Source organism: Xylophilus sp. PBN-3R (assembly GCF_057747805.1).
The window spans coordinates 111952-168430 of the sequence record NZ_JBYLEE010000002.1; the positions used below are offsets into that span (position 1 = coordinate 111952).

The 56479-nt window shown below is 64.5% G+C and carries 51 protein-coding genes and 6 pseudogenes (2 of these 57 running past the window's edge); 35 read left to right on the forward strand and 22 right to left on the reverse strand.

Annotated features, from left to right (window positions below; all coding sequences use genetic code 11):
- The 4 genes from AC3ANW_RS23670 to AC3ANW_RS23685 form a co-directional block, all read left to right on the forward strand.
- Positions 1-481, forward strand: the end of a protein-coding gene (locus AC3ANW_RS23670; protein WP_488345721.1) for a flavin reductase. Its footprint begins 620 nt before the window's first position; only the last 481 of its 1101 coding nucleotides appear in the window; the start codon falls outside the window, past its left edge; its stop codon occupies positions 479-481.
- A 97-nt stretch (positions 482-578) separates the two neighbouring features.
- On the forward strand, positions 579-2057 hold the full coding sequence (locus AC3ANW_RS23675) for an aldehyde dehydrogenase (protein ID WP_488345722.1): 1479 nt from the start codon (positions 579-581) through the stop codon (positions 2055-2057).
- Between the two features lie 24 nt (positions 2058-2081).
- On the forward strand, positions 2082-3086 hold the full coding sequence (locus AC3ANW_RS23680; protein WP_488345723.1) for a Bug family tripartite tricarboxylate transporter substrate binding protein: 1005 nt from the start codon (positions 2082-2084) through the stop codon (positions 3084-3086).
- A 43-nt stretch (positions 3087-3129) separates the two neighbouring features.
- Positions 3130-4023 (forward strand): NAD(P)-dependent oxidoreductase, encoded by an 894-nt coding sequence (locus tag AC3ANW_RS23685; protein WP_488345724.1) that lies wholly within the window; start codon positions 3130-3132, stop codon positions 4021-4023.
- Between the two features lie 18 nt (positions 4024-4041).
- Here the strand turns inward: AC3ANW_RS23685 and AC3ANW_RS23690 are convergent, their stop codons facing one another.
- Positions 4042-4935 carry a LysR family transcriptional regulator gene (locus AC3ANW_RS23690; protein ID WP_488345725.1) on the reverse strand — a complete coding sequence of 298 codons (894 nt, stop codon included), beginning with the start codon at positions 4933-4935 and terminating at the stop codon, positions 4042-4044.
- 96 nt (positions 4936-5031) lie between these two features.
- On the opposite strand from AC3ANW_RS23690, the gene AC3ANW_RS23695 reads away from it, so the two are divergent.
- The gene (locus AC3ANW_RS23695; RefSeq protein WP_488345726.1) at positions 5032-6456 is read left to right on the forward strand and encodes an MmgE/PrpD family protein; all 1425 of its coding nucleotides are present in this window, start codon (positions 5032-5034) and stop codon (positions 6454-6456) included.
- A gap of 92 nt (positions 6457-6548) precedes the next feature.
- Here AC3ANW_RS23695 and AC3ANW_RS23700 read toward each other — a convergent pair whose 3' ends face one another.
- From AC3ANW_RS23700 to AC3ANW_RS23715, 4 genes are all read right to left on the reverse strand, one after another.
- Positions 6549-6785 carry a hypothetical protein gene (locus AC3ANW_RS23700; RefSeq protein ID WP_488345739.1) on the reverse strand — a complete coding sequence of 79 codons (237 nt, stop codon included), beginning with the start codon at positions 6783-6785 and terminating at the stop codon, positions 6549-6551.
- A 298-nt stretch (positions 6786-7083) separates the two neighbouring features.
- On the reverse strand, positions 7084-8256 hold the full coding sequence (locus AC3ANW_RS23705; protein WP_488345727.1) for an ATP-binding protein: 1173 nt from the start codon (positions 8254-8256) through the stop codon (positions 7084-7086).
- 119 nt (positions 8257-8375) lie between these two features.
- Positions 8376-8609 carry a PAS domain-containing protein gene (locus AC3ANW_RS23710; protein ID WP_488345728.1) on the reverse strand — a complete coding sequence of 78 codons (234 nt, stop codon included), beginning with the start codon at positions 8607-8609 and terminating at the stop codon, positions 8376-8378.
- Positions 8610-8672: 63 nt separating this feature from the next.
- A complete protein-coding gene (locus AC3ANW_RS23715; protein WP_488345729.1) occupies positions 8673-9059 on the reverse strand; it encodes a PAS domain-containing protein in 387 nt (128 codons plus the stop codon).
- Between the two features lie 1044 nt (positions 9060-10103).
- Here AC3ANW_RS23715 and AC3ANW_RS23720 point away from each other — a divergent pair.
- Genes AC3ANW_RS23720 through AC3ANW_RS23740 form a run of 5 tightly spaced genes read left to right on the forward strand, consistent with a single transcriptional unit; the run spans position 10104 to position 14739 of the window.
- Positions 10104-11321: a CaiB/BaiF CoA transferase family protein gene (locus tag AC3ANW_RS23720; RefSeq protein ID WP_488345730.1), complete on the forward strand. Its 1218-nt coding sequence runs from the start codon at positions 10104-10106 to the stop codon at positions 11319-11321.
- Positions 11322-11358: 37 nt separating this feature from the next.
- Positions 11359-12342 carry a Bug family tripartite tricarboxylate transporter substrate binding protein gene (locus AC3ANW_RS23725; protein WP_488345731.1) on the forward strand — a complete coding sequence of 328 codons (984 nt, stop codon included), beginning with the start codon at positions 11359-11361 and terminating at the stop codon, positions 12340-12342.
- 20 nt (positions 12343-12362) lie between these two features.
- Positions 12363-12797, forward strand: coding sequence for a Zn-ribbon domain-containing OB-fold protein (locus AC3ANW_RS23730; protein WP_488345732.1), 435 nt, complete (start codon positions 12363-12365; stop codon positions 12795-12797).
- A complete protein-coding gene (locus tag AC3ANW_RS23735; RefSeq protein ID WP_488345733.1) occupies positions 12794-13936 on the forward strand; it encodes a thiolase family protein in 1143 nt (380 codons plus the stop codon). Before AC3ANW_RS23730 ends, AC3ANW_RS23735 begins: the two co-directional genes overlap by 4 nt.
- Entirely contained in the window at positions 13933-14739 is an 807-nt protein-coding gene (locus tag AC3ANW_RS23740) for an IclR family transcriptional regulator (protein ID WP_488345734.1), read from the forward strand. The genes AC3ANW_RS23735 and AC3ANW_RS23740 overlap by 4 nt, the downstream gene beginning before the upstream one ends.
- Positions 14740-15918: 1179 nt before the next feature.
- Here AC3ANW_RS23740 and AC3ANW_RS23745 read toward each other — a convergent pair.
- Both AC3ANW_RS23745 and AC3ANW_RS23750 read right to left on the reverse strand, forming a co-directional pair.
- Positions 15919-16905 (reverse strand): Bug family tripartite tricarboxylate transporter substrate binding protein, encoded by a 987-nt coding sequence (locus AC3ANW_RS23745; protein WP_488345735.1) that lies wholly within the window; start codon positions 16903-16905, stop codon positions 15919-15921.
- Positions 16906-16987: 82 nt separating this feature from the next.
- On the reverse strand, positions 16988-17950 hold the full coding sequence (locus AC3ANW_RS23750; protein ID WP_488345740.1) for an amidohydrolase family protein: 963 nt from the start codon (positions 17948-17950) through the stop codon (positions 16988-16990).
- Here AC3ANW_RS23750 and AC3ANW_RS23755 point away from each other — a divergent pair.
- Positions 17929-18495, forward strand: coding sequence for an FMN-dependent NADH-azoreductase (locus AC3ANW_RS23755; protein ID WP_488345741.1), 567 nt, complete (start codon positions 17929-17931; stop codon positions 18493-18495). The genes AC3ANW_RS23750 and AC3ANW_RS23755 overlap by 22 nt on opposite strands.
- On the opposite strand, the pseudogene AC3ANW_RS23760 reads toward AC3ANW_RS23755, so the two are convergent.
- The 3 genes and pseudogenes from AC3ANW_RS23760 to AC3ANW_RS23770 all read right to left on the reverse strand — a co-directional run.
- Positions 18488-18937: pseudogene (locus AC3ANW_RS23760) on the reverse strand (integrase core domain-containing protein); the annotation flags it as partial. The gene AC3ANW_RS23755 and the pseudogene AC3ANW_RS23760 overlap by 8 nt on opposite strands.
- A gap of 97 nt (positions 18938-19034) precedes the next feature.
- A pseudogene (locus AC3ANW_RS23765) lies at positions 19035-19441 on the reverse strand (transposase); the annotation flags it as partial.
- A gap of 93 nt (positions 19442-19534) precedes the next feature.
- Positions 19535-20476 carry a LysR family transcriptional regulator gene (locus AC3ANW_RS23770; RefSeq protein ID WP_488345736.1) on the reverse strand — a complete coding sequence of 314 codons (942 nt, stop codon included), beginning with the start codon at positions 20474-20476 and terminating at the stop codon, positions 19535-19537.
- Positions 20477-20651: 175 nt separating this feature from the next.
- On the opposite strand from AC3ANW_RS23770, the gene AC3ANW_RS23775 reads away from it, so the two are divergent.
- The 5 genes and pseudogenes from AC3ANW_RS23775 to AC3ANW_RS23795 all read left to right on the forward strand — a co-directional run.
- On the forward strand, positions 20652-21665 hold the full coding sequence (locus tag AC3ANW_RS23775; RefSeq protein ID WP_488345498.1) for a zinc-binding alcohol dehydrogenase family protein: 1014 nt from the start codon (positions 20652-20654) through the stop codon (positions 21663-21665).
- A 15-nt stretch (positions 21666-21680) separates the two neighbouring features.
- Positions 21681-22172: a GlcG/HbpS family heme-binding protein gene (locus tag AC3ANW_RS23780; RefSeq protein WP_488345499.1), complete on the forward strand. Its 492-nt coding sequence runs from the start codon at positions 21681-21683 to the stop codon at positions 22170-22172.
- A gap of 127 nt (positions 22173-22299) precedes the next feature.
- Positions 22300-22608, forward strand: a complete 309-nt coding sequence (locus AC3ANW_RS23785) for a hypothetical protein (RefSeq protein WP_488345500.1) — start codon at positions 22300-22302, stop codon at positions 22606-22608.
- A 537-nt stretch (positions 22609-23145) separates the two neighbouring features.
- The gene (tnpB, locus tag AC3ANW_RS23790; RefSeq protein ID WP_488345501.1) at positions 23146-23334 is read left to right on the forward strand and encodes an IS66 family insertion sequence element accessory protein TnpB; all 189 of its coding nucleotides are present in this window, start codon (positions 23146-23148) and stop codon (positions 23332-23334) included.
- A 227-nt stretch (positions 23335-23561) separates the two neighbouring features.
- Positions 23562-23909, forward strand: a pseudogene (locus tag AC3ANW_RS23795) (transposase domain-containing protein); the annotation flags it as partial.
- Positions 23910-24296: 387 nt separating this feature from the next.
- On the opposite strand, the pseudogene AC3ANW_RS23800 reads toward AC3ANW_RS23795, so the two are convergent.
- Positions 24297-24542 (reverse strand): annotated as a pseudogene (locus AC3ANW_RS23800) (EamA family transporter); the annotation flags it as partial.
- Between the two features lie 139 nt (positions 24543-24681).
- Positions 24682-26616, reverse strand: coding sequence for a site-specific integrase (locus AC3ANW_RS23805; RefSeq protein ID WP_488345502.1), 1935 nt, complete (start codon positions 26614-26616; stop codon positions 24682-24684).
- A 743-nt stretch (positions 26617-27359) separates the two neighbouring features.
- On the opposite strand from AC3ANW_RS23805, the gene AC3ANW_RS23810 reads away from it, so the two are divergent.
- From AC3ANW_RS23810 to AC3ANW_RS23820, 3 genes are all read left to right on the forward strand, one after another.
- The gene (locus AC3ANW_RS23810; protein WP_488345503.1) at positions 27360-27746 is read left to right on the forward strand and encodes a hypothetical protein; all 387 of its coding nucleotides are present in this window, start codon (positions 27360-27362) and stop codon (positions 27744-27746) included.
- A gap of 549 nt (positions 27747-28295) precedes the next feature.
- Positions 28296-28808, forward strand: a complete 513-nt coding sequence (locus tag AC3ANW_RS23815; protein ID WP_488345504.1) for a hypothetical protein — start codon at positions 28296-28298, stop codon at positions 28806-28808.
- 48 nt (positions 28809-28856) lie between these two features.
- Positions 28857-29138, forward strand: a complete 282-nt coding sequence (locus AC3ANW_RS23820; RefSeq protein WP_488345505.1) for a hypothetical protein — start codon at positions 28857-28859, stop codon at positions 29136-29138.
- 74 nt (positions 29139-29212) lie between these two features.
- Here AC3ANW_RS23820 and AC3ANW_RS23825 read toward each other — a convergent pair whose 3' ends face one another.
- Positions 29213-29638: a hypothetical protein gene (locus AC3ANW_RS23825; protein ID WP_488345506.1), complete on the reverse strand. Its 426-nt coding sequence runs from the start codon at positions 29636-29638 to the stop codon at positions 29213-29215.
- 225 nt (positions 29639-29863) lie between these two features.
- On the opposite strand from AC3ANW_RS23825, the gene AC3ANW_RS23830 reads away from it, so the two are divergent.
- From AC3ANW_RS23830 to allE, 7 genes are all read left to right on the forward strand, one after another.
- Positions 29864-30649, forward strand: coding sequence for a transporter substrate-binding domain-containing protein (locus AC3ANW_RS23830; RefSeq protein WP_488345742.1), 786 nt, complete (start codon positions 29864-29866; stop codon positions 30647-30649).
- A gap of 114 nt (positions 30650-30763) precedes the next feature.
- Complete coding sequence (locus tag AC3ANW_RS23835) at positions 30764-32332, forward strand: ABC transporter substrate-binding protein (RefSeq protein WP_488345507.1); 1569 nt, start codon at positions 30764-30766, stop codon at positions 32330-32332.
- Between the two features lie 4 nt (positions 32333-32336).
- Positions 32337-33254: an ABC transporter permease gene (locus AC3ANW_RS23840; protein ID WP_488345508.1), complete on the forward strand. Its 918-nt coding sequence runs from the start codon at positions 32337-32339 to the stop codon at positions 33252-33254.
- Complete coding sequence (locus AC3ANW_RS23845; RefSeq protein WP_488345509.1) at positions 33251-34126, forward strand: ABC transporter permease; 876 nt, start codon at positions 33251-33253, stop codon at positions 34124-34126. The genes AC3ANW_RS23840 and AC3ANW_RS23845 overlap by 4 nt, the downstream gene beginning before the upstream one ends.
- Before the next feature lie 4 nt (positions 34127-34130).
- Positions 34131-35960: a dipeptide ABC transporter ATP-binding protein gene (locus AC3ANW_RS23850; RefSeq protein WP_488345510.1), complete on the forward strand. Its 1830-nt coding sequence runs from the start codon at positions 34131-34133 to the stop codon at positions 35958-35960.
- A 36-nt stretch (positions 35961-35996) separates the two neighbouring features.
- A complete protein-coding gene (gene alc, locus AC3ANW_RS23855) occupies positions 35997-37046 on the forward strand; it encodes an allantoicase (RefSeq protein ID WP_488345511.1) in 1050 nt (349 codons plus the stop codon).
- 56 nt (positions 37047-37102) lie between these two features.
- Positions 37103-37879, forward strand: coding sequence for a (S)-ureidoglycine aminohydrolase (allE, locus tag AC3ANW_RS23860; RefSeq protein WP_488345512.1), 777 nt, complete (start codon positions 37103-37105; stop codon positions 37877-37879).
- 11 nt (positions 37880-37890) lie between these two features.
- Here the strand turns inward: allE and AC3ANW_RS23865 are convergent, their stop codons facing one another.
- The gene (locus AC3ANW_RS23865) at positions 37891-38712 is read right to left on the reverse strand and encodes a FadR/GntR family transcriptional regulator (RefSeq protein ID WP_488345513.1); all 822 of its coding nucleotides are present in this window, start codon (positions 38710-38712) and stop codon (positions 37891-37893) included.
- Between the two features lie 141 nt (positions 38713-38853).
- Here AC3ANW_RS23865 and AC3ANW_RS23870 point away from each other — a divergent pair, with 141 nt between their 5' ends.
- Positions 38854-39381 (forward strand): ureidoglycolate lyase, encoded by a 528-nt coding sequence (locus tag AC3ANW_RS23870; RefSeq protein WP_488345514.1) that lies wholly within the window; start codon positions 38854-38856, stop codon positions 39379-39381.
- Positions 39382-39420: 39 nt separating this feature from the next.
- On the opposite strand, the pseudogene AC3ANW_RS23875 reads toward AC3ANW_RS23870, so the two are convergent.
- Positions 39421-39621 (reverse strand): annotated as a pseudogene (locus AC3ANW_RS23875) (helix-turn-helix domain-containing protein); the annotation flags it as partial.
- 527 nt (positions 39622-40148) lie between these two features.
- Positions 40149-41738, reverse strand: a complete 1590-nt coding sequence (locus tag AC3ANW_RS23880) for an aldehyde dehydrogenase (NADP(+)) (protein ID WP_488345515.1) — start codon at positions 41736-41738, stop codon at positions 40149-40151.
- Between the two features lie 301 nt (positions 41739-42039).
- Here AC3ANW_RS23880 and AC3ANW_RS23885 point away from each other — a divergent pair, with 301 nt between their 5' ends.
- The gene (locus AC3ANW_RS23885; protein WP_488345516.1) at positions 42040-43020 is read left to right on the forward strand and encodes a Bug family tripartite tricarboxylate transporter substrate binding protein; all 981 of its coding nucleotides are present in this window, start codon (positions 42040-42042) and stop codon (positions 43018-43020) included.
- Positions 43021-43095: 75 nt separating this feature from the next.
- On the opposite strand, the gene AC3ANW_RS23890 is transcribed toward AC3ANW_RS23885, so the two are convergent.
- The 4 genes from AC3ANW_RS23890 to AC3ANW_RS23905 are packed head-to-tail and all read right to left on the reverse strand — an operon-like array spanning position 43096 to position 45570.
- The gene (locus AC3ANW_RS23890) at positions 43096-43389 is read right to left on the reverse strand and encodes a Dabb family protein (RefSeq protein WP_488345517.1); all 294 of its coding nucleotides are present in this window, start codon (positions 43387-43389) and stop codon (positions 43096-43098) included.
- Complete coding sequence (locus tag AC3ANW_RS23895; protein ID WP_488345518.1) at positions 43386-43850, reverse strand: nuclear transport factor 2 family protein; 465 nt, start codon at positions 43848-43850, stop codon at positions 43386-43388. Before AC3ANW_RS23895 ends, AC3ANW_RS23890 begins: the two co-directional genes overlap by 4 nt.
- Before the next feature lie 41 nt (positions 43851-43891).
- The gene (locus AC3ANW_RS23900; RefSeq protein ID WP_488345519.1) at positions 43892-44758 is read right to left on the reverse strand and encodes a cupin domain-containing protein; all 867 of its coding nucleotides are present in this window, start codon (positions 44756-44758) and stop codon (positions 43892-43894) included.
- Entirely contained in the window at positions 44755-45570 is an 816-nt protein-coding gene (locus tag AC3ANW_RS23905; RefSeq protein WP_488345520.1) for an RraA family protein, read from the reverse strand. The genes AC3ANW_RS23900 and AC3ANW_RS23905 overlap by 4 nt, the downstream gene beginning before the upstream one ends.
- Before the next feature lie 186 nt (positions 45571-45756).
- On the opposite strand from AC3ANW_RS23905, the gene AC3ANW_RS23910 reads away from it, so the two are divergent.
- From AC3ANW_RS23910 to AC3ANW_RS23920, 3 genes are all read left to right on the forward strand, one after another.
- Positions 45757-47331, forward strand: a complete 1575-nt coding sequence (locus AC3ANW_RS23910) for an IclR family transcriptional regulator domain-containing protein (RefSeq protein ID WP_488345521.1) — start codon at positions 45757-45759, stop codon at positions 47329-47331.
- Between the two features lie 152 nt (positions 47332-47483).
- Positions 47484-48806 (forward strand): MFS transporter, encoded by a 1323-nt coding sequence (locus AC3ANW_RS23915; RefSeq protein ID WP_488345522.1) that lies wholly within the window; start codon positions 47484-47486, stop codon positions 48804-48806.
- 19 nt (positions 48807-48825) lie between these two features.
- Positions 48826-49785, forward strand: coding sequence for an SMP-30/gluconolactonase/LRE family protein (locus AC3ANW_RS23920; protein WP_488345523.1), 960 nt, complete (start codon positions 48826-48828; stop codon positions 49783-49785).
- A gap of 39 nt (positions 49786-49824) precedes the next feature.
- On the opposite strand, the gene AC3ANW_RS23925 is transcribed toward AC3ANW_RS23920, so the two are convergent.
- Both AC3ANW_RS23925 and AC3ANW_RS23930 read right to left on the reverse strand, forming a co-directional pair.
- Positions 49825-51414 carry a UxaA family hydrolase gene (locus tag AC3ANW_RS23925; RefSeq protein WP_488345524.1) on the reverse strand — a complete coding sequence of 530 codons (1590 nt, stop codon included), beginning with the start codon at positions 51412-51414 and terminating at the stop codon, positions 49825-49827.
- A 38-nt stretch (positions 51415-51452) separates the two neighbouring features.
- Entirely contained in the window at positions 51453-52679 is a 1227-nt protein-coding gene (locus AC3ANW_RS23930) for a UxaA family hydrolase (protein WP_488345525.1), read from the reverse strand.
- 289 nt (positions 52680-52968) lie between these two features.
- Between AC3ANW_RS23930 and AC3ANW_RS23935 the strand changes: the two genes are divergently transcribed.
- From AC3ANW_RS23935 to AC3ANW_RS23950, 4 genes and pseudogenes are all read left to right on the forward strand, one after another.
- On the forward strand, positions 52969-54075 hold the full coding sequence (locus tag AC3ANW_RS23935; protein ID WP_488345526.1) for an Ldh family oxidoreductase: 1107 nt from the start codon (positions 52969-52971) through the stop codon (positions 54073-54075).
- A gap of 266 nt (positions 54076-54341) precedes the next feature.
- Positions 54342-54644, forward strand: a pseudogene (locus AC3ANW_RS23940) (SMP-30/gluconolactonase/LRE family protein); the annotation flags it as partial.
- A gap of 171 nt (positions 54645-54815) precedes the next feature.
- Complete coding sequence (locus AC3ANW_RS23945) at positions 54816-56141, forward strand: nickel pincer cofactor-dependent isomerase, group 22 (RefSeq protein ID WP_488345527.1); 1326 nt, start codon at positions 54816-54818, stop codon at positions 56139-56141.
- A 36-nt stretch (positions 56142-56177) separates the two neighbouring features.
- Positions 56178-56479, forward strand: partial view of a Bug family tripartite tricarboxylate transporter substrate binding protein gene (locus tag AC3ANW_RS23950; protein ID WP_488345528.1) — the 5' portion only. The gene runs 655 nt beyond the window's last position; only the first 302 of its 957 coding nucleotides appear in the window; its start codon is at positions 56178-56180; its stop codon lies off the right edge, out of view.

Consider the following 56479-nt stretch of genomic DNA (forward strand, 5'->3'; position numbering starts at 1 on the left):
CAGCCACGGGCCGACCATCGTGCGCTGGGAGCCGTCCAGCCATCCGGTCAGCCCCTACCTGCAGACCGGCGTGCTGGTCAGTCTCACTCAGTCGGCCACCGGCCTTTCATTTGCAGCCTTCATGGGGGGTAACACGGTGGATGCGGCGGTCGAACAGGAACTGGCGACGCGGGCTGCCGCCGCCCGACCGGACGACGGACGCTTTGCAGTGCGCCTGCAGGAGGCACGCCAGCACGGCATCGCCAGGGCCGTCGGGGCGGCACCGTCCGAGCGGCACCAGGTGACGGTCAACGCCTTCAGCGCACCTGTGTATGGCGCGGACGGCCGGATGGTGCTGGCCCTTTCGACCACCTGCGAAGCCGAACGGCTGGACCCGCGATGGGACGGCGCGGTGCCGAAGGCGCTGGCCGCCGCGGCCGGTGCGATGTCTGCCCGACTGGGATACCGCGCGGCCGAAACCTTCTGTGTTTCGAATGGCTGAGAGACGATTTTCGTATTGGACCGTGCGCGTATCGCACTACTAGAGTTCGGCCCTGCACCGCCTGGGGCGGACCGAAGAAAAAAGAGACGGAGACAGGATGATCAAGAAACACCAGCTGTACATCGACGGCGGATATGTCGCGCCCCTCTCGGGCCGCATGCTGCCCAGCGTCAACCCCTACACCGGCGAGGTGTGGGCGGAGATTCCGGATGCCGGCACCGCCGATGTGGAAGCAGCGGTCGCTGCCGCCCAGCGGGCCTTCCACACGACATGGCGCCACACGTCAGGCATTGCCCGCGCCGGAATGATGCTGAAGCTGGCCGAACTGATCGAGGCGAACGCCGAACGCATGTCGATCATCGAGAGCAGCGACAACGGCAAGATCGTCCGCGAGACCTTTCCGCAGATGAAATGGGTCGGCCGGCAACTGCGTTTCTTCGCCGGTTATGCCGACAAGCTTTTCGGCCAGCAAGTGCCGGTCGACCAGAAGGACGTGCTGGACTACCTGGTGCGCGAGCCCTATGGCGTGGTCGCCTTGATCACCGCCTGGAACTCACCGCTGGCCCTGCTGGCCAACAAGCTGGCACCGGCGCTGGCCGCGGGAAATTGCGTGGTGGTGAAGCCTTCGGAACACGCCTCGTGCTCCACGCTTGAATTTGCCGCGCTGGTCGAACAGGCGGGTTTCCCGCCGGGGGTCTTCAACGTGATTACCGGCGGTGCCGAGGCCGGCAGCGCGCTGGTCGATGCGCCAGGTGTGATGCGGGTGAGTTTCACCGGCAGCCCCGGCGTCGGCCGACACATCGCAGCGGCCGCCGGCCGCCGCCTGGTGCCGGTGACACTCGAGCTGGGCGGCAAGTCGCCCAACATCGTGTTCGACGACGCCGACCTCGACAAGGCCGTGGTGGGCGCGCTGGCCGGCATCTTCGGTGCCACCGGACAGACCTGTGTGGCGGGCTCCCGGCTGCTGGTGCAGCGCGGCGTGTACGACGAGATGGTGCGCCGGGTATCGGAACGCGCGGCATTGATCCGCATGGGCAATCCGCTCGATGCCGGCACCGAGATGGGCACCGTGGCCAACGAGCCCCAGTTCCTCCGCATCCTGGCGGCCATCGAGGGTGCCAGGGCTTCGGGTGCACGCTTGATGACCGGCGGCAAGCGGGCGCAAGGGCCCGGCCTAGAAACCGGCTACTTCGTCGAACCGACCGTCTTCGCCGAAGTGGATAACAGGAGCCACCTGGCGCAGGAAGAAATTTTCGGCCCGGTGCTGGCGATCATTCCCTTCGACACCGAGGCCGAGGCTGTCGCCATGGCCAACGACAGCCGTTTCGGCCTGGCCGCCGGCATCTGGTCCAGGGACATCTCGCGGGTGATGCGGGTCAGCAGCGCGATGCAGGCCGGCAGCGTCTGGGTCAACACCTACCGGGCACTGGCCGCGCAGGCGCCGTTCGGCGGCTTCAAGGAATCGGGCATCGGGCGGGAGCGCGGCGAAGCCGGGCTGCTGGAGTACCTGACGACCCGCAACGTGATGATCGATTACTCGGACGTCGAGCGCGATCCCTTCGCCATCAAGAGCTGAACACAGCCAAAACAGGAGACAGCCATGCGAATGAATTTCCCTGGAACCTCGGCCAGCCGGCGCTCACTGCTGCTGGCCGGTGCCGGGCTGGCGGCCGGCGCCGCCGCCATGCCCGCCTGGGCACAAACCTATCCGTCCCGGCCGATCAAGCTGGTGGTGCCGTTTCCGCCGGGCGGTTCGGTGGACACGGTGGCGCGCACCATCGCACCCCAGCTGCAGGCGCAGCTCGGCCAGCCGGTGGTCATCGAGAACCGACCCGGCGCCAACAGCGTGCTGGGCGCGCAGCATGTCAAGCGCTCGGCCGCCGACGGCTACACGCTGCTGCTGAACGCATCACTTCAGGTGGTCAACCCGATGATCATGGTGGGCACCACGACCTACGACACCGAAAAGGATTTCACCCCGGTCACCTACCTCGGAGCCCTGCCGCAACTGGTGATCGTGTCCGCCCAGAGCCCCTATGCGACCCTGCAGCAACTGCTCGCCGACGCCCGCAAAAGGCCGGGCCAGGTGCAGTGGGCGACCGCCGCCTACGGTGCGGCCGGCCACCTGGCCGCCGAACTGCTCAAGGTGAAGGCCAAGGTCGACATGCCCATCGTTCCCTACAAGGGCGGAGCACCCGCCATCAACGACCTGATCGGCATGCATGTCGCCGCCATGGTCGAGCCGATGGCGTCGGCTTATCCGCAGGTGAAGGGCGGCACCCTTCGTGCGCTGGCCGTCACCACACCCAGGCGCCTGCCGGCCCTGCCCGACCTGCCGACCGTGGCCGAAAGCGGGTTTCCCGGCTTCGACATGCCGAGCTGGTACGGCATCTGGACGCCGGCCGGGACGCCCCAGGACATCGTCGAGCGGCTCAACACCGAACTCAAGACCGTCATGCAGGCACCGGCCGTGGTGCAGAAGCTGTCGTCGATGTTCTTCCAGACGGTGGCTTCGTCACCCGCCGAATTCACTGCTTTCGTGGCGCGCGAGACCGCGCTGGACAAGGAACTGGTCGCCGCTGCCCAGATCCGGCTGAACGAATAAACGCAAACGCACCCATCCAAGAATTTTCCAGGACCCTGAAATCATGAATTCCATCAAGACCATCGGATTTGTCGGACTCGGCGTGATGGGCGAACACATGTGCGCCAACCTTGCGCAGAAATCGGGCCTGCCGGTCCATGTGTTCGACCAGTCGCCGGAAGCGGTGAGCCGCGTCGCGGCCAAGGGCGGCATCGCCGAAACGTCGCTGCAGTCGCTCGCGCGGGCGGCCGATATCGTGTTTCTCTCGCTGCCGTCCATCGCCCAGGTGGAGACGGTGTGTGCGTCGCTGATGGCCGCATCGCCCGCCCCGAAGACCATCGTCGACATGAGTACCAGCGAAGTGGCTCGCAGCCGGGCGCTGGCACAAAAACTGGCCGCCGCCGGCATCGAGTTCATCGATGCCCCGGTCGCCCGCACCGCCGAGGCGGCGATCAAGGGCACGTTGTTCATCACCGTCGGCAGCACCGCCGAGCAGTTCGAGTCGCTGTTGCCTTTCCTCCAATGCATGGGCAGCGACGTGCTGCACTGCGGCCCCACCGGCTGCGGCCAGATCGTCAAGATATTGAACAACATCATGGTGTTCATGACGGTCAATGCCTTGTCGGAGGTGCTGACCATCGGGCGGCGTGCCGGCATGGACGGCAAGGAGCTTTTCACCGCCCTGTCGCAAGGCTCGGCCGACAGCTTCGTACTGCGCAACCACGGCATGAAGTCACTCGTGCCCGACAGCTTTCCGGAAAAGGTCTTCCCGGTCGACTACGCCATCAAGGACGCTTCCCTGGCACTGGCGCTGGCAGCCGAGGGCGACTTCGAGCCGCATATCGCGCAATACACCTGCGACCTGCTGCGCAAGACGCAGGCCGCGGGTTTCTCGAAGAATTACCACCCCGCCATGATCAACCTGGTCGATGGCCGGGTGAGCCTGCAGCCCCACTGAACCAACTGAACCACGCCGTCACACGAGGGCCGCGGCCAGCCGCGGCAGCAGCTCATGAACGATTTTCTGCGTCAGCTCCGAAGCATTGCGTTCGCTCCAGATGACCTCCAGCCGTACCTGGCCTGCGCTGCGATCGAGATCACGGAATACCACGCCGGGATAGCCGCCCTGGCGGTAGGAGTTCGGCACCAGCGCGATGCCGAAACCGCTGCGCACCATCTGGAAAATGGTGAACGGGTTGCGGGCGGTGTGACGGATGTTGGGGCTGAAACCCGCTTCGGAGCAGCAGGCGATCATGGCGTCGAACACGGTAGGCGCGTGTTCCCGTGAAAGGGCGACCATGGACTCTTCCGCAAATTCGTTCAGCCCGGGCATCGCGCCGGCCGCATGCCGATGGTCGTGCGGCAACACCAGCGCCAGCGGTTCGCGGAACAGTTCATGCCGGCCGACATTCATGCGTTCCGGCTTGACGTGCACGATGCCCAGGTCCAGGGCGCCCTGGGCCACCGCCTGCACCTGGTCGTCCGACTGCATGTCGCGGACCAGCACCTCGACATGCGGAAAGTCCGCCCGCAGCAGGTCCATCAGGGTGGGCAACACGCTGAACAGGCCGGAGGTCGCAACACCCAGCCGGATGGTTCCGGCGTTGTTCTGGCTCGCGCGTACCGTCGAGTGCACCGCGGAACGGAACTGGTCGAGCAGCAACCGGCATTCGCGCAGGAAGACCGTGCCGGCGTCGGTGAGTCGCACGCCGCGTGGATTGCGGTGCAGCAGAGACACACCCATTTCTTCTTCCAGGGCCTTGATCTGCTGCGACAGCGGTGGTTGCGACATGTGCAGCCGGGTGGCGGCCCGGCTGAAGTTGAGCTCCTCGGCCACCATGACGAAATAACGCAGTTGCTTGAGATCCATGTCGACCGTAGCTGTGATTGCCGTTGTGAGGGGCACCGATCCTGTCACGTCCGGCTGCACATGAGAGTCCGCACCGACCCTTGAATCCATGATTCGATGACCGATACCCCACCCCCTGCAACGAACGCCGGAGCCACTGCGGCGCTGGCGCGTTTCGCCGCCGAGATGCGTCATGAAGACCTACCGTCGGTCGTCGTCGAACGCATGAAAACCAGCCTTCTCGACAGCATGGGCTGCTGCCTGCACGGCATGACGTTGCCGTGGACGGCCCGGGTACGCGCCATGGTCGAGCTTGAAGGAGCACGTCCGGTGGCGTCGATTTTCGGTACCGGCGCCCGGACATCCATCGCTGGCGCGGCGATGGTCAACGGCACGGCGGGCCATGCCTTCGAACTGGACGACATCCACAAGGAGTCCATCCTTCACGCCGGCTCCATCGCATTGCCGGTGGCCGCGGCTTTTGCAGAAGCCCGCGCCGACGGACGGCCCTGCAGCGGCCGCGACCTCCTGACGGCGCTGGCATGCGGATACGAGATCGGCTGCCGGGTGGGAAATGCAGCCACCACATCACTTTTCTTTAGGGGATTCCATCCGCAGGGGACATCGGGCGTGTTCGTGGCAACGGCAACTGCCGGCTGGATGCTCGGCCTGAACCCGATTCAGATGCAGCATGCGTTCGGCATCGCCGGATCCCAGGCCGGCGGGCTGATGGCCGCGCAGGAAGGCGCGATGGTCAAGCGTTTTCACGCTGGCCGCGCCGCGCAGAGCGGCGTCTATGCAGCGCAACTGGCCAGCAAGGGGTTCACCGGCATTCTCGATGTACTGGAGGCACCCTACGGCGGCTACCTCGGCAGCTACAGCGACAAACCCGATCTGGCGAGGCTGACGGAAGGACTGGGCCACGAATGGGAAGCCGCAAAGGTCGGCTACAAACCCCACGCCAGCGTGACCAGCATCCACGCGGCGATGGACGCCCTGCGTCAATTGATGGATGAAAACGGCCTGATTGCGGACGACATCGTTTCTGTCGATGTGGCCGTGAGCCATATGACCTATGTGCATTGCGCCTGGCCCTACCTTGTGCAGGGGGTCACCGCGGCGCAGATGAATCTCTATTACGGTTTGGCGGTGATGGCGATCGATGGTGTGGCATTTGTTGCGCAATACCAGGAAAGCCGGCTGGCGGACCCCGCCATCCTCGACTTCATCAAACGCATATCGGCGCGGGAAGATGCTGCGATCGATGCCATGGGACCGGCTTTTCGGCATGCGGCGTACGTGCAGGTCCACAGCAAGGACGGGCGACGCTTCAACCTGGAGATACTAAATCGACGCGGCAGCCCCGAAAACCCGCTATCGGTTGGCGTAGTGGAGCAAAAGTTTGGAAATGTGGTCGCGGATTGCCTGTCGTACAAAGATATCAAACAGGCGAAGGAGTACGCTGGCGCCATAGATACCTATGACGATGTGAGACCGCTGCTGGCACTGCTCGCCGCCCCACGGATGTCACAAGTCGCCTAGCCGAAGACGGTGAGTTGTTAAATATCCTAGTCGGGCAGAGTAAAAATCGGACGGCAAAATGGGACGAAAGCGGCTGTTCGTTGCTTGATTGGCTATTCGGCCGGGCTGTGCCAGCACCTTTTCATCGGCTGCACGCGCTCCGCTGTCGTCGAAATCGACGCGTGCCCCACACGATCTATACGCAGCCGGTCTCGCTTCGCAAAGCCGGGCTTCTCGTCCCTGCCGGCTTCAGCCTCACGCACCGCGCGGGCCAGGGCATAACCGTCCATCACCGGCATGTTCAGGTCGGTAAGGATCAGCGCGTAGTCGCGGGTGCGCCAGCGCTCCAGCGCCTCCTGGCCATTGGAGACGAAATCGCTGCATGGCCGCTCAGCCGGATCTGCTGTTGGATCACCCGCCGGTTGGTCTCGTTGTCTTCGGCTACCAGTATCAACCGCCCTTGGCGGCTGGCTTCCACGCGCGACAGGGCTGGCCCGTGGGCGCTGGGCTGGAAGTCATGGGCTGGCGTGTGGTCACGGTGCCCGAAATGACTGCAGCCAGCGCTTGGTGCAGCGCGCGCAAGCTCAAGTTGTCGGCATCGAGCTGCACGAGATCGGGAGCCTCGATGCGCGGATGGCGGCGTTTACCCTAGCCCAGGGTGATGTAACGGGTGGCCGTTCCAGCAGCGCGCAGGTCGCGGTGCAAATTGGCGAGCTCGGCCGGCGCCCTTTCGGCAACGTCGGGCAGTACCACCCAAGTCCAGCCACCCGAGGCCCCCGGCCCACTGACTAAAACCGCGGTATTGGCGGCCTGCAGTACTAAACTTTCGGGCCCAGCAAGCATCGCAGCGATGTCGCCTGCCAGGGGTTGCTCGGTGCCCACAACGCAGTAGTGACCCGTTTTAAGGTAGGTTGGCGAATCGGCCGGCAAGCCCGGTGAGTGCGCGAGGTCCAGTTGGAGCGGCACGGTAAATGTGGAGCCTTGGCCGGGCCGGCTCTGCGCATCGATCGTGCCGCCCATGAGGTCGACAAGCATGCCTGAGATGACCAGGCCGAGGCCGGTACCGCCGAAGCGCCGGGTGGTGGTGGCGTCGGCTTGGGTGAAGGGCTGGAAAAGGGGCGACTGCGTTTCCTGGTCCATGCCGATGCCGTTGTCGGTTAGCACGATCGCCACAGTCGCTACGCCAGGCCGCAACGCTTTCAGAAGCACCCGCACGCTGACAAGCCCCGGGAAGGCGCGATCACCCGAGAACTTGATGGCGTTGGTGGTCAGGTTGACCAGCAGCTGGCGCAGCCGGCCGGCGTCGCCCATCAGCCGCAGGGGTATGGCCGGGTCCACGAACACGGTCAGCCGCACGCCCCGTTTTAGAGCGATGTCATCCAGCATGACGCAGGCCTTCTCGACCACCGTGCGCAGCACCATCGGCACCCGTTCCACCGACAGCTTGCCGGCTTCCATCTTCAAAAAATCCAAGATATCATCAATGATCGCCAGCAACGAAAAGGCTGATTCCGAGATCAGGTCGACCATCTCCACCTGTTGGCCCTGCACGCTGGTTTGATGGAGCACGTCGAGCATGCCGATAACCCCGTTCATCGACGTGCGGATCTCGTGACTTATGGTTGCCAGGAAAACTGATTTGGCGCGGTTGGCCTGTTCGGCCTCGTCGCGTGCCGTGTCGAATTGAGCGGTGCGGGCGGTGACCCGGGCTTCCAGCTCGGCGTTGAGGCTGAAGGCTTCTTGGTCGGCGCGCAGGGCGGTGATGTCGCGCTCGATACCCACCAGCCCTGTGACCTCTCCAGCCGGATTGCGCAAGGGCACCTGATCACCAACCACCACTGACGCTGGCCTAGCGGCTCCGCACCGGATTCGATCCGGTCAAGCACCTGGTAGCCGGCGAGTAATCGGCTGTCGTCGTCACGTGCCAAGATCGACGCGGCCTAAGGCTCCAGCTCGTCACGTGTGCGTCCGACCATCTGAGCATGGCTGCGACCTCCGAATCGCATTCGTGCGGCGCGGTTGGTGACGACGTACCTTCCGTCCATGTCCGTGGTGTAGATCAGGTCGGGCAAGGCATCGATCAATGTACGTAGAGCGCGGCGCTCTTCGTCGCGCGCTACCTCCGCGGCCTTGCGAATGCTGATGTCATGGCAGACGGCGATGACGCCGACCACAGCGCCACCGGCACCGAGGTTCGGCGCGGTGGTAGTGAGAAAGGTGCGTACACCAGCCTCGGTCTACACCGCCGCCTCGCTGGTAACTACCGTGCGGGTGGCGACGGCATCCTGCTCCATTCGCTTGAAGGTCGGCGAGTCAATGCTGCCGAACAGGCCGGTGTGGTCTGAGCCGATCACCTGCTGCGGAGTACTTTTGGCGTAATCGGCCAGGGCGCGGTTGCACAACACGTAACGACTGTCGAGGTCCATGACATAGATGGCGTCGGGTATTCCGTCAATGACCGACTGGAGGAGCGCGGCGCTTTGACGCAGGCTCAGTTCTGCAGTCAGGCTCTCGGTGATGTCGACATGCATGATCATTATACCTGTCGACGCGCCGTCATCCATTGAGGTGGCTGACACGCAGAGCGTGCGCGGCCCTCCGAGCAATGCACTGACGTATTCCATCCGAAGTCCTGGAGTTCTCCCGACAGAGCAGCCCTTAAAGAAACCGCGATGCCATTACCTTCGAAGAAAGGGGCCTCGCCCGATTCACAGCTTGCAGACGCGTAAAGCTCGATGTAATTAGCTCCTGGAACGAAATCGCCGCGCTGCAGTAGATGCACCGCCCTAGCGTTCCGCCAAGCAGCATAGACCGATGTGATCACGCCATTGCGGTCCAGCATTGCTACTGCGTTTGGGAAGGTGGTATCCGTCGGCGTCGTCTGAATGGGCGTTTATCGGGAAGGGGGCGTTTATGGCGGTCGAAGAATCGGTATGCCATAAAGCAACCCAAGTCTTTTGCTTGCTCGAACCATCAATAACTTCAGTACGCCCGCGCGACGCTCCAGGCCGCCGGCCGAGGGGCGCACCACTATTGCGCCAATTAAGGTACTGAAGGCTTGGTCGCTCAAGGGCGACACATAGGCGACAGCAGTCTCCGCTGCGTCCCGTGCGTGTGCGGTGAAGGGGTACAGGGGGCTGAACCGCGAGATGGCGGTCTCGTGAGCGCCCGCGACCTATCCGACGCTGGGCATCAACTTGGCGAACTCATCTCAGGCTGCCGGGCGGCCATTTGAGACGGTGATTCCTGCCTCGCTCAGAACATACAAAAGTGGAGACTTGGCCGTGCGTAACCCACGTGGGCCATGGCGCCTTATGCGTAGGCGAGAAGGTCGTCATGTCAACGCCAAGGAACCGTTGCACGGCTAGCCGGTTGGCTTCGAGGTTGGCTCGCATTTCGTCCTCGCTGATGCGCACATCAGGCGGTTTTAGGGACAAAAGCTTTGCCGCCCGCATGCCAACTTTTTAACGACCGGCGCTTTGCAGCTTCGAGCCTTTCGAAACCACCTTTGGTTCGCAAACGACTTAAGCCGCTCGCGCGAATCGGTCTTTTAAGCGGGATCCAAACTAGGGCAAACACCAATACGTTAAATGCGCTGAACAGCACTACGATGCAGCAACTTCCTTTGAGTGGAATCAAATTCCGTTAATCGGAATAAAAAGGCCAACATGTCAGATTCGTTGCCGCTATCTTTGCCATCCGCACCGCTTCACGGTTACCGGGTTCTTGACCTAACGACCTTCCTGTCGGGGCCTTTTTGCACTCAAATCCTGGCAGATTTAGGTGCCGAAGTCGTCAAGGTCGAGCCACTAACCGGTGATTCCAGCCGCGCCATCCCGCCGCATTTCGTGCGTGGCGAAAGCGCCTATTTCCTCGGCATCAACCGCAGCAAGCGCAGCGTCGCGGTGGACATGAAGCAGCCCGACGGCCTGGCGCTGGTGCGCTCGCTGGTCGCGGCGGCGGACGTGGTGGTCGAGAACTACCGACCGGGTGTCGCCGCCCGCATCGGACTGGACCCGGAACAGCTGCGCGCATGTCATCCCGGGCTGGTCTGGGCGTCCATCAGCGGCTTCGGGCAGACCGGGCCGTGGCGCGACCAGCCGGCCTACGACATGATCGTGCAGGCCCTGTCCGGCGTGATGAGCCTGACGGGCGAGGCCGGCCGTCCGGCGGTGCGGCTGGGCATTCCGGCCGGCGACATGGTGGCCGGCATGTACGCGGCCATCGCCGTCAACGCCGCGCTGGCCGACCGCGAACGCACGGGCACCGGCCGGCACATCGACATCTCCATGCTCGACTGCCAGCTGGCCATGCTGTCCTACCAGAGCACCTATGCGCTGTTGGCCGGCACCGTGCCGCAGCCACAGGGCGCCCGGCACGATTCGATCCCGACCTATCGCTCGTTCCAGGGCGGCGACGGACGCGAACTGGTGGTCACCGCCAACACCGAACGCATGTGGCAGGGGCTGTGCCGCGCCCTGGACCGCCCCGGCTTGCCGCAGGACAGGCGCTTCGCCACCGCGGGCGACCGGCTGGCCCACCGCGAGGCGCTGTGGCCGCTGCTCGAAGCCGCGTTCCTGGCGCGGCCGGCGGCCGACTGGATCGCGCCGCTGCAGGCCGAAGGCGTGCCGGTGGCATTGATCAAGACCGTGCCCGAAGCCTTGGCCGACGCTCGCGAATCGGGCCGCGAGATGGTGCTCGCGCTGGAAGACGCAGCCGACGGCACCCGCATCGAGGTGGTGGGCAACCCGATCAAGTTCAGCGGCGAGGCGGCGCATCCGGCGCAGTACCCGCCGCGCCTGGGCGCCGACGCCGCCGCCGTGCTGGACGAATGGCTGGGCATGGGCCGGGTCGAGGCACGGCCGGCGAGCGCCGTGGCGTCCTGATCGCACTGTCCGGATTTCATAAAAAAGGAGACCTTCCATGACTTTTTCCGTATCCCGCCTCGGCCGTCGTGCCGCCGCGCTCCTCGCCGCCACGGCGCTGGCTTCGGCCTGGCCGGCCATGGCCGACACCTGGCCGGACCGGCCGGTCACGCTGATCGCACCTTTCGCACCCGGCGGATCGACCGACATGCTGGCACGGGTGGTAGCGCAAGGGCTTTCGAAGGAACTGGGACAACCGGTGGTGGTCGACAACCGGGGCGGTGCCGGCGGCACGCTCGGCGCGGCGGTGGCTGCGAAGGCGCGGCCCGACGGCTATACCGTGCTGCTGTCCAACGTCACCCTGGGATCCGCCGACGCCATCTACCGCAGCCTGCCGTACGACTTCGTGAACGACTTCAACCACGTGGCCTACCTGGGTTCCATCCCCTGCGTCCTGGTGGCCAGCAAGACGCTGCCGGCGACCGACGCCCGGGAGTTCATCGCCTATCTGCGCGACAACCCCGGCAAGCTGGACTACGGCTCCTCCGGCGTTGGCGCGGCGTCGCACCTTTGCACCCAGTCCTTCCTGACCACCGGCGGCTTCAAGGCTACGCATGTGCCTTACAAGGGCGCCGGTCCGATGATGGTGGACGTGATGAGCGGCACCATCGCTTTTGCCGTCGATACCGCAGGTTCCGCGGCCGCGCAGATCAAGGGCGGCAAGGTGCGCGGCCTGGCCGTCACCTCCGACCGGCGCATTCCGCTGCTGCCCGACCTGCCGACGCTGCGCGAATCCGGCGTGCCGTTCGAGATGTCGATCTGGTACGGCCTGGTGACCCCGCGCGGCACGCCCGCCGCCGTCAATGCCCGCCTGTACGAGGCCACCAACAAGGCGCTGGCGCATCCTGAGGTGGTCGAGGCCTACAGGAACCTCGGCGCCTCGGCTGAACGCAAGACGCCGGCGGCCTTCGTCGAACTGGTGAAGTCCGACAGGAAGCGCTGGACCGATATCGTCAAGGCGGCCGGCATCGAACCCAACTGAAGCTCGCAGGACCCCACTCTATGACCCAAGACAAGTCCCTCCACGGCGGCGGTGCCGGCCCCGGCGCCCACATGCAGCCCCTGTCCGACCTGGCGCCGGCCCGGGCGCAGTTCGAAGTGCGCAACGGCCAAGTGCTGCTGCGCGGCAGCGCCAGTCCGTCGGGCGCGGTGTTCTTTCCGGAACGCACGCTGTCGCTGGAAGGCGGCGCACGCGACCTGCAAGCCTGCAGCTTCGGCCCGCTCGGCCGGCTGTATTCATTCTCGACGGTGCATGTGTCGTCCACCCGGCCCACGCCCTACACCATCGGATATGTCGATTTCGACAACGGCGCCCGAGTGCTGGCTGAGATTCGCGGCGATGCCGGCGCGCTGGCCTGCGACATGGCGGTGGAACTGCGCGCGGACGAGAGCGCCTGGTTCGCCGCGCCGGTTGCCGAACAGGGAGCCACGGCATGAGCGCCCATATCGTCGGGGCCGCGATGATCCCCATGGGCAAGCACCGCGAATCGACCTACGCCGGCCTGGCGTTGCCCGCCGTGGTCGGTGCGCTGGCGGACGCAGGCGTCGCCGCCGCTGAACTGGATGCGGTGGTCTGCGGCCATGCCTTCGGCGGCATGCTCACCGGCCAGCGCATCGTCAAGGAAATCGGCATCGGTTCGATCCCGGTCACCAACGTCGACAACGCCTGCTCCGGCGGCGCCAGCGCGCTGCACCTGGCATGGAAGGACATCGAGGCCGGCCGCCACGACGTCGTGCTGGTCATCGGCGTGGACAAGCTCACCCAGTTCGGCGGCGGCACCCTGCCGCTGGTGACCGAAGACCCCGAGGTGCAGCGCGGCATGGTGATGCCCGCCCTGTACGCCATGCGGGCGCGGCGCTACCTGCATGAACGCGACGCCGGCCCGGCGGACCTGGCGGCGGTCAGCGTGAAGGCGCGGCGGCATGGCGCACGCAACCCCTATGCCCAGTTCCGCAAGGAAACCACGGTCGAGGAAGTGCTGCAGTCGCGGCCCATCTGCGACCCGCTGACGCTGCTGCAGTGCTGCCCGACCGGCGACGGCGCGGCGGCGCTGGTCGTGGTTTCCGACAGGGTGCGGCGCAGGCTCGGCCGGCCGGCCACGCGCATCGCCGCGTCGGTGTTGCATTCCGGGCAGGTGACGGCGGGTTTCCGCGACATGCTGCGGCCCGAGATCACCTACGATTCGGCCCGCGATGCATACGAAGCCGCGGGTTTCGGCCCCGGTGACCTGGACGTGATCGAGTTGCACGACGCTTTCTCCATCGCCGAGCTGGTGTATTACGAGGCCCTGGGCCTGTGCCGGCCGGGCGAGTCGGCCGACTTCCTGCGGCGCGGCCGCAGCACTTATGGCGGCGACGTGGTGGTCAATCCCAGCGGCGGGCTTCTGTCGAAGGGGCATCCGGTGGGCGCCAGCGGCGTGGCCCAGGCGGTCGAAATGCACTGGCAGCTCACCGGGCAGGCCGGCGAGCGCCAGGTGCCGGACGCCCGCAGGGGCCTCACCCACGTCACCGGCGGCGGCATCGCGGGGCTCGACCACGGGGCCTGCACCGTCCATTTGTACGAGGGAGTTCCATGAGCGCAGACACCGACCTTTCCACCGCTTCGGCATCCGTCGAAACCACCTCCGGCACCGTCGGGCGCGCACTGCAACTGCTCGGCGTGCTGGCCGACGCCAGCGGCAGCGTCACCGTCAAGCATGTGTCCGAGGCCATGGGCCTGGCGCCCTCGACCGCGCACCGGCTGCTGAACCTGCTGAAGAAGGAAGGCTTCGTCGAAAGTTCGGCCGAGAGCCGGCAATACGCCATCGGCCCGGCTTTCTACCGGGTGTCGGCGCGGGTGATGGGCTCGGTATCCAAGGCCGCCATCGCCCAGCCGCTGATCGAGGCCATCGCCGAGGAGTTCGACGAGACGGTGCTGTTCGGCGTCTACCTGCCGGCCGAGCAGGCGCTCAGCTTCGCCGGCAGGGCCGACGGCCGGCAGCGGCTGACCTACCGCATCGACATGCACCGGCCGCTCTCGCTGGTGTGGGGCGCGTCGGGGCGGGCGGTGCTGGCCTTCCTGCCGGATGAAGTCGCCCGCTCGGTCATCGCCGCCGAGGGCCGGTCGCCGGCCACCGGTGCGCCGCCTATGGCCGAGGCGGTGGTGTGGGCCGATATCCAGCGGATTCGCCAGCGCGGCTGGGCCGTCACCGAGAACGAGAAGCTGCCAGACGCGCGCGGCATCGCGGCGCCGGTGTTCGGCCCGGCCGGCGTGGTCGGCTCCCTGTGCCTGACCTCGCCCATCGTGCGTCCGGCGGTAGCCACCGTCGAACACATCGGCCAGAGCATGGTCAGCAACGCGCGGCTGCTGTCGCGTTACTTCGGCGCTCCACGGGCCTAAAGGGTACATGCAGCTACTGGCCCAAATCAATTGATTCAACCTCCTACGATCAGGATCCGCAGCTCATTCTCGCACTCAAGCTGATCTTTCCATTTTCTCAACGATCCCTTCCGGGGGGTGTTTGAACAGCACTGCTTTTAGGATTTACCAAGTTCACTCGGACCTATTGTTGAACCTGCAGAGGGCGACATTACACTTCGTTCGCCATCCTGCGTTAGGGTTTCGATGATTTTGGCTTAGTATGGAAGATGGAAATTTCGGGCATTTCGCTAGTAAAGACCGGCCAGCTCCATTGCACATTGGATGCGATTCATCGGATAGTGAATGTCAATATTAATTTCATAAGCACAGCTATTGATGCTATTACGTCGGCCTAACAACAAGGTCGGATCCTCACAAGTTGGACACCTACATTTTCCCGCCGACGTACTGTGCTGCACACCTGTGCATCCATGTCCTAAATCACCAACTACTCGGATCCAGGTCATCCCTTGGCTGCTGACGTTTGATGGAACAATAGAATTCCTTCTCCGGTTTGCAGAAATGTGGCTGCGCGCAAGGCCGACGAATATATTAACCATAAAGGTGACTTGCAGTGGCCTGCTGCCGCTCCCAATCCCGCATTTGGCGCTAACCGATGAGTCGATAAGCCCGACTAGTGCCGCCTCTCGTCGTCGTGCATGGTCCCACTGCGCATCGGTTGAATTAGCGATCGCTGCAGCGTATTGCTCCGAGGAACAGATTCGGTCTTCGGCGCACTGAGCTCTGATGCCGAAGTCGCGCTCAACGTTCCGTTTGCAAGATCTCTGACAACGACGCTTCTGTCAGGATCGACACGAACGATCGCAACGACTCGATCGGCTGCGACCGCAACAACGTCAGGAAGCGCCTGGAAGTGACCCATCTCCACCCACTCGCAGTTGAGTGCGCGCATGGTGACAGATTGAAGTGGTCAAACGCAAGGCTGTGCCAATTGAAAGGCGCGGAATGCCGGTGCTCCTCACTTGGGTGAAATCGGCTAGGAGAGTGCCCGCTATCACGTAGTCCTATGCCAACCACCCACTGCAAGGCGTGCGCGCTGACAACATGAAAGATCAAAAGTGACGGATTGAAGGGAAACGGACACTAGCCTGTTCATGCCACTCTAATTGGATCCAGCGTTGGGAGGTCGAGCGACCATCATTCGGTCGGCACGTAGTTGATCAATTTGATATTCGCTTTCCAACGTGCGATTTCACTGGTAATGAAGTTCGTCGTGTCGGTAGGCGAAGTGACAGTTGCGACATCGAATCCCTGGTTCTTCAGAGTGGTCTGTACAACCGGATCTTTGAGCGCCACAACAAGCGCGTGATTCAACCGTGCGACGACCGGTTGCGGCACTCCTTTAGGGCCCATCAATCCGAACCAGGACGCACTTTGCAGTTTCGGGAAACCCAATTCCGCCGTAGTCGGAGTGTCCGGATAGGCGGACCACCGTCGCGCGCCGGTTGTCGCAATTACGCGTACCTTGCCGTCCGCTACAAACGGGCGGACCGCAGCGCCTTCAAAAAGAATGTCAACCACGCCCGCTGCCAGATCGTTTACGCCTTGCGCAGTGCCTTTGTAGGGAACGTGCTCGATGTTAATGTTGGCCATGGCCTTGAGCATTTCACCCATGAGATGAGATCCGCTGCCGGTACCTGCGCTCGCGAAGTTGAGTTTGCCGGGGTTACGTTTGGCGTAGTCGATTAACTCTGGCTGTGTCTTGATGGGAAGCGAACCATTAACAGCCAAGGCCAACGGTCCAATCGAGGCGAGTCCGATGGCGGTAAAGTCGTGGATGGGGTCGTAGGGAAGATTTTTGTAAAGGGCCGGCGCAACACCGTGGGTGTTGGAAATCGCCAGTACCAGCGTGTATCCATCGGCAGGCGCCGAACGAGCCGCGTCGATGCCGATCCGGCCGGTGGCGCCGGGCTTGTTGTCAATGATGATGGGTTGGCCCAGGTCTTTGCGCATGCCCTCGATGACAGCGCGTGCAACGTAGTCTGCGCCCCCTCCGGCGGGCCAAGGCACGATCAGCTTGATCGCCCTATTCGGATAGGCCTGGGCGACCGCGACCCCGGGAACCAGGGCGATGAAAGCTAGAGCGGCTGCTGCGCCGGCCAAAAGTTTGTTTATTTTCTTCATGATGTCTCCAATAAAGTGCAATGGATTGGCGTCTCCCAACCCTGCTAAACGTCGGCGAGTCCGCGGATCGGTATGCGATGGGCTATCGTCCCTGCGCCAGCAAGCGCATATCTAGACGCGGATACACACGACGCACGTTGCCCTCGAAAATTTGATAACGATCGTTGATCGACAGATCAGTACATTCGTCTACGTAGCGCTTGGTGTCGTCGAAATACTGGCCGGTTGCCGGGTCCCTTCCGCGTACCGCACCGATCATTTCGGAGCCGAATAGGACGTTATTGGTGGGAACGACACGGGTAAGCAGGTCTACGCCGGGGTGGTGATAGACGCAGGTATCAAAAAACACGTTGTCCAACAGCCCCTCCAAGGGGCGACCGGCTATTTCTAAGGACATGCCGCGGTAGCGTCCCCAGTGGTAGGGGACGGCGCCACCGCCGTGCGGAATCACCATGCGAAGCGTCGGAAAGTCCTGGAACAGCCGGCCTTCGAGCAATTGCATGAAGACAGTGGTGTCCGCATTCAGGTAGTGCGCTCCTGTGCCGTGAAAACAGACATTGCACGAAGATGCGACGTGAATCATTGCGGGGACGTCGAGCTCGACCAACGCCTCGTAGAGCGGATACCACTCACGATCTGTCATCGGCTTACCCGTCCAGAAACCGCCGGAGGGGTCGGGGTTGAGGTTGCATCTGACGAAGCCCAGTTCCTCCACGCAACGACGCAATTCGGCCACGCTGTTGGCAGGCGCCACGCCGGGGGACTGGGGCAGTAGGCACACCGGGGCGAAGTTTTCGGGATACAACTCGCTGACCCGATGCACCAGATCGTTGGATACTTCTGCCCACTCCAGGCTCGTCCGTTCATTGCCGAGGTGGTGGCTCATCAGACCAGCGATCGGGGAGAACAGGGTCAGATCACAGCCTCGCTCGCGTTGAAGGCGCAACTGGCCGTTTTCGATTCCTTCTCGCAATTGATCGTCGCTTACGCGGGCCTCGGCTCGTGTTGGTCCGTTAGAAGGCCATTTCCCGTAGTCTTGCAAAATCGTTTGTCGAGAAATGGAAAGCAGCACATCCGGAAGGCGATGTCGTCGAGCGCGATCTCGCAACGATGGACTTGCCCTATGTGAGCCTGCCATGGCTGGGTGCCAGCCTGACGCCGTTGGAAAAACACACGGACGCAATGCGCCAGGCGCTTCGCCTGTCCGACGAACTCGTCGCCGAGTTGCTGGCCGCCGATCACGTGGCAATTAGCACGCCCGTGTACAACTACAACATTCCCGCCAACCTTAAGTCCTATGTCGACCACATCGTGCGCAAGGGACGAACGCTCGGCATGACGGGTGAAGGTCTGGTACGGGGCAAGAAATGCACAGTGCTAATGGCGTCGGGGGGTGTCTACACCGAAGGCTCGCCGATTCGGGATCGCGACATCGCAACTGCCTACGTGAGGTTAATTCTCAGGGCCATCGGCATCGAAGACGTCACAGTGATCGCTGCGGGCGGCTCGAAAGTAGTGGACATGCGCGAGCGTTTGAGAGCCGACTTTTTGTCCGAATTCGACGCGGCAGTTTTCTCTGCTGCTACGTGAGGTGAGTGACGGCTAAGGGCCGAGGCTGTGTGGAAACGCACTTGGGCCAGTGAATCGCGCCGGGATTCGCGGAGGCTGTTTGGTTTAAGTCGGCCACCACCGCTGTGGCTTGACTGGCGAGTTGCCGGTAGTAGTTTGCCTCAGCCTCTGCAGGCGGGATGTACCCGATGGGTTCGAGCAGACGGTGGTGGTTAAACCAGGACACCCATTCGAGCGTTGCGAACTCCACCGATTCCTTTGTCTTCCAGGGCGCTCGGCGATGGATTAGCTCGGCCTTGTAAAGCCCATTGATGGTCTCGGCCAAGGCGTTGTCGTAACTGTCGCCCTTGCTGCCCACAGACGGCTCGATGCCGGCTTCAGCCAGCCTTTCCGAGTACCGGATGCTGACGTATTGAGAGCCCCTGTCGCTGTGGCATATCAGGCTTCCATTGCGTTCGGGTTCAGTTCTGAACGCGCTCCGTGATGCAGACAAGGTAAACCTGGTCACCTGCCGGCACGAAGGGTCGGCAGGTTTGGCAGCTGTAGCTGATGCCAAGCTCACTGACAGCCCTGCCGAACCATTCATAGAACCCGCTGGCCGAGACATTCATCGCACGGCACATCGCACGTGTGGTCCACACATCCCGATGGCGAACGATAAAGGCGTACTTCACTGCGGGTCCCTTGCAAAGGAGCCGAGCGCTTTTTTTAGGATGTCGCGCTCCGTGGTGACCCGGCGTAGTTCTCGTTGAAGGCGCTCGACCTCAGAGGTCGACTCGCTGCGCAGCGGTTTGTTGGCCCGCATATCCATGACACCGCCGTGCTCCTGGCTGACCCAGCGTCGCAGCACGCTCTGCTCGATGCCGAGGTCCCTCGCGATGTGCGTGACCATCGCACTAGGTTGCTTGACCAGCTTCACTGCTTCCCGCTTGAACTCGTCCGTAAACGTTCTTCTCGTCCTTGGCATGTCTGCCTCCTAAAAACATCATGTCATTCGATGTTTCCGGGAAACTGGGGGAAGCCCACTTGCCGCCCTCAATGACTGCCAAGGTCGGGGTGGTCAACCGTGCGAATTGCTCGCCAGCGACGACAAGCCCTCTAACTTTTTCGCCAATCGTTTACAGCATGCACGCAAGAAATCTCGCAGTTGAATGATTGCGGGAGTTAATCTTTCGCGATCCGTACAAATTAGATGGAGCGGCGCTGCGTCGCAATGAGCGCTAGGAAACACTTCGAGCAGTCGTCCAGAGATTAGGTCTTCCGTGAGATCTAACCGAGACTTGTAGACAAGTCCTTCTCCGGCGACAGCCCAGCGTCGCACGATGTCGGCGTCGTCGCTAATACGGTCGCCAGTCACAGCCACTACGCGATCACCTTCCGGCAGTGTGAAGCGCCATCGTTCATGAACTTGTTCGCTCCAGACGTAGCGCAGGCAGTTGTGCTTCTTGAGATCATCAACGGAGCCCGGACGTCCATGAAGCGCAAGATAGGAGGGAGCTGCGCAAAGCGCGCGACGATTGCCTTCGATCAAGGGCAAGGCGATAAGAGAGGAGTCCGCCAATGCCCCATACCGAATGGCCGCGTCCAATGGCTGGCGCAGCAGATCGGCGGCTCGGTCGCTAATTCGCAGGTGCAGCGACAGGGCAGGATGCTGGTGCTGGAACTCGTCGAGCCAGGGCGAAAGTAGGTTGCGCCCGAAATCGGATGGTGCAGAAAGCTTCAATGGCCCAGACAACGTCAAGCGGTCATCGGCCAGCACCTGCTCGCCCCGTATCAGCGCGCCAAGTATCGCTCGTGCGTGGGGTAGATAGCGTTCGCCCTCATCTGACAGCTGCATGCTGCGCGTGGTACGCACGAAAAGCCGGACCCCCAGTTCCTTCTCAAGCCGTTTGATGGCGCTGCTTGCAAGCTTGGGCGCTGCATTGAGTCGTCGAGCAGCCTCCGAGAAGCTGCCAGCATCGACCGTCTGCACGAATATTTGGAGGTCGTCGAGTCGGATCATTTTCCTAAAAAAGCGGAAAGTGTTTTCTTGAGGTGGGCATTTTTCCTCGATTTCAAGAAACTCACAATTGGCTTATCGGGGCAAAAGTCAAATTCCTGTCTGCGTGAACACCCGGAACAGGCCCTCGTCCAAAACCGCGTACCGGCCCCATTCACAACCAGTTGAATACACACTCATGAAAGCCGTTGGCCTTTACCAGAACCATCCGATTGACCATGTCGACTCCCTGCGGGACGTTGAGTTGGCGCTACCTGAATTACGCGATCACGACCTTCTCGTCGAGGTGAAAGCCGTCTCCGTCAACCCGGTGGACACCAAGATCCGTCGCAGTGGCGATGTGCCCAAGGATGCGCCGCGCATTCTGGGTTGGGATGCCGCTGGCATCGTTCGATTGGTCGGCCCCGCCGTGACCCGCTTCAAACCGGGAGACCGCGTCTGGTATGCCGGCGACATCACCCGTCCCGGCAGCAACAGTGAACTGCAAGCCGTTGACGAACGCATCGTCGGACCGATGCCTGCGTCGCTGGATTTTGCCGAGGCAGCATCGCTGCCGTTAACAGCGCTGACTGCGTGGGAGCTGCTATTCGACCGCCTACGTGTGCACGCCGACGACCCGGCCGATGATGGTGTCCTGCTTGTCACCGGGGCCGCCGGGGGCGTCGGCTCTGTCCTGACGCAGCTCGCACGCCGGCTGACCGGCCTGACGGTCATCGGCACCGCCTCCCGGACCGAGACGCGTACATGGGTGCTGGCGCACGGTGCCCATGACGTGATTGATCACAGCCGCCCGTGGTTGCCCCAACTGAACGATATCGGCATCGAGAGCGTCAGCCACGTGGCCGGCCTCAATCAAAGTGCGGTCTATGTTCCGCAGATCGCCAAGGTGCTGCGGCCCGAAGGCAAGTTCGCGCTGATCGACGATCCCGACAACCTGAACATCGGCCCGTTTAAGGGCAAGTCCATCTCCATCCACTGGGAGCTGATGTTCACGCGTTCTATGTTCGGATCCTCCACGCTGGCTCGTCAGCATGCCGTGCTACGTCGTGTTGCCGACTTGGTCGATCGCGGAGACATCAAGCCAACGCTCGGATTGCGGATTGATGGCCTCGACGCCGCGGCCCTCAAGCGAGCCCACGCCCTTGTGGAGGCCGGCGACATGATCGGTAAGGTCGTATTGGCTCGACGTTGATCAACATCCCGCAACTTGTCTCTCTCCACCTCGTCGCTTTGCGCGACGTACTCCAATGTCCCGAAGGTCAACATGACAACTGCTGAATCATTCGTCCACTCACCCACCATTACAAGTGCCGCCACGGCCGCACTGATCAACGCGGCGCGTACTGCAGCCCAGGAAATCGGTTTCGAACCGGCCATCGCCGTCACCGACCCGGCTGGCAGCCTGCGGGCATTTGAGCGCACTGAACGCAGCTCGTTTCTCGCCGGCGACATCGCAATCGACAAGGCCTGGACGTCCGTCACGTTCGGCATCGACACCTACACCTGGGCGAAAGTGCTGGAAGACCCAGGAGTGGGGCACCTGCGTCATCGCCCGCGACTCACCCCTGTGGGCGGCGGCGCTCCCATCCGCGTCAGCGGAACGGTCATTGGCGGGCTGGGAATTTCCGGCGGTAGTCATGCTCAGGATCACGAAGCCTGCCTAGCCGCGCTGAAGTCTCTCGGCTACGACGTATCTTAAGTATTGCCGGTTGCACCTTGGACATTCCCTTGTGAGTAGCGCTATTAAATTAAAGGCCCTCAGCGGGATTTTAATCGCCTTGACCCCATTCGTAGTTCGCGCTGGTGCAACTGCATCCGACGATGTAATGAAAAGCGTCGTTGGACTTTGTCAGAAAATGGATGCGCATGACCTCGCCGGAGCGCTTCGCTACATTCCCGCGGACGGATTCACCGAGATTTCTGCAACCTTTCCTGAGCCGACCCATGTGTCGACAGGCGATATGACCACGATAATCAAGTCCGACGTCCAAATCGACCTTACCGTTAATCAATTGAAAGCGAGCGTTTCGGGCGATGTAGCGGTAGTTGCAGGAGTTCGATATGGAGGCATTGACCGCTCAGTTCAGTCTCAGATGAGCGCGCTTTTCAATTCACCATGGTCTGGAAGAAGGTAGAAGATCGCTGGCTGCCGTTCTACCTTCATCTAGCGCCGCGGAATTGATGCGTTGCTGCGTCTATTCATGCTTCGTCCGTCGTCCGGCGATCGACTAGGCGACCATGTGGTAGCTTAGACTACTCCTTACGGTTAACATCCAATCCGATTCGAGGTGCACTAATTGATAATCCGACGCAGGCAATTCAGCTCAGCTTCTAGTTCGTCCACCTGATGCACCGAAAATTGCACTTTCTGAATCCTCCCGCAATACCCGCATAGTCAGCAGCCACCCTGGCGCCAAGCGCCAACTGCGATACTTTTGAGGATGTTGAACTCGTTGCTAAACTAGATCCTTCAAGCTGCGGTCAATGACACCAACGCGTGGCTGGCCGGCTTCCACGCGTTTGCCCCACTCGTGCAGCGTCTGCGGCAAAGAACCAATCTTGGGTGCGATGGACTCGATGGCCGGCCACAGCGACGGGTACTCCCCACGGTGCTCCTGCACCCATCCAAGCCTCACCATGCCTACCTTTTCGCAAACCGACGTGCCACCCAAATGAAGGTTCTGGTGCACGACGGCATCGGCGTCTGGCTGTGTGCCCGCCGTCTGCATCAAGGTCGTTTTAACTGGATGACGAACGCCCTCGGAATACAGGTCGGACTCACCTGCGAGCAGCTCGATGCTCTGGTACTCGGCCTGCCCTGGCAGCGTCCGGGCGAACATGGCTGCATCAGCCTTGCCTGAGCCGGTACGACCCGGCCCGCCTGTTCAATTGGGCGTGCGCCAGTAGTCGCCTGGACCGGTGATGGGCACACTCGTTGCCCAGGCTCAGCAGCGACCAACGCCAGCAACTCGGTGAGGCCGAACTGTGGGTGTTGGCCCATGAGTTGATGGCCCGGCTGTCGTACTCCGACAGTGAGCTCCAGACCAAGGAGCGCAAGCTGCTCTGGAGCACGACCCGTATCGAATAGCTGACCCACGAGATTGCCAATCTCAAGCGTTGGAAGTTCAGTGACCGCAGTGAACAACTCGACGCCGAGCAGAAGAGCCTGCTCGATGAAGAGGTCGACGCCGACATCGCAGCCGTCGAGCTCGAACTGGAGTCGCTGCGGTTCACACCTCGACCTGCTGAACGCCAGCAGCCACGTCGTGCGCCGCTGCCGCCACACCTACCCTACCTCATACCTGCTGAACCACGAGCCCGAGAGCACTGTCTGCTCTTGTGGCTGTGCGCTCAAGCGCTTCGGCGAGGACAGCGAGAAGCTCGACTACACCCGGGCGTGTTCACCGTCGAGCGCCACATCCGTGGCAAGTGGTCCTGAACCAAGTGCAAGAGCCTGGTGCACCAGCATCCACAGCCCGCCGACCAGCGCGGTGGCCAAGGCGTAGTAGAAGACCACCCGGGTTTCCGGCTTACCGACACGGGTCAGCGCCACCACCTGCAGATAGGCAAAAGCTGCCAACAACCCCGACAGCACGCCGGACATCGTGGCGGCGATGGCTTTGGGATCGGCGCCTGGCTTGAGGATCATCACCACGCCAGCGAAACCTGCCACCACGGTCGCAAGGAGGGCCAGCTGGCCCAGCAGCATGCGGTTCTCGCCCTCCTTGGTGTTGCCTGTCACATAGGCCGTGAACCCCGCCCCCACCTGGAACAACGCCACCCAGACACTGCTGAGGTAATTGAGTGTCATGGCTCCGCCCAGCGGCAGGTACGCGAGTGCATAGAACCAGGCGGACATCGAAAAGCTTCCTACCAGGCTGCGCGATGCATGCAGCTTGGCGTGTCTGGTGCGCAGGCTGATGCCCTGCGACCAGGCCAGTACGGCGATCACCACAGCGCTGATGACTCCTCGCCAAAAAACCAGTTCAGCGCTGGTGAAGAAGGTCGCGCCTTTCTTGACACACACGCCCATCACGGCAAAAAGAAGCGACGCGACGATCATCCACATAGAGCAGCTTTCAGGAAAACGAGGCCTGGGAGGGCCCCGATTGTCGGCGCTCAGTTAAGGTCACTCCGGCTGCTGTCGAGGCCACCAATGAACGCCAGCCAGGTCGATAGGGGGCTTCGCAGTTGCCCGGACGCTTTATCTAGCGCTTCGCGCTTCCACCGGCATCGCCCCAGAACCCTTCCATCGCCTGCACCCGCTGATCCCGCTCGGTGCTCATATACCCCGACGTCGTCGAGATTGACGCATGCCCCAGGTTGTTGCGCACGATCTGCACACCCACTGCTTCCCGCCCCGGCCGCCCGTTGACTGCGTGTGATCCATGCGAATGCCGCAACCAGTGCACGCTGGCGCGCCGCAGCGCCTGGGCATCTCTCGGCTCGAGCCCTGCCGCGCAGCTGGTCATGAATCGTTTGATGGCCTGGTACATCCCCGAGGTGGACCAGGACGTGCGATCCGAGGTCTCCTCATCGAACACCGCCAGGACGTGGGTCTGCCGGTTGCGCTCGTCCAGCGCATTCACAGGCTGCAGACGCCTCCCGAGTTCGACCGACAGCTCAGCCACCAGATAACCCGGCACCGGCACCTGCCGAACCCGTCCGCCTTTGCCACGCACGCTCAGCAGCCAGCCGGGAGTCAAACGTCCGTCAGGCCGCCGCACATCCACCTGTTCCAGGTCCCCGCAGACGGCAGCCGTCATCTCGGCCCGGCGCAGGCCGGTCGCATACAGCCAGGCAATGGCCCGTGCGCAGCGGCGCACTGCGGCGGATTCGGACACCAGGTCCAGCCGTACCCGGTGTTCGATCAGGTCCCACTGCGCAAAACTCAGCGTCCGCCCCGAGCCCAGCACCCTGCCCTCTTCCCTCGGCCGGGCCAGCGCCGCGAACGGATTGCCCACCAGGTAGTTCTGTCCGGTAAGGAAGACATAGAGCCCCTGCAGGATCGTGATCGACTGGCGCAAAGCGGCCGCCGAGAGCGGTCCTCCGAGCGGCCGCCACATGGCCGACCACCATTGGCGGTGCCGCGGCCCGCACCAGTGCGCGGGCGGGGATTTCAGGAATGCGACGAAGGCCTGCACGTCCTCGACATTCAGGGAAGACAGGGCCTTGCCCCGCTCCAGCACCGCCCACAGCAACAGCCGTTCTGCCTCCTTGCGGTAGGCCCGCTGCGTCGAGGACAAGGTTTCGCCGTCGTGGCTGGCGCCGGCCTTGCTCGACAACCAGGCGCCGATGGCCGCATGGTCGTTGTCGGCGGCCAGCAGGCACAGATCCCGGGCCGCGCGGAAGCGGCCCCTGCTGCCGTTGATTTCCGTGGGCACTAGGAATTTTTCATACGGCACGACGGCAGTCGCCGCCGGCACCACGAATGCCAGCGCCTGGGGCGTCAGCTCGCTGCGTCGGCGCGCCACATGCTCGCCGACCCGCAGGCCCAACGAGGCCTCGTTCTCCCGCATCCATTCCAGGATGCGCTCTCCCTTGCTCTGGCCGATCCCGGGGATGTTCAGCCACCAGCGCGCACCGATGCCGTTGATGCGTTCGGCCAGCGCGAAAAGGTTCGGTACCCCCGCGCGCTCCAGCCGGGCGGCCAGCGCCGGGTGCAGCCAGGCGGCCACACCGTCGGCCGGCTGGGGGGCCTGGGCGACGAGGTGCTCCAGCCAGCGCAGCGCTCTGAGTTGCCGGTCGATCAGCCGGGCACGCCGCGCCGCCCTCCCCCCGCCGCCCGCCTCTGCCGGATAAGCCGCGGCATAGGCCTCGGGCTGATCGGCTTCTGAGAATTCCTCCATGCCTTCGGCTTCCGCGAATTCATCGAGCGTCGGCAACGCTGCCGCCGTGCCGATCTGCCGGGCGTCGATCCGGACCAGCCGGGCGGTACCCGGCCGCTGCTCGCGCTGGGCAGCGGCTGCGAACAGGTCGCGGATCCAGGTGATGGTGCGACGCACGGTGCGCACGTCGGTGTGTTCACCCTCCAGCCGCAGGTAGCGGTCCCAGCTGTCGCGCTCGTCCAGGCCCTGGGCCAGGCAGCGCATGAAGGCGAAGTGCGCTCGGGAGAGTTTTCGGATCTGGGGCTGCGCAGCCATCGGGGGCCCTGTCTGTGACAAGAGAAGGAGGGACACTACGAGGAGCTCGAATGCATGCCATGCAAAGATATCTCACTGCAAGCCCGACGTGCGGTTCCTTGCCAAGCCCAGGGAGATCGTAGTCGAGCATGCGACATCACGGTCTCGAATGTGAAGTCCTGGCCAATATCCAGCAACTCCTGGCGCAGGAAGTCGCGTGGCGGCCAGGTACGGATCTATGCGAACTCCTGAGACTTGAATCGTGCTTTCCTGCCATGTCGCCTGCTCAACAGGTTTGCACCTGCAGCGGATCGATGCGCCCAGACTGAGGTCGAGATTCGACCACCTGCGCGGTGCGGTGCCATCCTGCTGAAGCCGATGGGCACCAGGTCTAAATAGCCCATGGTCTCGCAGTCGACGCTCAAGGTCGCCCGCATTGGCATACATGCGGATCTACGCCCGCGCCAGCGCGTCGACCATGGTGATTCAGTCGCGGCACGGAAGCTGAACATCAAGGCGGCGGGTCGGACATGATCGACGCCTGTCCAGGATCAGGCCGGCTCGGACCTGCTTGCCACCTCAGGCTCGATGCACGGCACGACAGCCCGGCCGACTGTGTCGGCGACGCCCGGCCACTGCCGCGGCCACCGCCCCTCTACCTCCCGACCTTCCTCCATCTGCCAGCGATCCGTGCCGCCCCCCAACTGCGCCGTCGTCCCGGCCTGGGAACGCCGCCCCGTAGGTCGCATCGGTAGACTGCAGCCGTGTCCACCTTGCCGCCCGTGTCAGCACCCCATCCGACCACGCCCGACGGCCGCTACTTCGTGGTGCAGGGCCGGCTCTGGCGCTGCAGCAACCCGCATTTGAGCGAAGAGGACCGCGCGTTCTGGGTGGCCCAGCTGATGGCCGCCCGCCGGCAGGTGGCCACATCCCGCAAGGCCGACGACCCGATGGCCGAGAAGACAGCACGGGCTGCCGTGGATGCGGCCAAACGTGCACTGGGCGAACGCGGCCCCGTCTGGTGGACCGACGGCGCGCCGGACCTCAACCGGCGCCTGGTCGGCAACACCCCCTACAAGGCCTGGTATGCCGGCCTGACGCGAGAAGCCGGCCAGCGCCCGACACCTCGCCCAGTTCCCCGAGTTCCCTGACCGCCACGAGAGCCACGAGAGCCACGAGAGCCACGGGAGCCAGAAGCACCGGGCCCATCACGAAAGGACCCATGACCAGAACCCGGACCCTGCAAGGTCAATCGAGGGGCAAGGCGGCGATTCCGCAACTTTTAGGCTGGCCAGGAGGTGAGGCAGGGCAGTGCCCACAAAAGGGGCTCCAGGGCTGCGCCTCCTGGCCACTCCGAGGGGGCTCGGTAGCGCATGGAGCCTGGAGCAGAGAACGGGTTTGCAGGAGGTTGGAGGCTGTGCCAGGGGGAGGGCAGGGCTGCGAATTGCGGGTTCTGCCAAATAAGGACAAAATGTTGGTATGGCAACGAAAACCGCCCCCCGCAACCCCCGTCGCTCCGCTGCTGAGCTGAAGGGTGGGCAGAGCCGTACCTCCGTCTCAGTGGGCCCCCGTCCCCAGGTCCCCAAGGAAACCGCAGACCGGGTTGCGCTCCGTCGCGTTCTCGCCAGCGATGTCTGGGCTGTCGATGACTTCGACGCGTACGCAGCAGAGCTGGAAGCCGACTTCGAGCTGACCCACTCTTGAGCTCCGCTGCCGAAGGAGCGCAGGCTCTCCTGCGGGTGCACCTCGCCCCTCAGGTCGTGACCAGGTTCAAGCAGGAGGCCGGGGCCGACTGGGAACGAACCTCAGCCTTGTTCGCGGACGACATCCGGGCCTGGAAGGTGGTCGGACCCGACGGGATCGTCTTCACGCAGACCAGCCTCATATTCGGCCGAGATCGCTCCAACAACTGGGAGGCGCCGGCACACGCATGGCATGCCCACATGGAGCCCACAGACGCACGCGAACGGCTCAGTTGGGCCACCCGGGTCAATGAACCCTCCTTTTCTCGGGTAAGCGACCTCGTCATGGTGTACTCCCTGGCCCCTGACACTCCGCAGTACGGGTGCCTGGTCCTGGGGATCTTCGGTGAGCAGCCGCGAGGCCACCGGATCTGGGACGACGCTTTCAGCCGCATCCGAAACGGCTGGGAAGGCGCCGCGATGAAGCACCAGGACACCGGCTGGCTCCCCGCGAACACGGTGACCCTCTGACCCGACCAGGGTCCCGTCGAGAGAACCCGTTTTACACAGGGCCGAGCGGTGCAGTACCTCCTGATCGTCCTCGTCGGCGGTGTGATGCTCTACAACTCTGCGCCATGGGCCGTGTGGGGCTTCGGGGCCATTGCCGCGGCCGGACTCTTGGTGGCATTCGTTACGGCCATTGGCAAGGCGTTTTGGCCCGGTCAGTGCGCCGTCTGCAATGCGAAGCAAGGCAAGCGCTGGCGCTACGAGCGGATCAATGGCGGGCCCGACCGGCGGTACCACAACAACGTCCTCGTGTGCCGCGCCTGCTCGGCGAAATGGACTCCGAAAGCTAGGTGATACAATAAAGATTATGTATAGTAAATAGTATCAAAAGTATTTGTAAAGCAAGCCTCGAATTGACCACAGTTAACTTATTTTACATCGGCTATCAAAGCGTGCTGCCCGGCACTGGCACCTTTGATTAAGGAGTCATACATGGTTAATCTACCCTCAAACGGATCTTCGGACCTCGCAGAGGCTGCGGCAGCCGCCGAGGCCGTACTGGTTAGCCGGGTCGAGGAAGAAACGATATCGAGCTTGCCAACGCGAACCGTCGCGTTGGGAAAGACGATGCCGCCCTTGGCGTCGACCAAGCCACCGCTGTGGTCGGGGTTGATGTCGGTTAGCAGCACTTCGTCGATCTGCTCTGAGCGCACGTCCGCAGCATGCAGGCTGTCGACCAGTTTGCCGCCGGCACCAGGGCCAACGAAAGCGCCTGCGCTGGTGTCGATCAGGATGAGGTGGCCTCCCATCTCGATGAGGTGGGCGTTGATGGAAGCCTCGACCGGATTGGCCATGAAGGCGTGGCTAGCAAGGGGGCGATCTTGGCCGTGGGTGCGCCCTTCAGCACACGTGCAGATGTTCGGCACGGTTCCCTCAGACAGTGCGGTATCGGTTGGCGCTGGTCCAGCGAATAATGGTAGAGGGTTTTTACTTGCATAAGCTCTCAAGCAATATACACTGGTCAGACCAGTATGACCAATAACGTCATTGATGCACCGCTGCCCACCCGGACCAACGCCATGAATTTCTTCAAGACCCTCGCTGTCGTCGCCACGACGCTGACCGCCCTGCACGCACTGAATGCACAGGCCGACACTCTGGACGACGTGCGTTCCAAGGGCATGTTGCGGGTCGCGGTGCCGCAGGATTCGCCGCCCTTCGGCTCCGTGGGCACCAACATGCAGCTGCAGGGTTACGACGTCGACCTGGCCAACCTGCTGGCCAAGGACCTGGGCGTGTCGCTGCAACTGGTGCCGGTGTCGTCCGCCAACCGGATCCCCTACCTGCAGACCGGCAAGGTGGACGTGATCATCTCCAGCCTGGGCAAGAGCCCGGATCGCGAAAAGACCATCGACTTCTCGATGCCCTACGCCATCGTGTTCTCGGGCGTGTTCGGTCCCGCATCGGTGCCGGTCAGCAAACCCGAGGACCTGGCCGGCCGCATGGTCGGCGCATCGCGCGGCTCGCTGGAAGACCTGGAGATCACCAGGCTGGCGCCCACCGCCAACATCCGCCGTTTCGAAGACGCCGCCACCACCATGCAGGCGCTGCTGTCGGGCCAGATCGAACTGACGGCATCGACCAACACGGTGATCGCCGCCACCGTCAAGCGCAATCCGCCGGTGCCGCCGGTGCTGAAGTTCCGCATGAAGGTTTCACCGAGTTATGTCGGCGTGCTGAAGAACGAACCCCGCCTGCTCGAGCGTATCAACCAGTTGATCGCCGCCAAGAAGCAGAACGGCGAGCTGAACGGCATGTACCAGAAATGGTTCGGCCAGGCGCTGCCGGAAATGCCCTTGCAGTAGGCCGGGCGCCAAGCGGCAACCGCTTTGGAATTCATCCATCGGCGGTTTTTTTTGACAGTATTGGTCAGACCAGTCAGTCCAATCAACCAACGTCACAAGATTGCAGGAACCCCCATGCATCTCGCACCTCTCTCGCGCCGCAATGCCGTCATGGCAGCCCTGGCCACCGCTGCCGGCCTGGCCTTGCCTCTGGCTGCACTGGCAGCCAGGCCCGCCGACGGCACGCTGGTCGCGGCCTTTTCACGGGAACTGCTGACGCTGGACAACTTCGACTCGACCTCGCGCGACAACGAGATCGTCAGCCTGCTGATCGACGATGCGCTGTTCTACATCGACCCCGCCACCCGCCAGCCCGTGCCGCTGATAGCAGCGGATTCGAAGTGGGTCGACGGCAGGACGCTGGAGGTGACCGTGCGCGGCGACGTGACCTTCCATGACGGCTCGGCGCTGTCCGCAGACGACGTGGCCTACACCTTCAGGGTGCTGCTCAACCCGAAGAACACCACCACCAAGGCCAACGGTTTCCAGACCTGGCTCGATGCGGTGGACAAGGTGGCAGCCGACAAGGTGCGCTTTCGCCTGAAGGGACCCAACCCTCTTGCACTGCAGCTGCTGGCCACCGGCGGGCGCATCGTCAAGCGCGGCAGCTACGACGACGCGGCGTCGCCGGGCGGCATCAACGTGGCGGCGCAGGGCGCGCGAATGGTCGGCGCCGGCCCGTACAAGGTGGTGTCTTTCGCGCAGGGGCGCGAGCTGCTGGTGGAGCGTCACGCGGGTTACCGCAAGACGTCGCCCAAGGGCACGCCGAGCATTCCGCGCATGCGGTTCCGGGTGATCCCCGACTACGCCACGCAGGCCGCCGAGGTGATGTCGGGCGGCGTGCACTGGGCCTACAACCTGCCGACCGACCTGGCCGAGGAAATCGCCAGTACCCGGCAGGCCGTGTTCCTGTCGTCGCCGTCGATGCGCATCGGCTACCTGATCCTGGATGCCGCCGGCCGCTCGGGCAAGACCCAGCCGATGACCAACGTCAAGGTGCGGCAGGCGCTGAGCCTGGCCATCGACCGCGAGGCCATCGCCAGAAAGCTGGTACGGGGCCGTGCCGCGCCGGCCTACACACCCTGCCTGCCGGTGCAGTTCGGCTGTGACCAGGACATCCCGGTCAACCGCTACGACGCCGAACGCGCGAAGAAAATGCTGAAGGAAGCCGGCTTCGAGAAAGGTCTGAAATTCGAGCTGTGGGCCTCGCGTGAAAAGGACGTGCTGGAAGCCGTGGTCGAGATGTGGCGGCAGGTTGGCGTGGAGGCCACCTTGCGGGTGGTCAAGTCGCCGGCCATGGCCAAGGCGCGTACCGAGAACAGCATCAGCATCTACTTCGAGAACAACGGCTCGGTCGGCATCGCCGACGTCGGGGCACTGCTGCCCAACCAGTTCAGCGAAGGCTCGCCGAGCGACTGGCACCACGACCCAAAGCTCTACAAGCTGGTCGACAGCCTGCTGACCACCAGCGAGCCGGCCGAGCGCAGGAAGATCGCCCGCCAGGCGACCACCCTCATCAACGAGCAGGTCTACTGGATCCCGCTGTACGAGTTCACGCAGAACTTCCTGCTGTCGCCCGAGCTGGACTACCCGCAGGCCGACGACGGCATGCAGCGCCTGTTCCTGGCCAGGTGGAAACGCTGAAACCATGCTCCGCTTCATTCTGCAACGCGGCCTGCTGGCGCTGAGCGTGGCCTTCGCGGCCTCGCTCATCACCTTCGCACTGCTCAACTTCGCGGTCGACCCGGCCGCCGCCCTGGCCGGCGAAACCGACGATCCGCGGGTCGTCGAACAGGTGCGCCGGCAACTGGGGCTGGACCGGCCCGCGCCGCAGCGTTATGCCGAATGGCTGGGAGGCCTGTCGGTCGGCAGGTTGGGCACCAGCTACACCACCCGCCAGCCGGTGCTCGAGCTGATCGCAGAACACGCGCCGGTCACGCTCAAGCTCGCGGGGTTCTCGATGCTGGTCACTCTCGTCATCGCGCTGCCGCTGGGCGTCGGCGCGGCGCTGCGGCCGGGCAGCCAGGTCGACCGGCTGGCGCAGGCCACGGCCGCAGCATTGCAGGCATCGCCAGGTTTCTGGATCGGCCTGCTGCTGATCCTCGTGTTCGCGGTGCAGCTGGGCTGGCTGCCGGTTTCGGGTGACGCGGGCTGGTCGTCCTTCGTGCTGCCCTCGCTGGTGCTGGGCAAGGGATCGGTGCCCAACGTGATGCGGCTGACCCGTTCCGGAATGATGGAAGTGCTGGGCTCGGATTACATCCGCACCGCCCGCGCCAAGGGTTTCGGGGGCTGGGCCCTGATGCGCCGCCATGCGCTGCGCAACGCGCTGCTGCCGGTGGTGAGCGTGCTGATGATCGAGCTGGGCAACAAGCTCGGCGGGTCGGTGGTGACCGAGGTGGTTTTCGCCATGAACGGCATCGGCCGGCTGGCGCTCAATTCGGTGCTGTCGGGCGACATCCCGACCTTGCAGATGATCGTGCTGCTGATGGCGCTGGTGTTCGTCTTCATGACGCTGCTGGCCGACCTGGTCAACGCCTGGCTCGACCCGAGGATCCGCCTGTCATGAGCACCTCGTCCCATCTCGCAGGCAGCAGCGGTTTCTGGCGTCGCGCGCGGCGCAGCCGGTCGGTGCAGATCGGCGCAGCGCTGCTGGGTTTCTGGCTGCTGTGCGCGTTGGCAGGGCCGTGGCTGTGGCCGGTCGATCCGTTCAGCCAGAGCCTGTCGCAGCGCCTGCTGCCGCCCGCCTGGGTGCCGCGCGGCCTGCTGGCGCATCCGCTGGGCACCGACCACCTGGGTCGCGACGTGCTGGCCCGGTTGCTGCACGGCAGCCGCATCTCGCTGTCGATCGGCTTCGGCTCGGCAAGCCTGGGCGCGGTCATCGGCGTGACGCTGGGCGTTTGCGCGGGTTACCTGGGCGGCTGGACCGACCGGGTGGTGATGTTTCTGCTGACCTGCAAGCTGGCGCTGCCCAGCCTGCTGCTGTCCATGACGCTGATCTATTTTTTGAAGCCTTCGGTGACGACGGTCATCGCGGTGATCGGGGTGATGCACTGGTCGCTGTACCTGGTGGTGACACGGACTTCAACCCAGCGCATCCGAGAGCTGGACTTCGTGCGGGCGGCCCGCGTGGCCGGTGCATCGGCCGGCCAGATCATGCGCTGGGACGTGCTGCCCAATCTGCTCGGCGCCATCCTGGTGGTGTTCACCTTCGAGGTGGCGGTGAGCATATTGGCCGAGGCCTCGCTGTCTTTCCTGGGGGTGGGCGTGCCGTCGCCGACGCCTTCGTGGGGGCTGATGATCGCCGAGGGCAAGGCCAGCATGTTCATCAGGCCCTGGCTGGTGGCGTTGCCCGGTGCCGCGCTGTTCATGCTGGTGGTGGGGGTCAACATGCTGGGCGACGGCCTGCGCGACGCGGCCCAGCCGCAGACGAGGAACTGAGGCCATGCCGCTACTGGACATCAAGGGCCTGGGCATTGACCTGCGGCTGGACCACGGCCAGCTGAGTGCCGTGCGTGACCTGGACCTGCATGTGGACAAGGGCGAATGCCTGGGCCTGGTCGGCGAGTCAGGCTCGGGCAAATCGCTCACCGCGCTGGCCATCGTCAACCTGCTGCCGCGTGCCGCCACCCTGCGCGCCGACAGGCTGATGCTGGCCGGCCAGGATCTGCGCGGCCCCATCGGGCAGGCCGGCTGGCGGCAATTGCGCGGGCGGCGTGTGGGTTTTGTCTTCCAGGAACCGATGACCGCGCTGAACCCGGTCTACACCGTCGGCCGCCAGCTCACCGAGACCATGCTGCTGCACGGCACCGCCACCCCGGTCGAGGCCCGCCGTCGTGCCATCGGGCTGCTGGAAAGGGTGGGCATCGCCGACGCCGAAAAACGCATGGGCGCCTATCCGCACCAGCTCTCCGGCGGGCAACGGCAGCGGGTGGTCATCGCCATCGCCTTGATGAACAAACCCGAACTGCTGATCGCCGACGAACCGACCACCGCGCTGGACGTGACAGTCCAGGCGCAGATCCTCGACCTGCTGGGCGGCCTGCAAAAGGAGACCGGCATGGGCCTGCTGCTCATCTCGCACAACCTGGCCGCGGTATCGCAGGTGGCCGACCGGGTGGCGGTGATGTATGCCGGCGAGATGGTCGAGACGGCCTCTTCCGCGGCGCTGTTCACCCAGCCGCGCCACCCCTACACCCGCGGCCTGCTGGACGCCCTGCCCGGTGCGGCGAAGGCCCGGGCGGGCCAGCCCTTGAGCACCATTCCCGGTGTGGTGGGTTCGTTCCTTGCCGAGCCTTCGGCCTGCGTTTTCGCCGACCGCTGCAGCCAGCGCCAGCCGGCTTGTGAGACGCAGCGCATACCGCTGCGCGTGGTTGCAGCAGACCGCATCAGCCGCTGCGTGCTGGATGCGCTGCCCGCCAAAGTGGTGGCAGAACCCGGCCCGGCCCACTTCACCCGGCAAACGGAAAAAACCGGTGCGGTGATGCTGGAAGCGCGCGGCCTGGTCAAGACCTACCGCAGCAGTGGCGGCCTGTTCCGGCCGGCGCAACAAGTGGCCGCAGTGCGCGGCGTTTCGCTGCAGGTGCGCTACGGCGAAATCCTGGCGGTCGTCGGCGAATCGGGCTGCGGCAAATCGACCCTGGCGCGCATGCTGCTCGGCCTCGAGACACCCGATGCCGGCGAGATCCTGCTGGACGGCCACGCTGCAGCCGCCATGCAGCCGCAGGCACGCGCACGGGCGGTGCAGCTGGTTTTCCAGGACCCTTACGCATCGCTCAACCCCGGCCGCAGCGTGCGTGCCATCGTGCGCCGCCCGCTCGACCTGCTGGGCGATGGCGATGCCCGCGACCGGGACGACCGGGTGGCTGAAATGCTCACCGCCGTCGGCCTGCCGGCCCGGCTGCACGGCGCCAGGCCGGCCCAGTTGTCGGGCGGACAGCGGCAGCGGGTGGCGATTGCGCGGGCACTGGTCACATCGCCCCGGCTGATCGTCTGCGACGAGCCGACCTCGGCGCTGGATGTGTCGGTGCAGGCGCAGATCCTCAACCTGCTGCTGGGCCTCCGCGATAGTTTCGGGATGGGCCTGCTGCTCATCTCGCACGACCTGGGTGTGGTCGGCCACATGGCCGACCGGGTGGCGGTGATGCAGGGCGGCGAGGTAGTCGAAAGCGGCGATGCGCGGCAGGTGCTGCAACAGCCGGTCCACCCCTACACACAGGCCTTGCTACGCGCCACGCCGATGGTGCTGGCTGGCACGGCTTGTGAAACCGACTGAACATTCATTCATCCAACCCATCACAGGAGAACCCACATGGCCGGTGGCAGCAACGACAGGATCTACATCCGCAAGACTTCGGAGATGAGCGACGAAGTGGCGGCTTTCGCCGAGCACTGGACCAACCTGGCCGACGAACGCCTGGGGGCCGTCACGGTGGCGGTGTCCGACGAGTTCTACGCACCGGCCCAGCGCCTGCTGGAAGCGAAAGGTGCCAACTACTACTTCCACGACGAGGAAGGCATGCGTTACGTGGACGGCTGGGAAACCACACGCCGCCGCCGCCAGGGGCATGAGTGCTGCGTGATCAGGCTGGGCCGGGCTGGTCGCATCACCGGCGTGGTGTTCGACACCAGTTATTTCACCGGCAACTTCCCGGTCGGCGTCGAACTGGCGGGCTGCTGCGTGCAGGGCGATCCCGACGCCTCGACGGCCTGGACGAATCTGGTCGGCTTCACCCCGCTGGCCGGCGACGCCCAGCGCCTGGTCACGGTGCAGGACCTTGGCGTCTACACGCATGTGCGCCTGAACCTGCACCCGGACGGCGGCATGGCGCGCCTGCGGGTTTACGGCGCGGTGGACCCGACTCGCGCACCGGGCTTGCAGAACGAAACCCTGCCCGACCTGGCGGCGCTGGAAAACGGTGGCCGCATGGTCGGCTGCAACGACCGGCACTTCGGTTCCGTCTCGGCGCTGATCGCGCCCGGCCCCAGCGTCGACTGGGGCAAGGGCTGGGAAACCCGCCGTCGCCGCGAGCCGGGCAACGACTGGGCGGTCATCGCGCTGGCGGTGCCGGGTGTCATCGAAGAGGTCGACATCGACACGCACTACTACCTGGCCAACCAGCCCGACCGCTTTTCGCTGCAGGCCGTGCACATCGCCCAGCCGATGGCCGACGCCCTGGTGGTCAACCAGTCGATGTATTGGCCGCAACTGCTGGCTGAGACCGCCCTGCAGGGAGGCAGCCGCATCGTCGTGACCGAAGGCGTCGCGGCACTCGGCCCGGTGACCCATGTGCGGCTGAACATCTTCCCGGACGGCGGCGTCACCCGCCTGCGCCTGCGCGGCAGACCGACCAGGGCCTGACGCGATCACACCCGATCTATCTCTCTTTCTCTCCTGCATCCACAAGGACACGAGCCATGGCCAAGAAAATGATCCAGCCCCCCGGCGTATTCGCCCACAGCCGCGCCGGCAACGGCGCCCTCTATGCGGTGATGCCGCCAGAGGGCGTGCTGGAAAGCCGCATGCCGAATTTCGAGCGCACCAAGATCTGCGTGCTGACCTCGCCCCATCGCGGCTCGAAGTTCGCGCAGATCCTGCTGCAGATGTCGGAAGACGGCGGCATGCAGGCACCGCGCCTGGACCGGGTGCAGCATTTCTTCTATGTGATCGAAGGCCAGGCGTTGCTGGAAATGGCGGGGGAAACCCACGCGCTGACACCGGGCGCCTTTGCCTATGCGCCGGCCGGCACCTCGCTGCGCCTGCGCAGCGCAGCCGGCCAGACGGCCGACGTGATGTGGATCCAGAAGCCTTACGAAGCGGTCGAGGGCATTGCGCCGCCCGCCGCATTCGTGGGCCATGCCGACCAGGTCGAAAAGGTCAATAAACACACCCAGGGCCGCACCTGGCAGCACCTGCTGCCAGACAGCAACCTGGCCTTCGACTTCGCGGTGAACATCCTGGCCTTCGAGCCGGGCAACTACTTCCCGATGGTCGAGACCCATGTGATGGAACACGGCCTCTACATGCTGGAGGGCCAGGGCATGTACCTGCTGGAAAACGACTGGCACGAGTGCTGGGCCGGGGACTTCATCTGGATGGGTCCCTATTGCCCGCAGTTCTTCTATGCCACCGGCTGGCAGACCGCTTCCTACCTGCTCTACAAGGATGTGAACCGGGACATCGCCTTCGCCTGACGCCAGCGTTTTCAGGGCAGCAGGCGCTCGAAGCCCTCGGCCAGTTTCACATGCGCCCGCTTGGCACTCCGCTGCACATGCAGGCGCATGGCGTTCTGCGCCGTCACCGGGTCGCGGGAAGTGATCGCCTTGACGATGTCACGGTGCTCCTTCACCCGGGTGCTGATGAAAGACGCGTCGGCGATGGGCGCGTTGCTCATGTCGCGCTCGGAAAAAACCGGTGCCAGCAGCGCCCGCACCACGGTGTTGGGGCAGGCGTCGACGATGCGGCGGTGGAACTCGAAATCCAGCCGGTCGAGCGCTGCATGGTCCTGGTCGGCCAGTGCCTGTTGCATGCCGTCGACCACCGCGCCGAGTTGATCCAGCTGTTCGTCCGTGATGGACAGCGCGGCCAGCGCTGCCGCCCACCCTTCCATCAGGAAACGCGCCTCATAGATGGCTTCGTCCGAATGCTCGATGGCCGCAGCCGTCGGCTGGGGCGAAGTGGCGGCCGCGATGTCTTCGGCGCTTTTCACGAAAACACCCCGGCCCGGCTCGACGCTGATCAGTCCAAATGCCTCCAGCGACGACACCGCCTCGCGCAGCGTGGCGCGGCTGACACCGAACTGCTCGGACAATTCACGCTGGGCCGCGAGGCGCGAACCGGGCGCCCATTCGCCGCTGACGATCAGCGCCTGCAACTTGCTCAGCAGATGCTGGGTAACCGGCATGCGCGTGGCAACGGCGCGATGGGGTGCCGCACCAAAAGCGGGCACCTTGGCGGCTTCCGCGGGGACCGCCGGCAAAGGCGCCACGGCGGTGTGTTTGGCTTGGAGACGAGCTCTGGCGGTCATCGGAATTTCCTTGGCCATGCACCGAAACTGGTCTGACCTGTAGGATCAATTTTGCACCAAAACGGTTGACTTGTCGCGCGCTGCGCACCTATGATAATTGGTCTGACCAGTAATACCAATCCGAATCGGCCTTCCACCAACATGCCCAGCCTCACCTCGACCGACCTGCCGCTGCTCGCCGTCCTGCCCCTGACGGCCGAAGCCTTCGCCCCTTTCGGCGACGTGATCCAGACCGAGGGCCGGGCGCACTTCCCGATCAATGCCGGCAAGGTTCAGCGTTTCCATGATCTGGCCCATGTCGACACCGGCGAAGCGGGCGGCCAGCCCGGCATCAGCCTGTTCGTGGCCCAGCCCTACGCCATGCCGCTGAACCTGGTCTATGTGGAGCGCCATCCGCTGTCGAGCCAGGCCTTCATTCCGCTGGACGACCGGCCTTTCCTGATCGTCGTCGCACCGGCTGGCGCGGACCCCAGCCTGGCCACGCTGCGGGCCTTCGTCACCAACGGCCGCCAAGGCGTCAACTATGCCCGCGGCGTGTGGCACCACGTTCTGATCGCGGTCAGCCAGCAGCAGACCTTCGCGGTGGTCGACCGCATCGGCACCGGCCCCAACTGCGACCGGTTCGACCTTCTGGGTGAGGGCGAATGCTGGATTGACTTACGCAATTAGCCGGCTCTTACAGTGAATACCGAAATCGGACGCCCGGCTCAGCATGGCTTCGCCCGCCGGGGTGAGTTCCATGCCTCTCGGATTGCGGACGAACATGGCCGTTCCGAGCGCGTGTTCAGGGTTCTTCAGCCGATAGCTGGCCGACGATGCGGTGATGTGAACCGCCGCCGCCCCAACCGAAAGATTTTTCGCCTGGGCGATTTCCAGAAAAAGCCAGAGGTCTGTTAGTTCATAGCGCATTGGGCGCGAAGCATAGCGAACACGGGCAGTTTTTTTGAGTCTTCCAGCCCGGTTGTCTAATACGCTCTGGCCCTCAGCCGCCGCTTTGGGGGTAATGACATGGGCCCGTGCGGGTGCCGCCGGCCAGCGTAAAACGCATCACCAGGGTAATCGGCCTTTTTGGAAGCTTCGGGCGGCATCGCATAGCGCGTCGAGGCCGAAGACGTTGGCGTAGCTGCTCAATAACCAATGCAACAAGCGCTGGACGCAATCGTGTCGGGGGCAATTACGTGAAAGGAATTAATAGCCTCGGAAATCCAAACGACTAAGCCCAGCGCACCGTCCCTCTGCACTTATAAAATTTGCTTTCGCAGCAGCGGCAGCGGGTGTCAGGGACCGCTACAGCCAGTATGAGGTCGGCGGCGTTGAAGGAACCAATGGAGAGGACTTCATTACAGTCGAGAACCGCAACAGTATGGAAATCTGAAGCCCAAGTCTTGCCCACCGCTGCCGCTTTTCTGAACGTCTTGCTCGCTGTTTTTATCGCCTTATGGCTGCGCAGGCACTCCATCCACCAATCTCCAGATTCTCAAGGGATTGGTTCGTTGCAACACAGCCGGCAGTAGCAAGTCTGGTAGGTCCTGATAGCACACCGGCCGCAGGAAACGATCGATTGCCGTGGCGCCCACCGAGGTGAACATGGCATTGGAGGTCGAGGGGAAGGGGCCGCCGTGCACCATGGCCTGGCAGACTTCCACGCCCGTGGGGAAGCCGTTAGTCAGGATGCGGCCGACTTTGCATTCCAGCGCGGGCATCAGGCGAGCGGCCTCGGCGTGGTCGGCCTCGTCGATCTGAAGGGTGGCGGTGAGCTGACCTTCCAGGCGTTCGGTGAGCTTTTGCAGTTCCTCGAAGCTTTTGGCACGCACCACGATGGAGGCCGGGCCGAATATCTCGACTTCCAGTTCGGGGGCGGCCAGCAGGTGCGCGGCATCGGTCACGTAAAGTACCGCTCGGGCTGCGTTGTTCAGCTCGCCGGCGTCCTTGCCCTGAGCAACCTTTTCCACGCCCGAGACCTTGTCCACCGCGGCGGTGCCGCTGCTGTAGGCCTCGTGGATGCCGGCGGTCAGCATGACCTGCGCGGCCTTCTCGGTGAGCGCGGCGCTGGCCGAGGCGATGAAGCGCTGCAGGTCCAGGCCGTCCACCGCCAGCACTAGGCCGGGGTTGGTGCAGAACTGGCCGACACCCATGGTCAGAGAATCGGCAAAGCCCTTGCCGATGGCCTCAGCGCGATTTTTCAAAGCAGCCGGAAATAGGTAGATCGGGTTGATGCTGCTCATCTCGGCATAGACTGGGATGGGCTCGTGGCGGGCGTTGGCGATACGTACCAGCGCCAGGCCGCCCTGGCGCGAGCCGGTGAAGCCGACCGCCTTGATGGCGGGATGGGACACCAGCGCCTCGCCCAGCTTGCGGCCGGCGCCGATCAGCATCGAGAAGACGCCCTCGGGCATGCCGGTTTCTTTCGCGGCCTGCTGTACGGCACGGCCGACCAGTTCGGAGGTGCCCAGGTGGGCGCTGTGGGCCTTGACGATGACCGGCGCGCCGGCCGCCAGGGCCGAAGCCGTGTCGCCACCGGCCACCGAGAAGGCCAGCGGGAAGTTGCTGGCGCCGAAGACGGCGACCGGGCCGAGCGGGATCTTGGCCAGGCGCAGGTCGGCGCGCGGCAGCGGCGTGCGCTCGGGCTGGGCCGGGTCGATGGTGGCGCGCAGGAAGTGGCCGTCGCGCACCACCTTGGCGAACATGCGCAACTGGCCGACGGTGCGGCCGCGCTCGCCCTGCAGGCGGGCCACGGGCAGGCCGGACTCGGCCGATGCGCGTTCGATCAGGGCGTCGCCCAGGTCGAGGATGTTCTGTGCGATGGCTTCGAGGAAGGCGGCGCGCTGTTCCAGGGGCAGCGCACGATAGGGGTCAAAGGCGGCCTGCGCCAGCGCGGCAGCGCGCTCGACTTCTTCCGAACCACCCAGGCCGAAGACCGGCTGGTCGATCTCGGCATTGCGGGCGGGGTCGAAGGCGCGTTGCGTGCCTTGCGTGCCACGGACGGCGGCGAGGCCGATGAGCATTTCTCCAGTGATGGCGGTCATTACTGCTGATCCCTTCGTTCAGTTGTCTGGCAAGAGCCAAAGCAAAAAGCGGGAGTCTATGGAAGATGCCAGCGACCAATCTCCAAATGGTGGAACAAACCGCCAGGGGGCCTGGTCGGAACTGAGATCCCAGCAGCCAAACAAACATCGGACGTTTGACTCATAGAGTTCCACATATTGGATCAGTACCCGAAATGGCCGACTGCTCGTCGCATACCCGGTGCCGCCCATGCAAGAAGATTGGCTGGCGTGCGATGCCCGGCATCGCCTGTCTGACCATTCGTTCCGCGGAGACAAGAAAATGCCTTACACCCTCAACCCACGAGCCGCTGCAACGCTCGCCCTGTGCCTGGGCGCTGTTTCGTTCCAAGCCTCAGCCCAGAGCGACTATCCCAATCGGCCCATCCGGCTGGTCGTGCCCTATCTCGCAGGCGGAGGCAGCGACATCGTAGCGCGCACGCTTGCTGAGCGCATGGGCCACAGCATGGGGCAGGCCTTCGTGGTAGACAACAAGGCCGGTGCGGGCGGGAGCCTGGGTACGGCCGAAGTGGCCCGCGCCGCGCCGGACGGCTACACATTGCTGCTGGGCACCAGTTCCACGCACGCCATCAACCCCGCCGTCTACACCAAGCTTCGCTACGACGTGATGAAGGACTTCTCCTTCATTTCCACCGTCGCGCTCAGTGAGTACGCCCTGTCGGTGCCGTCCAGCTCGCCCTTCAAGTCCGTGCAGGACCTGCTCAAGGGCAACAGCAAGGACAAGCCTCTGCGCTATGCATCCAACGGCAATGGCAGCACCAGCCACCTCGCGCCCGCGCTACTGGGCGTGAAGACCGGCAATGAATTCCTCCACGTGCCCTACAAGGCCAGCCCCGCGGCGATGACGGACCTGATGGGCGGCCAGGTGGATTTCGCCATCGACAACACCAGCGCCGCCCTGGCCAACGTCGCCAGCGGCAAGCTGCGCATCCTGGCCACGACGGGCGCCAAGCGCGCGCCTTACAGCAAGGACATCCCGACCATGCAGGAATCGGGCGTGCCCGACTACGTCGTCACCGGCTGGTGGATCCTGACCGCACCGGCCGGCACGCCCCCAGCGATCGTCGAACGGCTGAGCAAGGAAGTCGCCAAGGCGGCCGCCGATCCGGCAGTGAAGAAGCGCATGGAGGACATGGGCAATCCGGTCTTCATCCAGTCGCCGGAGCAGACGCGCACCTTCGTCACGGCGGAGCTGCGCAAGTTCAAGCAGATCGCAGACGCGGTCGACCTGCGGCTGGACTGACAACTGCGGCAACAAGCAAAAGGACCTTCCGCGGAAGGCCCTTTTTGTTTGTGCGACCGCCACGCGGCCGAGGACTCAGACGGTGTAGTCCACCGCCGCCCATTCGAAATAGGGCTTGAGGTCGGCAATTAGAGCCTGATGCAGCGGATGGAACAGGTAGTCGTTGAGCGCCTGGGCATCGTCGACCTCGGATTCCAGCACATAGTCCCAGCTGATCGGGCGGGTGAACTCGTTGGCACCCACACGCCATTCGCGGATCACCAGGATGTCGGCACCCAGTGCGCTCATGCGCTCGGCCAGGGATTTCTCCAGGACTTCGTTCTTCTCCACGCCGGGCTTGCGGCGGAACAGCACGATGTGGCGGATCATGCGGTCTCCTTCGCGAGGCCCACGCTTTTGAGGTGGTAGCCACGGCCTGCGTAATCGAAATCCACCAGCTCGTTAATGGGCGTGCCCTTGTCGGCCGGCGAGGCGTAGTAGGCGCGGATCTCCTGGATCTTGCCGCCCTCGAAGATGTACCACTCGGCCCCGCGCAGGGCGGTGCCGGACTTGTTCTTCCAATGGGTCCACTCGATCATTGCCTCGGGCTTGTCGTGGCTGATGAGGATGCGCTCGATGGTCCACTGCGAACCCAGCGTCTCCACGCACCAGATCCACCTGCGCGAAATGATGTCTGCGCTTTTCCACGGCACTTCGGGCAGGCCGGAGGGAAAGTAGTGGATGGCGTCGGGCGTGAAGCAATCCATCAACGCGTCGTAGTCGGCCGCGTTGCAGGCATCAAAGTAGCGGCGGATGAGGGCGTCGTAGTAGGCGGGGGTGAAATTGGCCATGGGAATGAGGGTTCGGTATGGGTGAGGAACGAGCCCGGCGCTCAGGCCGGCTGGGCCACCAGCGGCATGGGGTAGTCGTCGTGGTTGCGGACCATGCCCGGGATCAGCGAGAAATCCATGCGCGGCGGACCGAACACGTCGATCAGCGAGCAGCCGGCGGCCATCGCCTGGGTGGTGTGGATCAGCCGGGGTGGAATCACCAGGGCCGAGGGGCTGCCGATCGTCAGGTGTTCATCCGGGCGCCACTGCGTCGAATCCGGCTGCCAGGGCGCGCGCAGGTGGTGCACGAAGGGGCCGGCCATGCACAGGGTGATCTGCTCATAGTCCTCGTGCGAATGCGGCATCAACGAGGTTGAATCACGTGCGGCGTTGTAGACGTCCATCACGTTGACCATCAGGTTGGTGCTGCGGAAGATCCGCGCAATGTTGGCCGCACCGCTGTATTGCGCGAGCGCATAGGCCCGCAGGCGCAGGCCATCCTCGGGCTCCGGCCACGGCGCAGCCTGGGCGACGTCGGCACAGGTGCCTGCGTAGTCACTCTGGTTGGAGGCCAGCGCGCAGATGTCGTCGACCTTGTCGGAGAAGATGCGCGCCACCAGACCATCGCCGGACAGGCGCACCTGGCTGGCGCCAGGCGGCACGATGAACAGGGTTTCGACCTGCGCCACGGCCTGATCGGCCCCGGCGCGCACCTCGGCCCGCATGCCGGGCGGCAGTACCAGCATGTATTCGTCTGGCTGGTGTTCACGGTCCAGCCGGGCCTCGCCCCGCACCTTGGTCAGCGCAACCACAAAATGCGCGGTGCGCAGCACCCAGCTGCGGTTGCCCTGGGCATCGACCTGCTGCGGCGCGTCCAGGGTCCAATCGGCCAGGGTGGCCGGGCGTATCGGCAATGCGGCCTTTTTCATTTCGCGGCGTCCGGTTCGACCGCGGTCAGGTCGGGCAACGCCGGCCGGCCATCGGCCACCCACTGCCGGTATTCGGCGCGGGTCTGCTCGTTGGCGGGAAACACACCCCACACCACCGCACCAGCGCGCACGCGCATGGCGATGTAGTGTTCCAGGTCGTCCTGGGCCTCGCAGGCGTCGGCCACTTTTTCGGCCATGTAGGCGGGGATCACCGTGATGTTGTTGCCGTCGCCATGGATCACATCGCCCGGATAGACCGCGACGCCGGCGCAGCCCACCGGCACCTGCAGATCCGCCACATGGTGGAAGGACAGCCGGGAGGTTGCGGTGACACCGCTGCACCAGGCGGGAATCTTCATCTCGCCGATCTCCAGGCCGTCACGGAAGGCGCCGTCTGTCACCACGGCGCGCGCGCCACGCAGCTGCATACGGGTGACCAGAATGTCGCCCATGGAGGCGGCGCGCACGTCGCAGCGGCTGTCTATCACCATCACGTCGCCGGCTTCCAGAGCCTCCACACCCACCCACTGCAGGTTGACCGGGCTGGGCTCGGTGGTGACGGTGGCTCCGGTGTCGATGTCTTCCCGAGCCGGGATAAAACGCATGGTGAAGGCACGGCCGGCGAAGCCCGACAGTTGCTTGTTCAGAGGACGCACGCCCACCATCACCGGCTGGCGCAAACCGCGCTTGAGCAGTTGCGAGGTCAGGGTGCCGCTGCTGACCTTGGCCAGCCGGTCCAGCACGGCGTCGCTGACGCGCACTGCAGGTTTGCCAGTCGTGATGTGGGCCTTGTCGGCAGAGAAGAGAGTCATGGTGTTCAGCTTTGGAGTGAAAGAGGGCCGAACGCGGCCGGAAACGTCCCCTCGATTCCACGGTTTGGAATGAGAGGGCGGCAGCGGTCGCGATACGCGTGACCATGCTAGGAGCGCGGAGTAAGAATGGCGCGCAGGGCCAGCCGCAAGAAGCCGGCTTCATTCCACAAGTTGAGACGAAACGATATGGACACTCCCCGCGCTGGCGACGGCACCGGCTCGCTGGAAAAGGCGATCGACGTGCTCGAGGCTATCGGCCGCCAACCTGGAGGCATCAGCCACAACGATCTGGCAGAGCTGATGGGCCTGCCGCGCACGACCGTTTACCGCCTGCTGGCGACACTCACCGCCCGCGGTCTGGTGCGGCGCGACCCGTCGCGGAGGGTGTATTGCCTGGGCCTGCGCTGTTTCGAGCTCACCCGCCAAGCCTTCGCCATGCCTGATTTGGTTGTGGCCGCCGCACAGGAGCTTCGCGACCTGCGTGACCTGACCGGCGAGACCAGCTACATCGGCACAGTCGAGGGCCTGGATGTGATCTCGCTGGAGCGCTTCGACGGCGCCCATAGCCACCGCAGCAACGCCAGCCTGGGGCACCGCAAGCCGATCTACGCGACCAGCCAAGGCAAGGCCATCCTGGCCGCGCTGGACACCGTGGCGCGGGAGGACATGCTGGCGGCCGTGACGCTCAAGCCCCTGACGCCGGCTACCCTGACCGACCGGCGTCGCCTGCATGCCGAGCTGCGGGCCACCCGGGCGCGGGGCTGGGCGATCGATGACGAGGAGAACGTGCCTGGCGTGCGCTGCGTCGGTGCGGCGGTCATCGACCAACAGGGCCAGGTCCGAGGCGCGATCAGCGTGGCCGGCCCCGCCTACCGGCTACCGCGCACCCGCATCGAACTGCTGGGGCCTGAGATCGCGGAGGCCGCCCGCCGCATCGGCGCGCGACTGGCGGCCGATCCTGCCCCGCGCGGCGACAACACCGTCATGGCCGTCAACGCGGCACCCTCCCTGTACGGCGCCTTCCCGCACTGGTGCGCGGACGGCGCCTATCTGCAATGGGTGGATGCGCTCTCCCCCGCACTGCGCTGCTACGGTCCCGGCGAAAACGACGCAGTGCCGATCCGCTCAGAACAACCCATCACCGGAATGTTCTTCCGCGAAGGCAGGGTGTGCCTGGTCCATGACGAAGGTGCGCTGGAACTGGTGGATGGCGTTCTGCAGCCCTTGGCCAGCTGGCGCGCCATGCAGTTGCACGCCGTACAAGCCGACCCGCAAGGCGAGATCTGGGTCGCCCTACCCTCCAACCAGGGTTCGGTCATCGGCCGCATCGGCGGCGACGGTGGTTTCCGGCGCGTCTGGGAGTTCGACGAGGCAGTACACAGCCTCTGCTGGAACCAGGACGGCAGCGTGCTCTACGCCACGGCCCCCCAATCCGGCGCCATCTTCATGATGCAGCGCGGCAGCACGCTGATACGGCGCCTGGCCTCGGTCTCCCGCGGCTCAGGCGTGCTCAGCGGCCTGGCAGTAGATGCAGTCGGCGGCGTCTGGACCGCTCTGCGTGATGGCTGGAGCGTGGTGCGCTTCCGCGAGGATGGCAGCTTCGACCGGTCCATCCCCTTGCCGGTGCCTTACCCTACCGGCATCGCCATCGGCGGCGAGCATCAGGACCGGCTGTTCGTCACCAGCGCGCGCCAGCCCGTCGCACTGGACACCCTCAAATCGGCGCCCCTGTCCGGCCGTCTGTTGGAGATCGCGCTGTAGCGCCGACCTTTTCACGTCCTCAATACCAGAGTCTGGAATTCCAGCGGCATGACTGCCGCTGAACCGCTTGTGCGCGGGCTTGGCCGATTCCGCCATGGGGTGACCCCGACCGCGCCTGCGCGCGCCGTGGCCTCAACCCACTGGAGACAACAATGCACTACATGCCGACTTCCGGCCCAGCCCTGGGAACCTCACGCTGGTTCCACATCGTCCCCGTCGTGTTCCTCATGTACACGATTTCCTATTTCGACCGCACCAACATCGGTCTGGCCTTGCCCCACATGCGGCAGGAATTCGCGCTATCGGGCACCGAGGCCGGCCTGATCGGCGGCGTGTTTTTCTGGGGCTATGTCCTGACCTTCCTGGCGGCAGGTTGGATCGTGCCCCGGCTGGGCGCGCGCTGCACCGTGCTGGTCTGCCTGATCGTCTGGGGCGCGGCCGCCATGGCGACCGGCCTGGCACGCACCTTCTACGAGGTGCTGGCGGTCAGACTCGTTTTCGGCATCGCCGAAGGGCCGGTCTGGACGGCCGCCGCCAGCGTCACAGCGGAATGGTTCACCAGATCCGAACGCGCGCGCGCCTTCGGCTGGTGGAACATCAGCGTGCCGTTGGGCGCGCTGCTCGCAGGGCCCATCTCCGGCATGGTGCTGGCCAGCCATGACTGGCGCTTCATGCTGGTCGCCGAAGGCGCGCCAGCCTGGCTGTGGGCCATGGTCTGGTATTGGCGCATGCCCGCCAGCATCGCCAAGGCCCGCTTCCCGCAGGAAGACGAGAAGCAGGCCCTGAGCCGGGCCCTTGCGCAGGAACAGGCCGAGTTCGGCGCCGCGGCGCCGGTCGCCAAGGCGCGCTTCTCCGCCGTGTTGAAGGTCAAGGCCGTCTGGCTGCTGGCGCTCGGTTTCTCGCTCACCAATATGCTGATTTCCGGCTTCACGCTCTGGCTGCCTTCCTCGATCGCCAGCGCCAGCCAGATGGGCTCGATCAGCGTCGGATTCCTGAGCGCCTTGCCCTGGTGCGGTGCCATCGCCGGCATGCTGGTCGCCACCAGGAGTTCCGATCGCCGCCAGGAGAGGCGCCTGCACGCCGGTATTCCCATGATCATCGCCGGGCTGCTGCTGGCCGTCGGCGCCAACACACCGGCCAAGTCCTTTGCACTGCAGATGGCGCTCTACACGGCGATGGGCTTTTTCCTGCAGATGTTCCTGCCCCTGATCTTCGCCTACGTGACCGAACTGCTGCCCAGCAACCAGGCAATCACCGCCGTGGCTTTCGTCGGTGCCGTGGGCAATTTCGTGGGCGGCTTTTTCGGCTCGACCATCGTGGGCACTCTCAACGGCATGACCCACGACTACGCCACCGCCTACACAGTGCTCGCGGCCTGCGGCGTACTGGGGGGCATCTGCGTGCTGTGCGCCCGCCCGCCCCATCATCCCGGCGGCGACGACGTCGATGCCCGCAGCGCCCTGCACACCGCCTGAGGCATCGGACAATCCGACGATGGACAACTGGCAACCTTCCCTGCGCTTTCCCGAACCGGCCATCGAGATCCTGGATACGGCCTTCCTTCCCTACCGCGTCTTCAACGCCAGCCTGGAGCGGCTGGCGACCGGCATGCGCTGGGGCGAGGGCCCGGTGTGGTTCGGCGATGGCCGCTACCTGCTGTTCTCCGACATTCCCAACAACCGCATCCTGCGCTGGGACGACGTGGAGAACCGGCTCGGTCTGTTTCGCCACCCTTCCAACCAGTCCAACGGCCTGGCACGCGACGGCCAGGGCCGGCTGCTGGCCTGCGAACACCTGGGCCGCCGTGTGACCCGCACCGAGCACGACGGAAGCATCACCGTCCTGGCGGACCGCTTCGAGGGCAAGCGGCTCAACTCCCCCAACGACATCATCTGCGGCCGGGACGGCGCGGTCTGGTTCACCGACCCGCCCTTCGGCCTGATCAACGATTTCGAAGGAGAGCGCGCCGAGCCCGAGCTGCCCGAGGCCGTCTACCGCATCGACCCCGGCACGGGTAAGACCCGCCGGGTGACCACCGACCTCGCCGGCCCCAACGGCCTGTGCTTCAACCCGGACCAATCCGTCCTCTTCGTGATCGAAAGCCGCCGACAACCCGGCCGGGCCATATGGGCCTACGACCTGGGCCCGGAGGGCCGGCTCTCCAACAAGCGCCTGCATGTCGATGCCCAGGGCCCTGGCGCCCTGGACGGCATGTGCTGCGACGAGCACGGAAACCTGTGGTGCGGATGGGGCAGCAACGGCTCAGCCGAGGCCGACCCGGAAGCGCTCGACGGCGTGATGGTGTTCGGCACCAACGGCCAGCGCCTGGCGCACATCCACCTGCCCGAGCGCTGCGCCAATCTCTGCTTTGGCGGTGCCCGGCGCAACCGCCTCTTCATGGCGGCCAGCCATTCCCTCTACGCGCTCTACGTGAACGTGCGCGGCGCGATCTGAAACGGCGCGGGGCTGGCAGGCCCCGCGCACGCAGCCGGCTTACTCCGTCACGCCCAACGGCCAGGGCACGAACTCGTTCTCGCCCACGCCCAGGGCTTCGCTCTTGGTGGGCTCGCCGCTGGCATGGCGCAGGATCTGGTCGAAGATCTTCTGCCCCATCTCGGCCAGGGTCGCCTCGCCGTCGATCACCGGGCCGCAGTTGATGTCCATGTCGGCTTCCATGCGGACATACATAGGCGTGTTGCTGGCCAGCTTCATGGTGGGCGCGGGCACCGAGCCGAAGCAGGAACCCCGGCCGGTGGTGAAACACACCATGTTGGCGCCACCAGCGATCTGCCCGGTCGCCGCCACCGGGTCGTAGCCCGGGGTGTCCATGAAGACCAGGCCATGCTGCTCCACCCGCTCGGCGTACTCGTACACCTCCATCAGCGGCGCATTGCCGCCTTTCTTGGCGCCGCCCAGGGACTTTTCCAGCACGTTGGCCAAGCCGCCGGCGTTGTTGCCAGGGCTGACCTGGCCGTTGATCTGCGTGTCGCGGCCCTCGTTGTACTTGAGCCACCAGTTCATGCGATCCACCAGCTTCCGGCCGACCTCGGGAGTGCGGGCCCGGGCCGTCAACGTTTGCTCCACGCCGAAGATCTCCGAGGTCTCCGAGAGGATGGCGGTGCCGCCGTTGCGCACCAGGATCTCCATCGCCACGCCCAGGGCTGGATTGGCCGACAGGCCGGAGAAGCCATCCGAGCCCCCGCACTGCAGGCCGATCATGATGTGCTCGGCCGAGACCGGCTCGCGCTTCACCGCATCTGCCTGGGCCAGCATGGTGCGGACCTGCTCGATGCCGCGCTCGATGGCCTTGCGAGTACCGCCGGCCTCCCGCACCACCAGGGTCTGCACCATGGGGCCGGCCTGCAGTCCCTGCAGGGCCATCAGCTCGTCCATGGGGTTGTCGTCGTCGGCCGCGAATGAGATCAGCAAGGCACCAGCCGTGTTGGGATGCGCGATGGTGCCGCCCAGTGTCCGGCGCAGCATGTCCATCGGCTCGCCGCTCAGTTCCATGCTGGCGCCCAGCTCATGCACGAAGGGCACCACGCCGTCGATGCGGGGGAAGTCGGCCAGCAGTTCTTCGTCGAAGGCTTCGGCGATCTTGCGGGCGACGGTCGCAGCCCTATGGCTGAGCGCGAACACGCCTAGGTAGTTGCGCGTGGCGACCCGGCCATCGGCCCGGCGTATGCCCAGGAAGCGGGCGCGCGCGGCCGGCGCGATCAGGTCGGTCTGCACATAGTCCAGGCCGTGGCGGTAGTCCTTGACCACGTCGTCGAACACGATGTTATGGCTGTGCACCCAAGTGCCGGGCGCGATGTCCTCGCTGGCGAAACCGATGACGGTGTTGTATTTGAGGACGGGCGCGCCCTTGGCGATTGGGCGGGCGGCCATCTTGTGGCCCGAGGGGATGTCCTGCAGGGCCGTGACGCCCTCGTCCGGGGCGGTAGCGCCCGGCGCGACGGCGATGCGGGCAACAACGACGTTGTCCTTGGGGTCCAGCCGGATGAAAGGGTTGCGCAGAACGGCTTCGGATGGCTTGACGGTGGAGGCCAGGACCGGGGTGATGGGGGCGACGGTGGTGCTCATGGATCTTGTCGGATGATCGTTGGAAGGGCGATGCGGCTTCAGGCCAGCACACCCACGGGCCAGGGCACGAACTCGTTCTCGCCTACGCCCAGTTCCTCGGCCTTGGTCGGCTCGCCGGAGGCATGGGCCAGCAGGCTGTCGAAAATGCGGCGTCCCATGGCCTGCACGGCGTCGACGCCCTGCACGGCCGGGCCGCAGTCGATATCCAGGTCGTCCTCCATCTCGGCATAGACCGCGCTGTCGGCGGCCAGTTTCAGCGTGGGGACGGCCGGTGCGCCGAAAGCGCTGCCGCTGGCGGTCAGCACGCAGACCAGGTTCGCGCCGGCGGCCACCTGGCCGGTGGCGGACACCGCCTCATAGCGCGGCGAATCCATGAACACCAGGCCCGGAACCTTGACTTCGTGGGCATAGCCATAAAGCGCAGTCAGCGGGCTGCGGCCGGTCATGGGGAGCGCGGCGGCCTCGTCGGCCTGGGCCTGGGTCTGCCGGGGCTGCGTGGAGGCATCCAGCCGGGTGCTCCGGGTGTCGCGGCCCCGTGTGTAGTCCTTCCACCAGACGATGCGCTGCTCCATCTGGTCGCGCAGTGCCGGCTCGGTCGCCCGCGCGACCAGGCCCGGCGCGGCCTGGGCCGTGCCCGACACGATGGCCGTGCCCCCTGCGGCCACCAGCAGGTCCACCGCCGCGCCGAGCGCGGCCTGGGCCGGGTGGTCCGGCTCCACGTCGCCGGCCTGCAGGCCGATGGCCAAATGCGCGGCGGAAGCCGTCTCGCGGCGGCAGGCATTGGCCTGAGGCAGCATGGACTGGATGGCTTCGATGCCCAGTTCGATCGCCTTGGCGGTGCCGCCCACTTCCTGCAGCACGATGGCGTGCAGCGTGGGGCCGGGCTCCAGCGCTTCCTGCTGCAGGAAGGCGCGGATGTTGTTGCGGTCGCAGCCCAGGGCCAGCACCACCGCGCCAGACAGATTGGGATTGCGGATGCTGCCGCCGAGGGTGCGGCGCAGCAGGTCCATGGGCTCGCCGGACTTCTCCATGCCGCAGCCCAGTTCGTGAACGAAGGGCAGCACGCCGTCGACGTGGGGAAAGTCTTTCATGCGCTTGGCCGTGAAATGGTCCGCAACCTTGCGGGCGGCCGTGGCGGCGCAGTTGCCGACAATGAAGACCCCCAGATAGTTGCGGGTTCCGACGCGACCGTCGGCGCGCACATAACCCTGGAAGGTGGAGGAAGCGTCGACCGTGGACGCGGTTGGCGTGGTGGTGGGGCTCATCGGATGGCGGCGGTCTCGGTTTGTCTGTCGTTGCGGGCCTCGCCGGCCCTGCAGGCATGTTCGCCCCGAAAGCCGCCCCTTGGCACCCGTAGTAGCGCGGCATTCCGCCGGATTCATCCAGTATCTGGAACAAACCAGCGATACCCGCTGCCGCTGGGTCCGGTTTTCGGCGACCGCGATTCCATTTGGCGGGACAAAGCCGGGAAGGGAGCCAGGACGGCACGGATGCCGATGACCCCGCCGCATGTCCAATGCAGGACCGCCCCCTGTCCGCATCCAAGTTGCCGCCATGTCCACACCCGCTGCAAATACCACCCTGTACCCGCTCGAAGCAACGCACCAGCAGATCGTGACCCTGTTCGTCAGGAGCGGTCTGCCCGCCGACAAGGCCGACGATGTCGTGCGTTCGCTACTCGACGCGGACATGATGGGCCACGCCACCCATGGCCTGGCCCTGGCCCCCTGGTACTTGAAGATGCTGGCGGAAGGCCAAATGCGCGGCGAAGGAGAACCCGAGACCGTGGCCGACCATGGCGCCTGCGTGGCCTGGAAGGGACATTCGCTGCCCGGCGCCTGGCTGCTCTCACGCGCCATCACGCTGGCGCTGGAGCGGGTGGCGGTACATGGCGTCTTCACCCTGACCATCGCCGGCAGCCACCATATCGGCGCCCTGGCCACCTACCTGCCCCGCATCACGGAGCGCGGGCTCATGCCCATCCTGACCTGCTCCGGCCCGTCGGCCGCGGGTGTGGCGCCCTACGGCGGCACCCGAGCCGTGTTCACGCCCAACCCTTTGGCCGCCGGCATTCCGACGGCCGATGACCCGGTGCTTCTAGATATCAGCGCCTCCATCACCACCCTCAACCGCGCCCGTCAACTCGCCCAGCAGGGCCGGCGCTTCCCCGCCCCTTGGGTGATGGATGCGCAGGGGCATCCTAGTGACGACCCGACTGTGGCGGTAGCGGGCGACGGTTCGCTGCTGCCGGTCGGCGGCTTGGACCATGGCCATAAGGGTTACGGACTGGCACTGCTGGTTGAGGCCCTGACGCAGGGTCTCTCCGGCCTGGGCCGACGGGACCGCCCCACGGCGCCGCTGATGAATGTTTTCCTGCAGGTGATCGACCCCGCCTTCTTTAGTGGCCGGGAGGCGTTTGTCGATGAAAGCACCTGGCTGGCGCAGACATGTCGGGCCAATCCGCCACGCCCTGGTGTTGCACAGGTGCGGGTTCCCGGAGAACAGGCCATGGTGCGCAAGCGCCACGCGCAGGTCCACGGCGTTCCACTGGATGAAAACATCGTCGCTGCGCTCAAACCGCTGTTGGCAGAGCACGGGCTTTCGCTGCCGGACACGCCGTCGAAGGCCGAAGAAACCTGCCGCGGCAGGCGTAATCCCTGATACGCCGTAGTTCCACCCTTTGGAATGCGGAGCAGCTTGCGCACCTGTCTTCAGAACAGACAAGCCATCCGCGCATCTGCATCGGAGCTCCTGTATTAACAACCAAGAGGAGACACCATGCAACACCAGGAACTCAGCCGGCGCGGCTTCATCGGCGGCACCGTGGGCGCAGCTTTGACCGGGCTGGGCGGCGCGGCCGCAGCGCAATCCTTCGACTTCGCGCCGCAAGCGGTATCCGGATCCGACGGTCATGATCCTGCCCCTGCTCCATCGACGGCCTCCGTGTGCACAAGGACGGCAACCTGTGGTGCGGCTGGGGCTATAACGGCGCGCTGGCCAGCGGACCAACGGACATCGGCGGGGGCATGAATGCCTACCCGACGCGGGGGAAGTCTGAAGAACTCGACTGCGTGAAGATCTTCAATCCACAGGGCAAGCCCATCGGCTTCATCCGCTTGCCCGCGCGCTGCGCCAATCTGGCCTTTGGCGACCCCAAAGGCAATCGCCTCTACATGGCCAGCTGCCATTCGCTCTACGCGCTCTACGTCGAAACCGAACGCGCGGTGTAAGGCGCTTGCGGCGCGGCTCGCAAATTCCAGATGTTGGGACGGGTCGCGCTTTCACGTGCCTGCACTTAGGGCCAACACGAGCGAGCCGCTCGTAGGATTCGTCCATCCATTTCCATAATCCTACGGGCACTGTTTTTTAAACAAGGCGTGGCCCACTGCATTTTTGGCCTCATGACGCACCCGCGATATGTCAACCTGCTGAACGACACACCCTTGCCGCGCATGGCATTGGTGCGCCAGATTTTCGAGGCCAGTGAAATTCAGGATATTCGCACCGGCATTGCCGAGGCGCTTATCAAAAATCCGGATTGCGCCGACCAAATAAAGCCCGGTATGCGTATAGCACTGACGGTGGGAAGCAGGGGCATGGCCAGTCTGCCGGAATTGGTGTGCGCCATCGTCGCTGAGATCAAAAACCGTGGCGCACATCCTTTCATCGTTCCGGCCATGGGCAGTCATGGCGAGGCATCGGCAGCGGGGCAGGTGAAAGTGCTGGCCAAACTCGGCGTAACCGAAGCATCCGCAGGCTGCGAGATTCTGTCGTCCATGGATACTGTGGCCTTGGGCGAATTACCCAATGGCATGCCCGTAAAAATCGACCGGCACGCGTACGAGGCCGACGGCATCGTGCTGTTCAACCGCATCAAGCCGCACACCAGCTTCCGCGCCCCCAACGAGAGCGGCCTCATCAAGATGCTGTCCATCGGTCTGGGCAAACAGTCGGGCGCAGAGAGCTGTCATGCCTGGGGCGTGGACTGGCTGGCGCGCCTGATCGACCAGATGGCGCGGGTCAAGCTCGAAAAATCGAAGGTTCTCTTTGGCATCGGCACCATTGAGAATGCCTACGACCGGTTGGCCAAGATCGTGGTGTTGCCGGTGCCGGGCATGGTCGAAGCCGAACAGCCCTATCTGCAAGAGGCCATGCGCAACCTGCCCCGCCTGCCCTTGGGACCCATGTCTGAGCCACTGGCATCCGGGCCACTCGATGTGCTGGTGGTGGATTATGTTGGCAAAGAATTTGCCGGTACGGGCATGGATCCCAATATCACAGGGCGGGCATCCAGCAACGCATTAACGGGTGGCCCTGACATTTCGCGAATCGCGGCACTGGAAGTCAGCGAGAAAAGCAACGGGAACGCCAATGGCGTGGCCCGGGCCGATGTCATAACCGATAGGCTATTTGCAAAATTCAACCGTGAGGCCGTTTATGCCAACTGCCTCACCTCCAATATGCTCAGCTCAGGCGCATTGCCCATGGCCATGCCTACCGATCGGCATGCCATTCAAGCCGCCGTAAAAACCTGCGGCGCGCAGGATCCGGCGCGAATTTCCATGATCCGTATCCCCAATACGCTGCATCTGGAATATATACAGGTATCCGAATCGATTCTGGATACCGTCGCCGCGCGAAAAGGAATTCAAGTGCTAACCGAGCCACAAGAACTCGCCTTCAATTCCGAAGGCAATCTGGACAAGGATTTCTGGCTCGGGCATTGAATCGAGAAACCCCACCCATTATTCACAGAGACAAATATGAAGAAAATCATGACCACCGCCATTGCCAGCCTGGTATTGGCCCTCCCCGCATTCGCACAGAACTACCCGAACAAGGCGATCCGCATCGTCGTGCCCTTTTCCGCCGGTGGCAGCACCGACGTGATGGCACGCGCCATCGGTCAGGCGTTGAGCATCAGCCTGAAGCAGCCAGTCGTCATCGACAACAAGCTGGGCGCCGGTGGCGTCATCGGCTCGCAAGAAGTGGCGCGCGCTCCGGCCGACGGCTACACCCTGCTGCTCGCCACCAGCTCCACCCATGGCGTGAACCCCTGGCTCTA

Excerpts from the sequence above, each read along its gene's own strand:
- AC3ANW_RS23740 (WP_488345734.1), top strand. The coding sequence starts at position 13,933 with ATGAGCGCAGACACCGACCTTTCCACCGCTTCGGCATCCGTCGAAACC.
- AC3ANW_RS23885 (WP_488345516.1), top strand. The coding sequence starts at position 42,040 with ATGCCTTACACCCTCAACCCACGAGCCGCTGCAACGCTCGCCCTGTGC.
- AC3ANW_RS23785 (WP_488345500.1), top strand. The coding sequence starts at position 22,300 with ATGAAAAGCGTCGTTGGACTTTGTCAGAAAATGGATGCGCATGACCTC.
- AC3ANW_RS23805 (WP_488345502.1), bottom strand. The coding sequence starts at position 26,616 with ATGGCTGCGCAGCCCCAGATCCGAAAACTCTCCCGAGCGCACTTCGCC.
- AC3ANW_RS23735 (WP_488345733.1), top strand. The coding sequence starts at position 12,794 with ATGAGCGCCCATATCGTCGGGGCCGCGATGATCCCCATGGGCAAGCAC.
- AC3ANW_RS23870 (WP_488345514.1), top strand. The coding sequence starts at position 38,854 with ATGCCCAGCCTCACCTCGACCGACCTGCCGCTGCTCGCCGTCCTGCCC.
- AC3ANW_RS23895 (WP_488345518.1), bottom strand. The coding sequence starts at position 43,850 with ATGGCCAATTTCACCCCCGCCTACTACGACGCCCTCATCCGCCGCTAC.
- AC3ANW_RS23890 (WP_488345517.1), bottom strand. The coding sequence starts at position 43,389 with ATGATCCGCCACATCGTGCTGTTCCGCCGCAAGCCCGGCGTGGAGAAG.
- AC3ANW_RS23920 (WP_488345523.1), top strand. The coding sequence starts at position 48,826 with ATGGACAACTGGCAACCTTCCCTGCGCTTTCCCGAACCGGCCATCGAG.
- AC3ANW_RS23845 (WP_488345509.1), top strand. The coding sequence starts at position 33,251 with ATGAGCACCTCGTCCCATCTCGCAGGCAGCAGCGGTTTCTGGCGTCGC.
- AC3ANW_RS23825 (WP_488345506.1), bottom strand. The coding sequence starts at position 29,638 with ATGGCCAATCCGGTCGAGGCTTCCATCAACGCCCACCTCATCGAGATG.
- AC3ANW_RS23730 (WP_488345732.1), top strand. The coding sequence starts at position 12,363 with ATGACCCAAGACAAGTCCCTCCACGGCGGCGGTGCCGGCCCCGGCGCC.
- AC3ANW_RS23865 (WP_488345513.1), bottom strand. The coding sequence starts at position 38,712 with ATGACCGCCAGAGCTCGTCTCCAAGCCAAACACACCGCCGTGGCGCCT.
- AC3ANW_RS23680 (WP_488345723.1), top strand. The coding sequence starts at position 2,082 with ATGCGAATGAATTTCCCTGGAACCTCGGCCAGCCGGCGCTCACTGCTG.
- AC3ANW_RS23925 (WP_488345524.1), bottom strand. The coding sequence starts at position 51,414 with ATGAGCACCACCGTCGCCCCCATCACCCCGGTCCTGGCCTCCACCGTC.
- alc (WP_488345511.1), top strand. The coding sequence starts at position 35,997 with ATGGCCGGTGGCAGCAACGACAGGATCTACATCCGCAAGACTTCGGAG.
- AC3ANW_RS23850 (WP_488345510.1), top strand. The coding sequence starts at position 34,131 with ATGCCGCTACTGGACATCAAGGGCCTGGGCATTGACCTGCGGCTGGAC.
- AC3ANW_RS23690 (WP_488345725.1), bottom strand. The coding sequence starts at position 4,935 with ATGGATCTCAAGCAACTGCGTTATTTCGTCATGGTGGCCGAGGAGCTC.
- AC3ANW_RS23900 (WP_488345519.1), bottom strand. The coding sequence starts at position 44,758 with ATGAAAAAGGCCGCATTGCCGATACGCCCGGCCACCCTGGCCGATTGG.
- AC3ANW_RS23910 (WP_488345521.1), top strand. The coding sequence starts at position 45,757 with ATGGACACTCCCCGCGCTGGCGACGGCACCGGCTCGCTGGAAAAGGCG.
- AC3ANW_RS23840 (WP_488345508.1), top strand. The coding sequence starts at position 32,337 with ATGCTCCGCTTCATTCTGCAACGCGGCCTGCTGGCGCTGAGCGTGGCC.
- AC3ANW_RS23745 (WP_488345735.1), bottom strand. The coding sequence starts at position 16,905 with ATGAAGAAAATAAACAAACTTTTGGCCGGCGCAGCAGCCGCTCTAGCT.
- AC3ANW_RS23915 (WP_488345522.1), top strand. The coding sequence starts at position 47,484 with ATGCACTACATGCCGACTTCCGGCCCAGCCCTGGGAACCTCACGCTGG.
- AC3ANW_RS23685 (WP_488345724.1), top strand. The coding sequence starts at position 3,130 with ATGAATTCCATCAAGACCATCGGATTTGTCGGACTCGGCGTGATGGGC.
- AC3ANW_RS23775 (WP_488345498.1), top strand. The coding sequence starts at position 20,652 with ATGAAAGCCGTTGGCCTTTACCAGAACCATCCGATTGACCATGTCGAC.
- AC3ANW_RS23945 (WP_488345527.1), top strand. The coding sequence starts at position 54,816 with ATGACGCACCCGCGATATGTCAACCTGCTGAACGACACACCCTTGCCG.
- AC3ANW_RS23770 (WP_488345736.1), bottom strand. The coding sequence starts at position 20,476 with ATGATCCGACTCGACGACCTCCAAATATTCGTGCAGACGGTCGATGCT.
- AC3ANW_RS23880 (WP_488345515.1), bottom strand. The coding sequence starts at position 41,738 with ATGACCGCCATCACTGGAGAAATGCTCATCGGCCTCGCCGCCGTCCGT.
- AC3ANW_RS23720 (WP_488345730.1), top strand. The coding sequence starts at position 10,104 with ATGTCAGATTCGTTGCCGCTATCTTTGCCATCCGCACCGCTTCACGGT.
- AC3ANW_RS23905 (WP_488345520.1), bottom strand. The coding sequence starts at position 45,570 with ATGACTCTCTTCTCTGCCGACAAGGCCCACATCACGACTGGCAAACCT.
- tnpB (WP_488345501.1), top strand. The coding sequence starts at position 23,146 with ATGAAGGTTCTGGTGCACGACGGCATCGGCGTCTGGCTGTGTGCCCGC.
- AC3ANW_RS23695 (WP_488345726.1), top strand. The coding sequence starts at position 5,032 with ATGACCGATACCCCACCCCCTGCAACGAACGCCGGAGCCACTGCGGCG.
- AC3ANW_RS23675 (WP_488345722.1), top strand. The coding sequence starts at position 579 with ATGATCAAGAAACACCAGCTGTACATCGACGGCGGATATGTCGCGCCC.
- AC3ANW_RS23830 (WP_488345742.1), top strand. The coding sequence starts at position 29,864 with ATGAATTTCTTCAAGACCCTCGCTGTCGTCGCCACGACGCTGACCGCC.
- AC3ANW_RS23835 (WP_488345507.1), top strand. The coding sequence starts at position 30,764 with ATGCATCTCGCACCTCTCTCGCGCCGCAATGCCGTCATGGCAGCCCTG.
- AC3ANW_RS23930 (WP_488345525.1), bottom strand. The coding sequence starts at position 52,679 with ATGAGCCCCACCACCACGCCAACCGCGTCCACGGTCGACGCTTCCTCC.
- AC3ANW_RS23935 (WP_488345526.1), top strand. The coding sequence starts at position 52,969 with ATGTCCACACCCGCTGCAAATACCACCCTGTACCCGCTCGAAGCAACG.
- AC3ANW_RS23725 (WP_488345731.1), top strand. The coding sequence starts at position 11,359 with ATGACTTTTTCCGTATCCCGCCTCGGCCGTCGTGCCGCCGCGCTCCTC.
- allE (WP_488345512.1), top strand. The coding sequence starts at position 37,103 with ATGGCCAAGAAAATGATCCAGCCCCCCGGCGTATTCGCCCACAGCCGC.
- AC3ANW_RS23715 (WP_488345729.1), bottom strand. The coding sequence starts at position 9,059 with ATGGAATACGTCAGTGCATTGCTCGGAGGGCCGCGCACGCTCTGCGTG.